Origin of the sequence: Lactococcus muris (assembly GCF_042849115.1) — a bacterium.
Taxonomy (GTDB): domain Bacteria; phylum Bacillota; class Bacilli; order Lactobacillales; family Streptococcaceae; genus Lactococcus; species Lactococcus muris.
The window spans coordinates 1-57,671 of the sequence record NZ_BAAFQO010000004.1 but is presented as its reverse complement, the minus strand read 5'-3'; the positions used below and the strand labels follow the sequence as shown (position 1 = coordinate 57,671).

Annotated in this window: 48 protein-coding genes and 2 pseudogenes (1 of these 50 running past the window's edge); 10 read left to right on the top strand and 40 right to left on the bottom strand. The window is 39.4% G+C overall.

What is annotated here, in order from left to right; translation table 11 throughout:
• The 5 genes from ACGHCK_RS03500 to ACGHCK_RS03480 all read right to left on the bottom strand — a co-directional run.
• Nucleotides 1-1,138, bottom strand: the 5' portion of a protein-coding gene (locus tag ACGHCK_RS03500) for a hypothetical protein (protein ID WP_251421508.1). Its footprint begins 512 nt before the window's first position; only the first 1,138 of its 1,650 coding nucleotides appear in the window; it begins with the start codon at nucleotides 1,136-1,138; its stop codon lies beyond the left edge, outside the window.
• Nucleotides 1,139-1,141: 3 nt separating this feature from the next.
• Entirely contained in the window at nucleotides 1,142-3,670 is a 2,529-nt protein-coding gene (locus ACGHCK_RS03495) for a glycosyltransferase family 2 protein (protein WP_271328066.1), read from the bottom strand.
• Complete coding sequence (locus ACGHCK_RS03490) at nucleotides 3,663-5,141, bottom strand: glycosyltransferase (RefSeq protein ID WP_251421502.1); 1,479 nt, start codon at nucleotides 5,139-5,141, stop codon at nucleotides 3,663-3,665. Before ACGHCK_RS03490 ends, ACGHCK_RS03495 begins: the two co-directional genes overlap by 8 nt.
• A gap of 9 nt (nucleotides 5,142-5,150) precedes the next feature.
• Nucleotides 5,151-5,963 (bottom strand): ABC transporter permease, encoded by an 813-nt coding sequence (locus ACGHCK_RS03485; protein WP_271328067.1) that lies wholly within the window; start codon nucleotides 5,961-5,963, stop codon nucleotides 5,151-5,153.
• Between the two features lie 99 nt (nucleotides 5,964-6,062).
• Nucleotides 6,063-7,610: a LysM peptidoglycan-binding domain-containing protein gene (locus tag ACGHCK_RS03480; RefSeq protein ID WP_271328068.1), complete on the bottom strand. Its 1,548-nt coding sequence runs from the start codon at nucleotides 7,608-7,610 to the stop codon at nucleotides 6,063-6,065.
• A 415-nt stretch (nucleotides 7,611-8,025) separates the two neighbouring features.
• Here ACGHCK_RS03480 and ACGHCK_RS03475 point away from each other — a divergent pair, with 415 nt between their 5' ends.
• The gene (locus ACGHCK_RS03475) at nucleotides 8,026-8,355 is read left to right on the top strand and encodes a hypothetical protein (RefSeq protein ID WP_251421496.1); all 330 of its coding nucleotides are present in this window, start codon (nucleotides 8,026-8,028) and stop codon (nucleotides 8,353-8,355) included.
• Nucleotides 8,356-8,576: 221 nt separating this feature from the next.
• Here the strand turns inward: ACGHCK_RS03475 and rnr are convergent, their stop codons facing one another.
• Complete coding sequence (gene rnr, locus ACGHCK_RS03470; protein WP_271328069.1) at nucleotides 8,577-10,949, bottom strand: ribonuclease R; 2,373 nt, start codon at nucleotides 10,947-10,949, stop codon at nucleotides 8,577-8,579.
• A gap of 249 nt (nucleotides 10,950-11,198) precedes the next feature.
• Nucleotides 11,199-11,828 carry an NUDIX hydrolase N-terminal domain-containing protein gene (locus ACGHCK_RS03465; protein ID WP_202230189.1) on the bottom strand — a complete coding sequence of 210 codons (630 nt, stop codon included), beginning with the start codon at nucleotides 11,826-11,828 and terminating at the stop codon, nucleotides 11,199-11,201.
• A 226-nt stretch (nucleotides 11,829-12,054) separates the two neighbouring features.
• On the opposite strand from ACGHCK_RS03465, the gene ACGHCK_RS03460 reads away from it, so the two are divergent.
• Entirely contained in the window at nucleotides 12,055-12,162 is a 108-nt protein-coding gene (locus ACGHCK_RS03460) for an NINE protein (RefSeq protein WP_251421489.1), read from the top strand.
• Between the two features lie 416 nt (nucleotides 12,163-12,578).
• On the opposite strand, the gene yjeM is transcribed toward ACGHCK_RS03460, so the two are convergent.
• A complete protein-coding gene (yjeM, locus tag ACGHCK_RS03455; RefSeq protein WP_251421486.1) occupies nucleotides 12,579-14,102 on the bottom strand; it encodes a glutamate/gamma-aminobutyrate family transporter YjeM in 1,524 nt (507 codons plus the stop codon).
• A 219-nt stretch (nucleotides 14,103-14,321) separates the two neighbouring features.
• Here yjeM and ACGHCK_RS03450 point away from each other — a divergent pair, with 219 nt between their 5' ends.
• Entirely contained in the window at nucleotides 14,322-15,308 is a 987-nt protein-coding gene (locus ACGHCK_RS03450) for a hypothetical protein (protein WP_251421481.1), read from the top strand.
• 295 nt (nucleotides 15,309-15,603) lie between these two features.
• On the opposite strand, the gene ACGHCK_RS03445 is transcribed toward ACGHCK_RS03450, so the two are convergent.
• Complete coding sequence (locus ACGHCK_RS03445; protein WP_251421478.1) at nucleotides 15,604-16,770, bottom strand: VOC family protein; 1,167 nt, start codon at nucleotides 16,768-16,770, stop codon at nucleotides 15,604-15,606.
• A gap of 77 nt (nucleotides 16,771-16,847) precedes the next feature.
• Nucleotides 16,848-17,459, bottom strand: a complete 612-nt coding sequence (locus ACGHCK_RS03440; protein WP_271328070.1) for an alpha/beta hydrolase — start codon at nucleotides 17,457-17,459, stop codon at nucleotides 16,848-16,850.
• A 240-nt stretch (nucleotides 17,460-17,699) separates the two neighbouring features.
• On the opposite strand from ACGHCK_RS03440, the gene ACGHCK_RS03435 reads away from it, so the two are divergent.
• Nucleotides 17,700-17,828, top strand: coding sequence for a hypothetical protein (locus ACGHCK_RS03435; protein ID WP_271328071.1), 129 nt, complete (start codon nucleotides 17,700-17,702; stop codon nucleotides 17,826-17,828).
• A 166-nt stretch (nucleotides 17,829-17,994) separates the two neighbouring features.
• Here ACGHCK_RS03435 and secG read toward each other — a convergent pair whose 3' ends face one another.
• The 18 genes and pseudogenes from secG to sdaAB form a co-directional block, all read right to left on the bottom strand.
• Nucleotides 17,995-18,243 carry a preprotein translocase subunit SecG gene (secG, locus tag ACGHCK_RS03430; protein WP_202230184.1) on the bottom strand — a complete coding sequence of 83 codons (249 nt, stop codon included), beginning with the start codon at nucleotides 18,241-18,243 and terminating at the stop codon, nucleotides 17,995-17,997.
• Nucleotides 18,244-18,399: 156 nt separating this feature from the next.
• Entirely contained in the window at nucleotides 18,400-19,320 is a 921-nt protein-coding gene (gene trxB, locus ACGHCK_RS03425; protein ID WP_202230183.1) for a thioredoxin-disulfide reductase, read from the bottom strand.
• 64 nt (nucleotides 19,321-19,384) lie between these two features.
• Nucleotides 19,385-19,618, bottom strand: a complete 234-nt coding sequence (locus ACGHCK_RS03420; protein WP_202230182.1) for a DUF4059 family protein — start codon at nucleotides 19,616-19,618, stop codon at nucleotides 19,385-19,387.
• Nucleotides 19,611-20,372: an amino acid ABC transporter ATP-binding protein gene (locus tag ACGHCK_RS03415; RefSeq protein ID WP_251421473.1), complete on the bottom strand. Its 762-nt coding sequence runs from the start codon at nucleotides 20,370-20,372 to the stop codon at nucleotides 19,611-19,613. Before ACGHCK_RS03415 ends, ACGHCK_RS03420 begins: the two co-directional genes overlap by 8 nt.
• Nucleotides 20,369-21,256 (bottom strand): amino acid ABC transporter permease, encoded by an 888-nt coding sequence (locus tag ACGHCK_RS03410; protein ID WP_202230180.1) that lies wholly within the window; start codon nucleotides 21,254-21,256, stop codon nucleotides 20,369-20,371. The genes ACGHCK_RS03415 and ACGHCK_RS03410 overlap by 4 nt, the downstream gene beginning before the upstream one ends.
• A 175-nt stretch (nucleotides 21,257-21,431) precedes the next feature.
• The gene (locus ACGHCK_RS03405) at nucleotides 21,432-22,289 is read right to left on the bottom strand and encodes an amino acid ABC transporter substrate-binding protein (protein WP_202230179.1); all 858 of its coding nucleotides are present in this window, start codon (nucleotides 22,287-22,289) and stop codon (nucleotides 21,432-21,434) included.
• Nucleotides 22,290-22,454: 165 nt separating this feature from the next.
• Nucleotides 22,455-22,865, bottom strand: a complete 411-nt coding sequence (locus tag ACGHCK_RS03400) for a VOC family protein (RefSeq protein WP_202230178.1) — start codon at nucleotides 22,863-22,865, stop codon at nucleotides 22,455-22,457.
• Between the two features lie 13 nt (nucleotides 22,866-22,878).
• A complete protein-coding gene (locus ACGHCK_RS03395; RefSeq protein ID WP_271328072.1) occupies nucleotides 22,879-24,549 on the bottom strand; it encodes a formate--tetrahydrofolate ligase in 1,671 nt (556 codons plus the stop codon).
• 132 nt (nucleotides 24,550-24,681) lie between these two features.
• A complete protein-coding gene (gene deoD, locus ACGHCK_RS03390) occupies nucleotides 24,682-25,380 on the bottom strand; it encodes a purine-nucleoside phosphorylase (RefSeq protein WP_251421467.1) in 699 nt (232 codons plus the stop codon).
• Nucleotides 25,381-25,464: 84 nt separating this feature from the next.
• Complete coding sequence (locus tag ACGHCK_RS03385; RefSeq protein WP_251421464.1) at nucleotides 25,465-26,280, bottom strand: purine-nucleoside phosphorylase; 816 nt, start codon at nucleotides 26,278-26,280, stop codon at nucleotides 25,465-25,467.
• Between the two features lie 68 nt (nucleotides 26,281-26,348).
• Entirely contained in the window at nucleotides 26,349-27,584 is a 1,236-nt protein-coding gene (locus ACGHCK_RS03380; RefSeq protein WP_271328073.1) for a phosphopentomutase, read from the bottom strand.
• 80 nt (nucleotides 27,585-27,664) lie between these two features.
• Complete coding sequence (locus ACGHCK_RS03375) at nucleotides 27,665-29,056, bottom strand: MFS transporter (protein WP_251421458.1); 1,392 nt, start codon at nucleotides 29,054-29,056, stop codon at nucleotides 27,665-27,667.
• 220 nt (nucleotides 29,057-29,276) lie between these two features.
• Nucleotides 29,277-30,944, bottom strand: a pseudogene (locus ACGHCK_RS03370) (hypothetical protein).
• A gap of 219 nt (nucleotides 30,945-31,163) precedes the next feature.
• The gene (locus tag ACGHCK_RS03365; protein WP_251423321.1) at nucleotides 31,164-33,251 is read right to left on the bottom strand and encodes a heavy metal translocating P-type ATPase; all 2,088 of its coding nucleotides are present in this window, start codon (nucleotides 33,249-33,251) and stop codon (nucleotides 31,164-31,166) included.
• A 71-nt stretch (nucleotides 33,252-33,322) separates the two neighbouring features.
• Nucleotides 33,323-33,532 carry a heavy-metal-associated domain-containing protein gene (locus tag ACGHCK_RS03360; RefSeq protein ID WP_202231568.1) on the bottom strand — a complete coding sequence of 70 codons (210 nt, stop codon included), beginning with the start codon at nucleotides 33,530-33,532 and terminating at the stop codon, nucleotides 33,323-33,325.
• 15 nt (nucleotides 33,533-33,547) lie between these two features.
• Nucleotides 33,548-33,988, bottom strand: a complete 441-nt coding sequence (locus ACGHCK_RS03355) for a CopY/TcrY family copper transport repressor (RefSeq protein ID WP_202231569.1) — start codon at nucleotides 33,986-33,988, stop codon at nucleotides 33,548-33,550.
• 142 nt (nucleotides 33,989-34,130) lie between these two features.
• Entirely contained in the window at nucleotides 34,131-35,003 is an 873-nt protein-coding gene (gene sdaAA, locus ACGHCK_RS03350; protein WP_202231570.1) for an L-serine ammonia-lyase, iron-sulfur-dependent, subunit alpha, read from the bottom strand.
• Nucleotides 35,004-35,012: 9 nt separating this feature from the next.
• Nucleotides 35,013-35,684, bottom strand: coding sequence for an L-serine ammonia-lyase, iron-sulfur-dependent subunit beta (gene sdaAB / locus ACGHCK_RS03345; RefSeq protein ID WP_251423318.1), 672 nt, complete (start codon nucleotides 35,682-35,684; stop codon nucleotides 35,013-35,015).
• Nucleotides 35,685-35,961: 277 nt separating this feature from the next.
• Between sdaAB and ACGHCK_RS03340 the strand changes: the two genes are divergently transcribed.
• Complete coding sequence (locus ACGHCK_RS03340; protein ID WP_271328074.1) at nucleotides 35,962-37,494, top strand: class I adenylate-forming enzyme family protein; 1,533 nt, start codon at nucleotides 35,962-35,964, stop codon at nucleotides 37,492-37,494.
• 193 nt (nucleotides 37,495-37,687) lie between these two features.
• Here the strand turns inward: ACGHCK_RS03340 and ACGHCK_RS03335 are convergent, their stop codons facing one another.
• Nucleotides 37,688-38,782 carry a low temperature requirement protein A gene (locus ACGHCK_RS03335; protein ID WP_251423311.1) on the bottom strand — a complete coding sequence of 365 codons (1,095 nt, stop codon included), beginning with the start codon at nucleotides 38,780-38,782 and terminating at the stop codon, nucleotides 37,688-37,690.
• Between the two features lie 483 nt (nucleotides 38,783-39,265).
• On the opposite strand from ACGHCK_RS03335, the gene ACGHCK_RS03330 reads away from it, so the two are divergent.
• From ACGHCK_RS03330 to ACGHCK_RS03320, 3 genes are all read left to right on the top strand, one after another.
• Nucleotides 39,266-39,895 carry a hypothetical protein gene (locus ACGHCK_RS03330; protein WP_251423309.1) on the top strand — a complete coding sequence of 210 codons (630 nt, stop codon included), beginning with the start codon at nucleotides 39,266-39,268 and terminating at the stop codon, nucleotides 39,893-39,895.
• A complete protein-coding gene (locus ACGHCK_RS03325) occupies nucleotides 39,895-40,131 on the top strand; it encodes a hypothetical protein (RefSeq protein WP_251423306.1) in 237 nt (78 codons plus the stop codon). Before ACGHCK_RS03330 ends, ACGHCK_RS03325 begins: the two co-directional genes overlap by 1 nt.
• A 72-nt stretch (nucleotides 40,132-40,203) precedes the next feature.
• Nucleotides 40,204-40,431, top strand: coding sequence for a hypothetical protein (locus ACGHCK_RS03320; RefSeq protein WP_251423303.1), 228 nt, complete (start codon nucleotides 40,204-40,206; stop codon nucleotides 40,429-40,431).
• A 156-nt stretch (nucleotides 40,432-40,587) separates the two neighbouring features.
• On the opposite strand, the gene menA is transcribed toward ACGHCK_RS03320, so the two are convergent.
• Nucleotides 40,588-41,547 carry a 1,4-dihydroxy-2-naphthoate polyprenyltransferase gene (gene menA / locus ACGHCK_RS03315; RefSeq protein ID WP_251423300.1) on the bottom strand — a complete coding sequence of 320 codons (960 nt, stop codon included), beginning with the start codon at nucleotides 41,545-41,547 and terminating at the stop codon, nucleotides 40,588-40,590.
• Nucleotides 41,548-41,720: 173 nt separating this feature from the next.
• Nucleotides 41,721-43,703 carry an FAD-dependent oxidoreductase gene (locus tag ACGHCK_RS03310; protein ID WP_202231594.1) on the bottom strand — a complete coding sequence of 661 codons (1,983 nt, stop codon included), beginning with the start codon at nucleotides 43,701-43,703 and terminating at the stop codon, nucleotides 41,721-41,723.
• Nucleotides 43,704-43,934: 231 nt separating this feature from the next.
• Between ACGHCK_RS03310 and ACGHCK_RS03305 the strand changes: the two genes are divergently transcribed.
• Both ACGHCK_RS03305 and ACGHCK_RS03300 read left to right on the top strand, forming a co-directional pair.
• Nucleotides 43,935-44,288: an iron-sulfur cluster biosynthesis family protein gene (locus ACGHCK_RS03305; protein WP_202231595.1), complete on the top strand. Its 354-nt coding sequence runs from the start codon at nucleotides 43,935-43,937 to the stop codon at nucleotides 44,286-44,288.
• Nucleotides 44,289-44,423: 135 nt separating this feature from the next.
• Nucleotides 44,424-45,602 carry an AI-2E family transporter gene (locus ACGHCK_RS03300; RefSeq protein ID WP_271328075.1) on the top strand — a complete coding sequence of 393 codons (1,179 nt, stop codon included), beginning with the start codon at nucleotides 44,424-44,426 and terminating at the stop codon, nucleotides 45,600-45,602.
• Nucleotides 45,603-45,713: 111 nt separating this feature from the next.
• Here ACGHCK_RS03300 and ACGHCK_RS03295 read toward each other — a convergent pair whose 3' ends face one another.
• The 9 genes and pseudogenes from ACGHCK_RS03295 to ACGHCK_RS03255 all read right to left on the bottom strand — a co-directional run.
• A complete protein-coding gene (locus ACGHCK_RS03295; protein ID WP_251423294.1) occupies nucleotides 45,714-46,511 on the bottom strand; it encodes an alpha/beta fold hydrolase in 798 nt (265 codons plus the stop codon).
• Nucleotides 46,512-47,011: 500 nt separating this feature from the next.
• Nucleotides 47,012-49,492: a leucine--tRNA ligase gene (leuS, locus tag ACGHCK_RS03290; RefSeq protein WP_251423291.1), complete on the bottom strand. Its 2,481-nt coding sequence runs from the start codon at nucleotides 49,490-49,492 to the stop codon at nucleotides 47,012-47,014.
• Between the two features lie 203 nt (nucleotides 49,493-49,695).
• On the bottom strand, nucleotides 49,696-50,397 hold the full coding sequence (locus ACGHCK_RS03285; protein ID WP_251423288.1) for a helix-turn-helix domain-containing protein: 702 nt from the start codon (nucleotides 50,395-50,397) through the stop codon (nucleotides 49,696-49,698).
• A gap of 34 nt (nucleotides 50,398-50,431) precedes the next feature.
• Nucleotides 50,432-51,403: a ribose-phosphate diphosphokinase gene (locus tag ACGHCK_RS03280; RefSeq protein WP_202231483.1), complete on the bottom strand. Its 972-nt coding sequence runs from the start codon at nucleotides 51,401-51,403 to the stop codon at nucleotides 50,432-50,434.
• A 266-nt stretch (nucleotides 51,404-51,669) separates the two neighbouring features.
• The gene (gene ftsY / locus ACGHCK_RS03275) at nucleotides 51,670-52,977 is read right to left on the bottom strand and encodes a signal recognition particle-docking protein FtsY (RefSeq protein WP_251423285.1); all 1,308 of its coding nucleotides are present in this window, start codon (nucleotides 52,975-52,977) and stop codon (nucleotides 51,670-51,672) included.
• Between the two features lie 8 nt (nucleotides 52,978-52,985).
• Nucleotides 52,986-53,786 carry a Cof-type HAD-IIB family hydrolase gene (locus ACGHCK_RS03270; RefSeq protein ID WP_251423282.1) on the bottom strand — a complete coding sequence of 267 codons (801 nt, stop codon included), beginning with the start codon at nucleotides 53,784-53,786 and terminating at the stop codon, nucleotides 52,986-52,988.
• 197 nt (nucleotides 53,787-53,983) lie between these two features.
• On the bottom strand, nucleotides 53,984-54,952 hold the full coding sequence (locus ACGHCK_RS03265) for an AraC family transcriptional regulator (protein ID WP_251423279.1): 969 nt from the start codon (nucleotides 54,950-54,952) through the stop codon (nucleotides 53,984-53,986).
• 60 nt (nucleotides 54,953-55,012) lie between these two features.
• Nucleotides 55,013-55,831 (bottom strand): oxidoreductase, encoded by an 819-nt coding sequence (locus ACGHCK_RS03260; protein ID WP_251423276.1) that lies wholly within the window; start codon nucleotides 55,829-55,831, stop codon nucleotides 55,013-55,015.
• A 989-nt stretch (nucleotides 55,832-56,820) separates the two neighbouring features.
• Nucleotides 56,821-57,671, bottom strand: a pseudogene (locus ACGHCK_RS03255) (hypothetical protein); the annotation flags it as partial.

Here is a 57,671-nt window from a genome sequence, read left to right as displayed (position 1 = left end):
AACTCGAAAATAGCTTATGATAATTGACAAAACTATAATAAAAATCATCTCCCAAAACAATATTGTTATCCGAAAACTTCTCCATATAGGCAGATGCTGAACTAGCAAAATGAATTGCCCTTGTGTATTTCTCAGGTAATTCAGGATAAAAATCTATAGGAAGCGGGGATAAACTATGGACTCCCAAGCCGTACCACTCTCTGTTTTTTTCATCTGAAAACCATGACCTTGGATGGTGTTTAAGGTGAATTATATCATCCACAGATGCATAAAAATCTAAAGCGATTTGAGTCCTTAGCGTCGCAATCTCGGTTGCTGCTAAATACGAATCATGGTCTTGATCAAATCGTTTTAACAGATACTTCACCCTTTCACCATGCCTAGGAGTTATCGCCCATTTTCTTATAAATCGAACATTATTCAAAACTACCAAAGTCGTAGGATTTACTATATCTAATTCAAAATGTCCAAAAAAATCTTTTATTTTACTGAGCTCGTATTCACTTAAGGATTTCAGGCTATTATGAAAATCAAAAAGTTCATGTGATTTTCCTTCGTATTTTTTTTGAGATAATGATGAGGTCGAGAATAAAATGGCCTTATCAGAACTACCGTTTGGAAAAGAAGCGCTGTGTTTTAAAAGCAACTTTAAAAACGGACCATCATACTTATATTTACTTATTTTTTCAAAATAATCAGTACCAAGTTCAAAAACAGAGATAGGTAATTTTTTTAAAGAAGCATATATCTTAAAGCTGCCTTCCCAAAAATCACCTGATGTATAGAATTCGCTAAATTCAGTAAGAATGATATTATTTTCCGAAAAAAATGAGTCGTATTCACTTTGAGTAGCAGCTTCTATTTCTTCAAAAGTCTTATACCTAGGCCACCCCACTCTCAAGCCTTTGTCAAAAATGATAACTTCATCAAATATCCCGCTATGAATAATATTATCTATTTTTAAATTCGCCCTCTTTAGTGAATCTTTGCCTTCAACTTCATCAACCTCTGAATTATTTGTATCATTTAAAATCAAAATTGCATAGGCCGCTTTATTAACTGTTAATCTGTGTACAATGCTCACTGTCAATGAAATCGGTAACGAAACATTATATATGACTTTCTTCTGTTTTTCCATTTTTTAGCCTTTTATAACCCTTCTGAACTTACGAACCCCTTTTTTAAAACCTTTTGAAATTACAGTAACATTGTTCTTTTTATCAGATTCCTCTACATCAGTAATAGCTATCAGTCTATTTTTTGAAATCGTCATCATAGTATCTTCAATGTAGCCTATATTATTCTGAACAATACTGAAATGATTCTCTCCTTCTCTTGATGTTATTGATAAAAAATTATAGTCAAAAGCTGCATATCGCTCTGTATAACCAATCCAGATACTAAATACATTTTCATCAAAAGTATAATATACATTTTCTTTGAATACTTGATTGCCTTTCTCCCACTCTAGTTGAAGAACTCTAGATTTGAGTGAATCACCATCACCTTCGATTAAAAGTGATAGCAATAAGGTATCGCGTTTAATTTTTTTGTTATCTCCCATATAGATAAAATTAATTACAGCACTGGCATTACTTGTTGGGGCGTTCGAAATGATAATCGAAAACATTCTCACTGCCGTATTTTCACCTTGCTTACTTGTTTGACCAAAAACAATTTTCCCTGTAGATTCTTGAATATCTACATTTGGTACAATGCTGCTTTCTTTTCTTAACTTAATGTTGTGAATTTTAAAGTAAGTTTCAAAATCATATTTTCCAATATCTTGGACAGTCTTTATTTTTTCCATCTCATGAATATTATTCGAATATTTCAACGGGTTAAGTGTATCAATTTCATATTCAGATAAATATTCATTTTTTAATGCATCAAAAAGTAATTGCTTAAAGTCATTCTTTACCCTATTGTTTTCAAACAAGAACCAGAAAACTGTTCCTACAATTTTTAATTTATACCTTTCAATTTGTTCCGGTTCATTTGTCTTCAAAAACTTAAGCATTGAAAAATGAAGTTTAAGTTCATCATTGAAATTTTCATTATAAGTCCCCATCAATCCTTCTGGTCTAACAATTCTTAATAGTAGTTCTTTGTTAAGTGAGGAAATTTTTGATGTTGAAAGCAATGCTGTATAAGTGAAAAAGGCATCCTCAGCTACAAATTGATCTAGATTTTTCAATCCAGCATTTTTAATGAAATCCAATAAAAACATCTTGTCATAAAGATAGGGCGTTATTTGACGTAAATCAATATCTTTTCCTGAAAATCTGCCTTCATTTTCTAAATATGGATTAAATACAGGCTGTATTTCTCCATTTAATCCTTTTTCAGCCATTCCAAAAACTATAATATCCGATGAGGTATTAAAAGCTCTATAGTATGCATCATGAAGTAAGTATGGATAAAATTCGTCATCTGCATCTAAAAACTGTAAATATTCTCCCCGTGCAAGTTGAACACCAATATTGCGCGCATTTCCTGGATTACTCTGACCAATTGATTTAAAAGTAATTCTATCATCACGTTTCGCAAATTCTTCAATAATTTCTAAAGAATTATCTTCAGAACCATTTTCAATAATAATGATTTCAATTTCACGAAGTGTTTGCTCTGTAACTTGTTGAAGTGTCTTTCTAAGGTAGAGTGAGGCGTTATGAACTGGAATCACAACACTGACCTTATAAAGCTTCTTCAAATAATCTATGTAATATTTCTCAGGATTATTTGCAATTTGTTGTATCTTCCACGTATAGATGAAATCAATACTTGTTAAATTATCTTGTTCTAAAGCAATTTTAAAGTCTTCCGACATCTCTTTTAAAACATCTAAAACTCTTTCATCCCGAGCATGGGTCATTTTTTCAATTGCCCAAAAATATTTTTCAAACATTTGCTTGTAAAATTTATAAAGATATTTTTCTAAAGCACCCTTTTCGATTAATTGAGCTCTTATTAATCGAAATTGTTGAATTAAAAATTCAACTTTTTTTCCGATATTGTTTACAGTAGAATTTGGATTATCTTGACGATAAAAATAGAGAGGGTCCTTGATAAACACCATATCCCTTGCAGAAATATTAATTTTCCAAAAAAGACCTGTGTCACCATAACTTTTGACTGATTCATCCCAAGCAATATTATTTTTCTCTATCATAGCTTTACGATAAATTGCATTCCAGGGATAAACTTGAACAAAAATATCACTGTTTTTCACATCAATTAGTTTGTCATAATTGTCTGGATATTCCCACAAGATATCACGTACTATGCTCTCCTTCTCTGAAAATTCAGTCCAGTTTGAACGAACAACATCAACATCAAATTGCTTAGCTGTCTGATAAAGGCGCTCATATGCATTTAAAGCAACATAGTCATCACTTTCAAATTCAGCTATATATTCACCGCGTGCCTCACGTACTCCTAAGTTAAACGCTTTACCAATGCCACCGTTTTCAACGTTGAAAACTCTAAACCTCGAATCACCTGAAGTAACTTTTTCTATAATTGAAGAACTACCGTCAGTAGAACCATCATTAATAATAATAAACTCTAAGTCTGTTAACGTTTGATTCTTAAGACTAAGCAATGCCTCTTCTAAATAGTTCTCAACGTTATAAACTGGAACAATAACTGAAACCTTAATCTCACTCATTCTTTTCTCTCACTTTCCCTTTATGCATCCTTGAAAACCCCTCAAACCCATGTTCATGCCAAAGATCAGTGATAACTAACAAGCGGTAGTTGTCATTGTCAAAATCTTTGGGGAGATGAACAAGGTACGAACTCTCTCCTAAGGATTTAACCTCTAATCTTACCCTGTTATAGTATGGGTCTTTGAGCTCACGGAGTTCCACGTATTCAACCTTTTCTCTTGTAAAGCATTTAAAATAAAATTTATCTTCCTCAATCTTTTCAGCAATGGCACGTACGTTAATCTTGACTAAAGGATGTTTTTTATTGAAGCGTTTGAAAGCGAACTGCTCACCATCAAACTCAAAAGCTTTGAATTTTCGTACACCCAAATGACTTATACGATGCCAACGATGAAAACTCATAAGCTTTGCAAAAGCTCCCTCTTTCAGATACTGCCAAGCGACCATACGTGCGCCAGTTCGGAAATGTTGTGTGGGGTCAAACCCTATCTGCCCCAGATAATAATCGATTTGCGTTTTGAAATCTTTGAACCTCTTTTTTCCAAAAGTATAACCAATATCCGTCCGGAGGATAAAATCCCAAACCAACCACTCTAAACGTCGAGAGATAAATTTTTCCTTAGATAAGTCATCCGGATAAGTCCTGTGGATATAGCCTAAAGCACGTAACCAAGAAATCATAAAGTCTCTGTTGATTGTTTTGGACAAGCTCTCATTATCTGCATCACGGTTCAAGTAGGTTGTTAGTCGCTCTCCTTGTGTTATTGTTTTAGAAAAGCGCATAGCCTGATAGAAAAAGGTAACATCATCTGCCACCCGCTGATGAACAAAGTGGAGATTATTATCATGAATCAGCGCGCTGCGTACAATGACTGCCTGCGGGCCAAGCCAGCCATAAAACTCTGGCGACAAGCTATTGATGTCGCGATTAAAAATCTCTCCCTCATAATAATACGGTTTAGACTTCATCGAAAGATGACCATTGACAGATTGAACCATTCCCGTGACAGCAAAATCATCACTTGAACGATCCAATAAGTCAGTCATATACGCTAGAGCATCAAGATCATACCAGTCATCCGCATCCAAAAAGACCATGTATTGCCCGCGCGCATTGTCAATACCTACATTTCGCGGACCATGTGCGCCTCCAGTGTTTTTATCAAGCACATAGAGTTCAATCGAAGGATACTTTTCCATATAAGTCTCAACTATTTTTATCGAGTCATCTGTCGATTTGTCATCCAAGAACATGATTTGAATATGTTCGGCCGCTAAGGTTTGATGAACCAAGCTATCCAACATCTTTTTCAGATAAGGTGCGTTATTATAGTTGGCAATGACTACCGAAATCTTAGGCTCCTGGCTTATCTCTCTTGAAGTAGTCAATGTGAAAGTGGGCAAAGATGATTGCCAGCTATTATCCGTTAAAGGATAGGCGTAATGTGAAAATTCTTCAGCTAAATTCATATCTACTTTCTATAAAAAGTCGGAAATACGTTCACGAATGTTATAGTGCAACTGTGTACCTAATAACAAAATGAAGGAGGTAATTGCCCAAAAAGACAGGATGATAGAGGGGTCTACTTCCCAGAACCATTGGGTGCCAAATATGGCATCTCTAAAGCCCTCAATCAAGTAATAAAAGGGGTTGATCATCACGGCTTGGAGTAAAAATTGCGGAATCTGATTGAACTGCCTCATCGAAAAAACGGCACCTGACATGAACATTAAAAATCGAAATGAATAATTCAAAAAGAACTTTAAGTCAGGAAAGACAATCATAATCGTAGCATTTAATAAGGATGTTGAAACAGAAAAAATAACTAAGGCAAAGAAATAATAAATCACTTGTAAAAGGTGAAGACTAGGAACAAAGCCATTATATATAGCTCCAATAAGTCCCGCAGTAATCATAATCCAAAACTCACTCAAAAAGCCAAAAAAAGCGGATGTGGGAAGTATGCTGACGGGAAACTTCATCACAGAAGCCATACGCAACTGGTTATAGGTCGTTAGAGCCCCCGAAACTATTGTTTTTTGCATGAGTCCCCAGACACCAAGCCCAATAAACATCCAAGGGAGCACAGGATAACCACAGGGGATGACACGCTTCATCAGGATGCCAAACAAGAGGTAAAATATACCCAGTTGAAACAGGGGATCCAAGATTTCCCAAACACGGCCAAACCGATTACTCATGGTTGCACTTTTTGTGTTATATCTTGACATGTTATAAGCCACGGGTAAGTATCGTATTTGTTCTTTAAAGTATTGCAAGACGTTACTCATTTTGCACACCTTTCTGATTTATATATGTGATATGTACGGATAGGGAAGGAGTAAAGTTCCGGTCATCAAGAAGTTTTTTCCTTGTAGGCTGTCTATGGACTAGTTCCCTGGGACTTTGATTACTTGATTAGCCATGAGCAGGCTTAAGTCCTGCCCCTGATTCAAACGAACCAGTTCCTCAACGCTCGTGTGAAATTGGAGTGCAATGCTCTCCAAGGTATCGCCAGCTTGAACGGTATATTCTGTCAAGGCGGTTTCACTTTCTCCTGAAGCTTGATTTTCTGGCACTTGAATAATCTGTCCCACCATCAAAACACTTAAGTCCTGCGCATGGTTCAGGCGAATCAACTCCTCCACACTGGTGTGAAATCGGAGCGCAATAGCATCTAAAGTATCACCAGCTTGGATACTGTATTCTACCAACCTAGGCGTACTTTCTTCTGTTTTTTCTTCTTCATTTTGAGAGTTTTCATTTTCATCTGTTTTTTTATCTGCTTCTTCTTGAACAGCTTCTTCCTGAGCTTTATCCTCTTGAGGAGGTTCAGGCGGCAGATTGCCCTGTTCTCTCTGACGTTCTAAAAAACTCTGCTTAGGCTGAAACAAATGGTTGCCAAAGAAACCGATCGGATTCTTTAATGAAGTCATTAAAGTTGCCTTAGAAGTGTTAACTAAAACAAGCCAAATAAATAGAAAACCAAAAAAGAACAGTAAAACCTTGGTAGGTAAACTAGACTTCTTCTTAATCGCTTTTGAGGTAAATTTTTTAAGGTTATTTTTCCCTTTTCTGGTCTCTCTAGTTTCTGAACGTCCAAGTTCTTTTTTATACTCTTCTAGGGAATAAGCCAGCTGTTCTTGGCGGACTTTGGTTTTATAGTCTTCCTGCTGTTTCCGATCTAAACCGTTAAACCAATGAATGAAAGCTTCATACTTGGGCAAAACCTCATCAACTGGGCCGTATTCTTTAACCGCCCCATAATGAAGCCACAATACCTTATCCGACCAAGAACGCACCGTCGAGATGGAGTGGGAAACGAGCAAAATCGTTTTCCCTTTTTCACGAAATTCAAACATTTTTTTCTGTGATTTCCCAACAAATGTTTGATCCCCAGTGGCTAATCCTTCATCAATAACCATAATATCCGGATCTTGATGAACCATAACTGAAAAACCCAGTTTGGCGCGCATACCGGAAGAATAGGTCTTAACACGTTGATCAATAAACTCTTTGAGTTCGGAGAAAACGATGATATCCTCCATTTTTTCCTCAATTTCACGCTTAGACATCCCTGACATCAGCCCTTTAAGTCGGATATTTTCACGCCCCGTCAAATTTCCATTGAGACCTGAGGAAGCAGAGATGATTGAGACATCACCATTAATTTCTACTTGACCTGTCGTTGGTGAAATTTGACCCGAAATAATGTTAGAAAGTGTTGATTTTCCTGAACCATTGAGTCCTACAATACCAATGGTTTCACCGTCATAAAGCTCAAAAGATACATTACGCAACGCCCAAAAATCTTGTTTATTAGCCGGAAAAAAAGCTTTTTTAATGCGAGATTCACCACTTTTAGTACTGATTAAATCAAAACGTTTTGTAACATATCTCGCTTTAATTTTTATCTTTTTGTCATTTTTCGTAATCATAGCTCCTTTTATTATACATTTTTGTTTCTTTATGTCAAATTATTATCTACTGTTTCTGGGCAGCTTCATTTGATTAAGTGTATATCATACTTAAATTCAAGATAAAAAACATTCAATTTAAGCAAGCAAATAAACAAGCCACAAAAAAAGAACAAGTTCTCACCCGTTCTTGCTCAATTTTAACCAGTTTTTCCTTTAGAACATTGATATCTGAAAGTTTTTTTCCAGAGAAATTACTCCCTTAGCTTTTAAATTCCCCTGCTTCTCTTATGTTGTAACAAGTTTGATACGTCTCGAAACCATTTCTTGCATTTCATTTATAGCAGCGTATCATTTTGTGTTTTTCAGTTTTTTTAATATAATACCAGTAACATAACATTCTTTACCAAAAACATTCAAAAGATTGGAGAATTAAATGGAAAAAGTAAGGAGTTTCAAATTAAGAAATAACGGTGGGTTTGTTGCTAGACTTCACGTCTTTAAACTGCTTGATGGGACATGGAAAAATATTACCCCACCATCAGTCCGTCGTGACATCACCCTAGGCGCAGAACGTACAATAGACTTACAAAATATCCCTGAGCTATCCCCTGGAGAAAAAGTTAAGCTTAAAGCAGAAGTTGTCTTGGGAAAGAACAGAGTAGCCAATGAAGAGTTTATTTACGATCCTGCAGGTCCAACTGTAGTTTATGAGATTGTAGGCACAACCTTAAGCCCCAAACTCAGACTGTCACGAAGAAACTAAGTTTTCTAATGAACAAATTGTAAAATGTTTAGCCAAACGAGTCGCTCTTCATAACTAAAAAACGGCAAAAGCATTATTGAAGCGAAAAAAACAGCTGTCCAACCTTAACACTCTCTTGCTCCTGACACAGCTACAAAAGCGCCTCAGCAAAAAGTCACAATGTTACTGTTTGAACTCAAACAGTAAAAAAATGCTTAACCACGGTTGAGCATTTTTTACTGTTAATATTTTTTCGACTTTTTCTTAGCTCTATTGCCAAATTTGCCCTTAGCGGCATCAGCGTAGAATGGCTTTTTCTTTTTTGACTTTCCTTTGTATTTTTTTCTTTGAGTACTTTCAGAGTGATTTTTTTCCTGTCTTGAAGTTTTACGCGCCTCTTTTTTATCAGAAGGTCTGCGGCGTGAGACTTTTTCTTTTTTAGACTTCAAATTTCTTTCAACAAGGTCAAGCTCACTCTTGACATACTCAAAATCAATATCACCCGTCACCTTATCCGCTTTAGTGACTCGAATTTTAATCGGCTGACCAATACGGAAAACAAGTCCTGTTCTTTCACCAACAAGCGCCATCATACGTTCATGGAAATTCATATATTCCCCTTTAATGGTCGAAATATGGATCAAGCCCTCAATAGTATTTTCAAGTTCAACAAACATCCCAAAGCGAGTCACGCTGGCAATAACACCTTCGAACTGTTCACCGACATGTTTTTCCATGAATTCAGCTTTTTTCATCTTTTCAACTTCACGTTCAGCATCAACGGCACGGCGCTCACGGTTGCTTGATTGTTGGGCTATTTCTGGTATTTTTTCCGCCCAGTATTCGATGGTCTTTGGACTTGGTTGAGCCATCTCACGAATCAGGCGATGGATAATCAAGTCAGGATAGCGACGAATCGGGCTGGTAAAGTGCGTATAGTTTTCCGCTGCCAAGCCAAAGTGCCCATAGTTGTCCTCAGAATAACGCGCTTGTTGCATGGAGCGCAGGAGCATTGTCGAAAGAACCATTTCTCCTGGTTGACCTTTCACTTTTTTCAAAAACTCTTGCAAGGCTTTTTGGCTGACTTCTGTCGAAGTTCCTTTGACTTGCAGACCAAAGCTTGCAGCAAAGTCGATAAAGCGTGTCATTTTCTCTTCTTTTGGATGTTCGTGAATACGATAAATCCCTGGTAAATGACGCGCTTCAAAGCTGCTTGCGACTGTTTCATTGGCAATCAACATGAAGGACTCAATCATGCGCTCTGCTGTTCCTCGGCTGCGCTTACGAATTTCGATAGGCAGGCCATTTTCATCAACGATAATGCGTGCTTCCATAGTTTCAAAATCAATGGAACCACGACGATGACGCATTACTGCCAAGGCTTCATGAAGTTCAGCCATGACTTCCACAGATGCTTTAATGGCAGCGTATTTTTCCAATGCTTCTTCATCACCAGCAAGCATCAAGTTGACATCATCATAGGTCATACGTTCTGTCGTCTTGATAATGGAAGGACCTATTTGTGACTGAAGGACTTTTCCCTCAGGGGTAATTTCCATCACACAAGATTGCGTCAACCGATTAACGCGAGGGTTAAGCGAACAGATACCGTTTGATAGGCGTTCGGGCAACATTGGCACGACACGATCAGCTACATATACTGATGTTCCACGCTCAAAAGCTTCACGGTCTAAAGGTGAATTTTCAGTGACATAGTGAGACACATCAGCGATATGAACGCCCAACTCATAGTTTCCATTATCCAAGCGTTTGATATGCACCGCATCATCCAAGTCCTTGGCATCAGCACCATCGATGGTGAACGTGATTTCCTTACGATAGTCCACGCGCCCTATGATATCTTTCTCATCCACTTCTTCTGGAATAGCGTTAGCTTGTGCCAAAACGTCTTCCGGAAATTCAGAACGAATACCGAGTGAAGCTAAAACTTCAAGGACATCGATGCCTTTATCTCCTGCTTGACCAACGATTTCGACAGCTAATCCCTGCATACTTTTCGGATTTTTCTTATCCGGATAAGCTGTGATGTCGACACGCACAAGCGCTTTATCTTCTGGGACCAAGCCTTTATCTGTCAAAAAGATAGGATAAGGCAGTTTTTTGTTGCGTGATTTTACATAACCTATGCGCTCAAACTCTTTTCGTTCTTTTTCGTCAAATTTGACAAAAGTTCCGACAAGTTGAGTGACCGAGCGTTTCAAAACTTCTGTAACAACGCCTTCAGCGCTTGTGCCTTTTAAGGGATTAGCATTACTTTTTAGTTCGACTTTTACTTCATCCCCTTCAAGGGCAAAAGCTGTTCTTCCCTTAGGGATAAAAATTTCAGGTTCCTCTGAATCGATAGTCACGAAGCCAAAACCATTTGCATTTGCCCGAAAGCTTCCGACAAGTTCAGCCTTCACTTTAGCAAGTCTAACTTTGCCATTTTTCGTAAATTCCAGTAATCTTTCACTTTCTAAGGCAGCCAAAGTCTTAACAAACCGTTTAAAATCTGAAGCCTTCGTAAGTCCTAACTTAACAGCCAATTCTTCAACAGTGTACCCTCTCTTTGGATGCTTTTTCAGCTCATCTAAAATAACTTCTTTTATTTTCATAGTTCTCCAACATCTCTTTTTCAGTGCTCTTTTGTGGTTCTTTTCAACACTCATTATTATTTTAAAAATTAAAATGCGGACTGTAAGCAGCCCGCTCTACTTTTTAGTTCGATAAACGATAAACGCTCAACTGATTTATCTGCGCTCGTTTATACAATAAGGGCACTAATCTTAAACAGCCCCATCTTTTTCATCGTCCGCATGGAATAATGATATTATAACATATTTGATATTTTAGTGAACCACCTTTTACTGAACGTGATCAAATTTTGCACCTGCTGTCGGATGCTTATGAAATTCAAAGGCATCCAGAAGGTCATCACGTGTGTTTCGATCTACCGAGATATTCTGTAAGTTTACAACTTCTTCCCGTGAGAAAAAGCGTGCCTCCGAAGTTTCTAAGCCCGGCTGCACTTCAAAAGTTTTCGCCTCACAATAAAAGAAAAGTTTGTAGACATAATTCAAGCTTTTAGGATAAGGATGTTTGGCCTTATCAACAAGCTTAAACAGCTGCAAGGGCATCACCACAAGGCCACTTTCTTCTCTTACTTCTTTTTGAGCGATTTCTGCTGGTGAATAACCAACATCTGCCCAACCACCAGGTAAAGACCAGCGTCCTTCTGCTTTTTCTTTCACAAGTAAGAGACGATTATCTTCAAAGACAACAGCTCTTACATCCACTTTTGGTGTGACATAACCTAAGTCTTCATTAAAAAAGGCTTCTAGTTCATCTTCTGAATAAGAGGTCAGGTTTTGCGAGAGTTCAAGGAGAATTTCTTTCATTTCTTCCAATCTTTCTCGGTCGTAAACATCTTTAGTATAGTGCAAAGATGTGTTTACAAGAGCTTTGAGCTTTGCTAGAGCTTGAGTTGTATCCATCGCTAATCCTCCTCCCTCATTTTATCACACATACTGAATCACGCAAAAATTCTACTATTAGTAATGTTCGAAACTTGATGCTCTTGCCTATATAATGGGAAGCGCAAGATATACAAGAAAACTGCGAATAGGCGGTCCTCATGCTGGCATTAAAAACCTCTTCAGTTTTGACGAATAAAAGACAAAACATGCGCGAGTCACGCTAAAAGAGCAAGGATAACCTTTTATGAAGGAAATTGGCGTTGACCGCTTTATGCGTGGACAGATTGGTATGAGTATTTTTAAACGTCTATGTAATTGGATGACTTTTGGAATATGGTCGCTCATAGACTGAATTCTCTCTCGTGAAAGTATACAGCATACATGGTGACACTGACACTATTAGCTTTATCGGCGGGATTACTTAAAACGTTCACCACGCTTGCGCCTTATTACCCGGATGACGACACCTGAAAGGGCGCAAAATGAAGCGCCAACCGTAGCTATAGCTCCTAGTCCTTCTAAAAATAGCTTGTGAGAGTGCGTACCATAACTAAATAAAACAAGACTAACGCCTATTATGACAAGCCATGTATGACTTACTCTAATGTGATTGTCCATCGTACTCTACTCCCTCCAAAGATTTTCTAGGATATTATTATAGCACACCTTTCCTCTCATTTTTCTAAAAATGTTCTATAGAAAATTAAATTTCCAAGTCAATGTTAGGATTTTCCTAAAAAGACAACTGTTCTCGCTATGGAATTTAAACTACAACTTCTTTCCTTTATAGTTCTTAATCAGCCACCAGCCTAAGACACTAAAGACCACTGGTCCAGCAATCATCGAAATAATATCCGAATAAACACTGCTCAGAGAAGCACCCGAAGAAGCTTGGAAATAGTTTATTACCGGTTCAACAATTGTGAAAAAGTCTGCCATAATAATCATCAAAGCCGCAAGCCACGAAATACCAATAGCAAACTGTTCATTTTTCATAATGGTAAAAGGCTTCTCAATGGCATGATTTTTCTTGAACTTGATATAAGCAAAAACAATGAATACATAAGGAAGGCTTGAGGCTATATTACTCATATTGGTGATTACCAAGAAGAATTTATCCGCAGCTCCTTTGTTTATAAGTGAAATAACCATGTTGAGCAAAATCATGAGCGCCACAATGATAAATTGTGCCTTCATGGCGTTTTTAGGGACACCGTCCTCAATTTTCCCAAGTTTACCCGGCCACATCTTTTCAGGTGTCCCCTCCATCAGCTGTTTAAGTGGAGAATAAATAAGTGTAAAGAGGGCGCCTGTCAGAGAGAGAAACATGGAAAGACCCACATAACGGGCAAAAACTGTTCCCCATGTATGCACTGCACCAGACGATAGATGGAAGACTTCTGCCAACTTTTCTCCCAATTCCTGCATCATAAAGTAGGTTATATTCCCTTGGTTCACTGAACCATCCATAATACCAGGAATCCAGTCCTTATCAAAATTAATGAAAAAGCCAGTACAAAGTATCATGAAAGAATAACCAATACCGATAATGGCAGCCGAAAGTAGGATACCTTTAGGAAAGTTCTTTTTCGGCTCCACAGTCTCATCGACAAGTCCGCCCACTGACTCCACACCAGCATAAGCAAAGATTGCATAAACTAAAAAGGCAATAAAAGTGACAAAACTTGCAGGTTGTAACGTTGGATTAGGCGTTGACACCAAAGACTCCAGCGTCAAAGGGGTGGCTGGATGAAAACCACTTTTCGCTAAAATAATAAAGGCACCAATGATGAGGATAAAGTTAAGTGAAACAACAGCAATTCCTCCAATGGAGGCTACTTTTTTTATCGTTTCAAGTCCTTTAAGAGAAACAAAGGTTACAAGGAACATGATGAGTATGGCCAAAAGTGACACGATAACTGTGCTGGGCAGAACCGTTGTCCCAAAAATCATATTAGAAATGGGCACCAATATACGATTTCCCACTGAAACAAACCAAATGACCCAGGACATATACCACATCAATGTGCCAATCATAGCAAAGGACGGGCCCACTGATTTTTCCATCCATGTATAAATTCCTCCTTTTTCAGCTTTGAAAGCTGACCCAAATTCGGTGACCATCAGAGAAAAAGGGATGAAAAAAACCAAAGCACTTATGATGTACCATATAATCGATCCATATCCCATTTGAAAAAAGGCAAGTGGAACATTACCAAAACCATAAACGGAGGTAAAAATCATCAAGGCTAAAGAAATTGCAGTTAATTTATTTTTGGAGTGTTGCGACATTATCTTTCTCTCTTTATTTTAATTTATCATTTATTATACAACTCGTTGCATAAATATGCAACATTTTATACTTTAAAATGCTCAAATATGAATTAAAGTAAATTTAAAGTTTAAAAAGTTGAGCACCGTTCTTTGGATGATATGTTTTCATTTATTGCTTGACTTTATGGAGTTTTTTTCTTAAAATTAGCTTAAACTTAAATTGGGAGACAGTATAGTATGAAGAAACATTTTTTAGTTAGTGCAGCATTGCTCACGGCCTTTACTTTAACGGCCTGCTCTAATTCAAAAACAGCAAAGCAAAACTACATTGATAGCTACACTGCCTTGAGCAATCAATCTCAAGATAATAATTCTCACGATGTGTCTATAAAGTTTGACAGCTTTGATATGCAAGGCGATGCATCAAGCAAAGAAATTAATGCTCTTCTTAACAATGCATCGATGAATGTTAAAGTAAGTGTTGATTACAATAATAAAGTAGTTGCACTTAATACTGACGGAAAAATATCAGACCAAGAGCTTGAACTGAACATGCTTCTTGGTAAAAAAGGCGTCTATGTAGAAAATTCACAAGTCACATCTCTGATTGATAACTTCCAATCTGCTAATCCTTATGTAAGTCTCTATGGTCAACTTCTTGACCAACTGGATCAAAAATACCTTCTTGTTGATCAGACTGTGATGGAGAACGGCATTGCTTCCCAAGGCGGAAGTGCTGACAGTGAGTCGTGGAAATCTACTTACAATCAGTTTTTCGAAAAAAACAAAACAGATAAAAAAGATATTGAAAAAAACTTCAAAGATATTCCGGAAAAGAACTTTACTCAGTCAGGTGATAAAGTAACGATGAAACTTTCTGGCAACGGTGATGATATCAAAGGCTATCTAAAAAACCTCATGACTACCTCCAACAAAGAGGATGTCCAAGCGATGATGGATGACCTAGATAAGTATACAAACATCAAATCTATGGATGTTGAAACTACTTTAAATCCTAAAACACATGAGTCTGAATCTAAAATCAATGGAGACATTCAGTCTAAAGATGGAAAAACAAGTGCCAAATTCAAAATGACTGTCACTGCTAAGTCAAGTAAAGAAAATAAGAGCATAACTGAACCATCTGAAAAAGATGCAATTTCTCTATCACAAATGTTCAAAAATTTGATGCTGGAATCATCAGAAGAAGTTGATACATATTAAGTGATAGAAATCAAGGATATGAGGATAAATATCAGAAATCTTAACGACCATCCGATAAACGGATGGTTTTCTTGTTTTCCACTTTTTCAAAGTCTAATGTAAAATGCAAAAATAGCAGTAGCTTACTGGTTTCCATAAAGGTTTCAATATGTCTAAAAAGAGCATCTAAAGGCTTCCATAGTGTTCAAAAGTCGCAAAAAATAGAACCGCATAAGCGATTCTATTTTTGCTTTTTACGCTTTATTGCTGCTGTTCAGTCTCTCTCCTAGAAGTTCAAATCTTAGAGGTGGATGACTCAACCCAGATAACGCTGCTCAAATTCTTCTAAACTTTCTCCCTCTTTGCGTTCTACAACCTTATCGACAGTCCATAACTCATCTTGACGACGATCACGCATTGTATCTGATGTATCTAAAGGTCGGAGGCTTGCTGCTGTACGTGCTTTGACCGCTTCATCTTCTGGGAAAAGATGTGGCGGTAAACTCAGATCTTTCCCAGCTTCTTCTTTTGTTTCGTCAATCCAGAAACCTGAGGTGATTAGGGCTTCCTCATAGCTATCTACTGCCCCATCACCAGACTCTGCCATCTCAAGCGCTCCAATACCCGGTGTAAATGTCGCAATCTCAAAAAGAACACCGGGAGCAACACGCACATATTCACTAGAGAAATAGAAACGATCAACCAAGCCTGAATGTGGTAAACGGAAAGTTTGAATACGATCGATCCAGTATTTCAAAGTCTCTGGATTTGTAGTCCCTAAAGCCAAATGATGAATAGTACCGTAGCCTTGATAAGCATAACGTTCATTTTCCTCTGCTTCTTCGATAATCAAGGCTGCTCCGTTTCCTCCGTTAGCTACTTCAAACAGATGCATATTATTTTCTTGCCCTGCATAACGGAAACCGAAAACTGTTTCCAAAATAATACGTAGATTATAGGTATCCGTAACTTTCACGAAAACCGGTCCCATGCCAATAATTCCATGTTCAGGTGCAACATTGGAGAGGAGCCATGAGCGATCAAGTGCAGCATCCCCTGTGTTGTCTTGGTCTGAAATTAATTGATATTTTTGACCATCAAAGTCTTCAAATTCGAGTGTCTTTTTGCCAAATTTGACATTAATTTCTCCATGTTTAACATGCGCTTTTTCAAAACGTTCTGTCCAGTAAACAAGTGATTCATCTGTAGGTACACGGAAAGAAGCACGTTCAATATTGTTTGCACCATGCATCCCTTTTGGAATATCCTTGAAGTCAAAGAAGGTCATATTTGGGCTCTTCCCATCTTCCCCTGTGAAGTAAAGGTGATAAGTCTCATAGTCATCTTGATTGACTGTCAATTTTGCCAAGCGAAGTCCCAAAATATTTGTGAAAAAATCATAATTCTTTTGTGCGCTTGATGTGATTGCTGTAACATGGTGAACGCCGCTAAGGATGTTTTGTGTTTCGATTTCTGTAGTCATTTGTTTTTCCTCTTTTTTCAATTTTTCTATTATTTTTTCTATCAGGAAGACGTGCTCTTTTAGAGTCAGCTTCTTTTTTATTTTTCTAACCATTTTTTTGCGGCTAAAATTTCTTCATCACTCAGTTGATGCCCAAATTTGGCCTTAAATATTTCAAGCTGACATTCCGTTTTTTCCAAATCAGTAGAGAGCTCTTTAAGATTTTCTCTACTCACAATCGGATCATTGTCCGCATGGGTAAGAAAAACTTTGCTCTCATCGGAAAGAACTGGCGTTCCAACTTCTGTAAGCTGCATGGCATGAAAAGCCAAGATTTTGTCAAACTTGAACAACCCTTTAAGTTGCATGTAGAGCGCCATATTGGCACCATTTGAATAGCCAATAACATTCAGCTTTGAGAGATCTAATTGGTAGTGCTGCCCTAAACGTTCAACTTCCTTTGTCAGCCACTGTGCCTCTTCTTCTAAGGAAACCAAATCAAAGTTTTCCTTCGTAAATCCTTGTCCCTTAAGTTTAAAATAGCGATTTATCCCCTGCTCACTAATCCGCCCACGTATAGACAAAAAAGGATGATTGGGAAATAATTCCTCCACAAGTGGCACTAACTGGTGTTCATCACCGCCTGTACTGTGTAAAACTAAAATTGGTGCAAGGCTGTTATCGCCTTCCTTCAAAATGTAGTTGGTCATTCTAACTCCTTATTTTTAGCCTGTTCATTGCTTCTCAACATTGTTTTTACACTGCAAGCAACATCGTTTCTTCTGTGCATTAATTTCAGTTATGTGTTTCATAATCATGCCTCTTTCATTTACATTTGTAAACTACAATTGTATTATACCGTTTACTTTTGTAAACGTCAAGTCCTAAATCTTATTTTTTCCAAAAATTTTTTAGAACCCCCTTAAAGTCCAGGAGATAAGGATTTACACATGGCAAAAATTGCACTATGGAAACTTATCTCCCCTTCTGCCAGCTCCAAACTCTCACTTCATCCCTCTATTCAAAACTTACCGCAAAAAGAGCATACAAAAACCCCTCAGTTTTGGAAGGTTCCATAAACTAAGGAGTAAATTGAAATTATGAAATTATGTAATTAAATTGTACCAAAAAAAGTGGAAAATCTGTTAACTTTTGTCTATAAAACTTTATTTTTCTACAAATAAAAAAATAGTGGCCACTAAAAATTCAGTTCACCACTACTTCTTAAGAGATTCTATTTTAATATTACTTCGTTGATAAAACGACCAACATGAAGCCGAGAAGAAGCCAGATTCCAATAGTAATAGCTGTAAATCTTTGCATTACCGCTTCGAAACCACGTGCCTTACGACGCTCAAAGAGTTCACCTGATCCTCCTGAAAATGCGTCCGCTGCTCCATCCTGCTTGGAAGGCTGCATCAAAATTGAAATAACTAAAACTGCAGAAACAATCAACATAGCGACGAGTAAAACGTCAAAAATCATCTTATCCATATACTTTTCTTCCTTAATCAGAATTACACTGAAACAATTATAACATAATTATCATCATAATACGAATGATAAAAGATTGGTAAACCTGATTGAAACGCTAAGTTTCTTGATTTATAATCAGTTTTTAGACCTTCAACTCTAAAATAGCCTTTTTGTTTAGCCTTCAACATATTTGTAAGCTTCTTGCGCTGCTTGAGCACCATCGCCTACTGCGGTTGTAATTTGTCGAAAGTCTTTCTGACGAACATCTCCAACAGCAAAGATACCTGGGATACTTGTCTTCATCGTAGCATCTGTGATTATCCAGCCTTCTTCATCAGTTATCCCCAAGTCACGTGCAAACTCAGAAACGGCATCTAGACCAACATAGATAAAAATGCCTCCAAAGTTTGCTTCGGTAATTTCGCCTGTTTTAACATTTTTATAACGGACTGATTCAATTTTTCGGTCGTCACCTTTGATTTCTTCAAGAACAGAGTCCCAGATAAATTTGATTTTATCATTTGCAAAGGCACGTTCCTGAATAATCTTCTGAGCACGGAGTTCATCGCGGCGATGCATGATGGTTACTGATTTACCAAAACGTGTTAAGAAAATTGCCTCTTCTACAGCAGAGTCTCCTCCACCCACAACCAAAATATCTTGATCACGGAAGAAAGCACCATCACAGACCGCACAGTAAGATACGCCACGCGCACCGTACTCTTCTTCGCCGGGCACACCTAACTTACGGTGGTTTGCTCCTGTCGCAATGATGATTGCTTTTGTTTCGAATACTTCTTCTTCAGTATTGATCGTTTTTGTTGCACCATTATCAACAATCGATGTGACAAAGCCATAAGCATTTTCAACACCAAGATCAGCCAAGGGTTCATACATTTTCATTGAGAGCTCAGGACCCATGATTTGGCCATAGCCTGGATAGTTTTCAATTTCTGCTGTATTATTCATTTGCCCACCTGGAACGCCACGTTCCAGAAGTAGGGTTTTCATTTCACTTCTCGCACTGTACATAGCTGCGGTCATGCCCGCAGGTCCTGCACCGATAACTACTACATCATATATTTTTTCTGTCATAATTCACCTCTCCAGTTATAAAACCATTATAAATTCTCTTTAAATTATTTGCCATTATTTTGATTTATAAACCACGGATTCTGAAAATAATCAAGATACCCACAATAGCAAAACTCAAAATTGGGATGGTCAAAATATCGATTAAGATAATATCAAACAAGCGATTACGCCAAACATTGCTCGGTCTATGACGATTTCTTGCCCAATAAATAAAACCATATAAAAGGCTGAGTACACCGACGACTAAAAAAGAAACGAGTAGACCCTTAAGATAAAACTGTAAAACTAAATTAATCATTTGACCTTCCTATACCGTTGGTTTTAACATGACGAGATAAAAATTCACTCGTTCGTGGATTTTTGGGATGATGGAAGACTTCCTTGGGACTACCTTCCTCAATAATTTTACCCTTCTCAAGGAAGAGGACTTTGGTCGCTACATTATAGACGAAGTCCATTTCATGACTGACCAAAACCATCGTTTGCTTGTTTTTGGCTGCATTGAGAATGGTTTCTTGCACTTCCCCAACAAGTTCAGGATCAAGCGCTGATGTCGGTTCATCAAGCAAGAGTAAAGTTGGTTGCATTGCCATTGCTCGTGCTATTCCTACACGCTGCTTTTGTCCACCCGATAAGAATTTTGGATAGTAATCCATACGCTCTTCAAGACCGACTTTTCTTAAGTTTTCCTCAGCAAGTTTCTGTGCTTCTGCTTTGGGCATTTTCTTAACCTGAATTAAGCCTTCCATAACATTTTCTAGGGCTGTACGACGTTCAAAGAGATTGAACTGCTGGAAGACCATCCCTGTCCTCCGACGCAGTTCGAGAATTTCTTGCCTGCTAATATGCTCAAAATCTACCTTGAAGTTATCAATTTCCAACTGTCCACTGTCTGCTTCTTCAAGATAGTTGATGGAGCGTAGAAAAGTAGACTTGCCGGCACCTGATGCCCCGATAAGCGCAATAACATCACCTTCATTAATTTCCAGGTTCAGATTGTCAAGGACAACATTTCCTGCAAAAGACTTGCTTAAATTTGAAATTTTTATCATTTGTTGGTCACCCCGTTGTCAAAAGGATTGCGTCCAAGTGAGATTTTCCGTGCTGCTTTAGGCATTTTGATTTCCAGTTTGCTTTCAATCTTACGAATCAAGATTTCTAAAACGATACAGATAGGCCAGTAAAGTAAGGCTAAAGCAAGATAAGTCTCAAAGAGGCGGAAGCTTGAACCCCCAATGATTTGAGCTTGGGCGGTCATCTCAACCACACCAGCGACAAAGGCCAGAGAAGTTGACTTAAGTAAGCCAATCAGAGCATTGCCCAGCGGAGCTGTAGCAACTGATGCTGCCTCAGGTAAGGTCACACGCCAGAAAACTTGAAAATTTGTCATCCCTAGAGAACGCGCGGCTTCGATTTGTCCTTTGTCTACAGATTGGATAGCTGAGCGAATTGTTTCTGAGTTATAAGCAGCTTCGTTAAGCGCAAAAGCCACAATCACAAAGAGCATGGCCGGGACAGAGTTGACCGTATAATTTGTCCCGTAATTCATGTTAATCGCTTTAAGAATCAAGGGAATTCCTGTATAGGTCAAGTAAAGTTGTACCAGAATCGGTGTCCCACGTGTAAAGGAGACAAATAAGGCACGCAATTGATCTAAAATGGGAATCTTATTTATTCTGACAAGTGCAAGTAACAGCCCCAAAATGAGGCCAAAGAACATGGCAATGAACGTCATCTGCAAGGAGACTGGTATCATTTTAATAATCGGTAGAAAAGCCGAACTAAAGGCTTCCCAACTGAATATCTTAGTGAAAAACATGGACCAAAACTCATCAAAACTATACTGCCCTTGAATCATTAAAAACGGAAGCATGGGCAATATGAGCAACAGGAGCAAGACTCCCAATCCCAAAATTATTTTTTTATTTTTATTCATTTTTATCTTCATCAAAGAAAGCTGTCTAAGTCCCTCACTCCTATCACAAATAGCTTGTGTGTGAGAAACTCAGGGACAGCTTTTACACTACTCCTACTATTATACAAGAATCTTATGATTTTTTCTTGTCTTTGAAATATTTCTTCTTTTTTCGAAAAGACTGCTTCTCCCCAGCTTATTTAAACTTGTCTGCTTCAGGAACGAAGTTCCCCTCAAAGTACTTCTCAGAAAGCTTTTTCAGTGTCCCATCCTTTTCAAGTTCAGCAAGGATTTTATTAACCTTGGCTTGCAGTTCTGTACCCGTTTCATCCTTTGCAAAGAGGAAATATTCGTAGCCGTCATGCTCCGGATCTCCTGTTGAGGTATCAATATCTTGGATTTTCAAGCTGTCAAACCCTTGCTCCTTCACACTGGATTTGAGAGAAATCTTATCATAGAGCATGAAATCAATCTTTCCAGACTCTATTTGATTAAAGCGTGTATTGATTGAGGTACTGTCTGACGAATAACTAATATTTATCTTTTTATCTGGATTGGCAGCATTCCAATCATTAATCATCTTTGTATAGTTAGAGGCTGGATTTCCAATTGTGCTCTTACCAGCAAGATCTGCCAGCGTTTTATAGTTCCCGTCCCTTGTCAAGACAGCATTATTAGATTTTGAAATTGGGAACGAAAAGTTATATTTTTCCGCCCGTTCTTTTGACCAGCCAAAGTTATTGGCTCCCATCTGATAACGTCCGCTGTCCAATCCTGGAACAATTCCGGAAAAGTCAACTGCTTGGTAAGTCACCTTATATTCGGGTAACTTATCAAAAACAGCTCGCGCCACCTCAATATCATAGCCCGTCAAGTTCCCTTGACTGTCCGCATATGTAAAGGGTTTTGTTGCTCCATCTGTAGCTACAACAATCTCCGTCTGCTTCTTTGCCGATTCTTCTTTATTTGATGAACCACCATTACTGCAAGCAGCTAAAGCTCCTGCAGCGATGAGCGAAACGAGCGCAAGCGAAAGCTTCAGTGACTTTTTCATAGTGATGTTCTCCTTAAATTTTTGATATTTAAAGTTTACCATGAGCCTTCTAAGTTTGTCATATCATTTGCTTATCAAGGGGTTAACATTTTTTTATACCGGGATTTTATTTCTTTAATGTCTCCATTAAAAAAAGCTCTTCTTCAAAAAGAATAGCTTTCAATATTACTCCCACACAGGCTGCCAAGTGATACCAAATTTATCGGTAATCCAGGCACACTTACGAATGTTTCCCACTGATTCAGGCCCCATCATCACTGAACCTGTTTCCGATAGAGCTGCAAAAATTTGATCAAATTCCTGCTCTGTGTCGCAGTCAAGATAAATAGAATGTGCCCAAGTTGGTTCAGGTGCAGGGTATTGTTCTTGCATGTCTAAAAAGAAAACTTCTGCTCCTTTTATGGATAAGGCACCATATAAGACGAGTTCTTCTTCAACTTCGCTAAAATCTGGACTTTCCTTATAAAAATCCATCCGTGTAATTTTTGTTTCTGGTAAAACTCTCGCATAAAAATCCATAGCTTCTTTCGATTTACCATTTAATGTAATAAAAGGCGTGACTTTTGATTTTACCATGGTTCCCCTTTTCTTAAAATAAACCTGTAATTTTTCCGGATTCGTCAATATCCATATTCAGAGCTGCTGGTTTTTTAGGTAAACCAGGCATTGTCATGACATCTCCTAACAAAGCCACGATAAATCCTGCGCCTATCTTTGGCACCAACTCACGTACTGTCACTTCAAAACCTTCTGGTGCTGCCAAAAGTTTTGGATTATCCGAAAATGAATACTGGGTCTTCGCCATACAAACAGGAAGCTTGTCCCAACCATTTTCCTCAATTTCTTTCAATTGACGTGCTGCTTTTGCAGAAAAGTTAACCTTCTTGCCGCCGTAAATTTGGGTCACAACTGTTGAAATCTTTTCTTCTACTGAGGCTTCCAAATCATAAAGATAGTGGAAATCTTTTGCCTCCTGACTGAAAATGTTTGTTAATTTTTCGGCCAAGTCAATGCCACCTGCACCGCCCTTTTCAAAGACTTGTGTCAAGCTGACAGCAACACCTTCTGCTTCAACAAGTCTTGTTAATTCGGCTATTTCTGCCTCTGTATCACTGGAAAATTGATTTATGGCTACAAGGATAGGAGCTCCATAACGCGCCATGTTTTTAATGTGACGCTTCAGATTTGTAAACCCTTGAGTAACAGCTGCAACATTTTCTTCAGTAAGTTCTGTTTTAGCAACGCCACCGTGCATTTTTAAAGCGCGAAGAGTAGCAACAATAACAATGGCATCAGGTGTTTTACCTAACTGACGTGTTTTGATATCGAGGAATTTTTCGCCGCCTAAATCTGCGCCAAATCCAGCCTCCGTAATAGTCACATCGGCTAACTTCAAGGCTGTTTTTGTCGCTAAAACAGAGTTACAGCCGTGCGCAATATTAGCAAAAGGCCCACCGTGAACTAAAACTGGTGTCCCTTCGATGGTTTGTGCCAGATTTGGCTTGAGCGCATCTTTTAATAGAACAGTAATTGCGCCTTCAATCTCCAAATCACCTACAGTCACAGGTTGGCGATCATAAGTATAAGCGACCACAATACGTGAAAGGCGTGCTTTCAAGTCCGTCAATGAGGTAGCTAAACAAAGGACAGCCATAATCTCACTGGCTACAGTGATATCGAAGCCATCTTCACGCGGCACACCATTAACCACACTGCCTAATCCAGCCACAATATGGCGAAGTTCGCGGTCATTCATATCCAAGACACGCTTCCAAACCACGCGCCGGCTGTCAATATTTAGAGCATTGCCTTGGAAGATATGATTATCTAAAAGAGCTGCAATGGCATTATTCGCTGTCGTCATCGCATGAATGTCACCTGTAAAATGCAAATTGATATCTTCCATAGGCAGAACCTGAGCATAGCCACCACCTGTTGCACCACCTTTGATTCCCATCACAGGTCCTAAAGAAGGTTCACGTAGCGCCACCATTACCTTTTGGTTCAAACGTGCAAAGGCATCTGCCAAGCCAACCGTAACAGTTGATTTCCCCTCTCCTGCAGGTGTAGGGTTAATTGATGTGACCAGCACGAGTTTGCCTTCAGCATTCCCCTCAAACTTTTTGAGACTTTCAAGCGGTATTTTTGCTTTATATTTCCCGTAAAGTTCGATATCCTCAAAACTTAAACCAATTTTTTCAGCGACTTCTGTGATAGGTTGCATCTTGCATTCTTGTGCGATTTCGATATCTGTTTTCATCTCTTCAGCGGCTCCCTTACTCTTTATAACTTCCTTATCATTTTAACAAAAACATTTGGAAATTTCTTTCATTAGAAGTGAAATACGCAGTTTCACGTATGGAATGTTCGGTTTTCAAATTTGTGCTTTTCTTTAGAGAATGAGTGTTTCCAAGCCCACTTTCATCATATCAGTAAAGGTATTTTGCCGTTCTTTCGCACTTGTTGATTCTCCAGTTACCAAACTGTCTGAGATTGTCATAATTCCTAAAGTCTGAACATTATGTTTAGCCCCCAGATAGTAAAGAGCTGCTGCTTCCATCTCCACAGCTTTAACACCCAGTTTTCCGATAGCAAGGGTGTCAAGGTCACTGTAGAAAAGGTCTGCTGAAAGAACATTTCCCACATGCGTTTGAATGCCTAAGTTTTTCGCGATATGATAGGCCTTGTCCAACAAATCAAAATCAGCAATTTGTGGCAAATCAAACTGAGGCCAATCATTTTTGATGATGCGTGAAGTTGTCGCAGCGCCTTGCGCTAAGACCAAATCCCTCACATGAACCTCTTCATTCAATGCACCTGCTGTGCCTACACGAATCAATTTTTTCACGCCGTATTCGGTGATTAACTCATGTGCATAGATGGAGATAGATGGCATTCCCATGCCTGTTCCCATAACTGAGATACGGTGTCCTTTATAGGTCCCTGTATAGCCCAACATCCCTCGAACATTATTGAATTGTTCAGCATCCTTAAGAAAATTCTCCGCGATGAACTTGGCGCGTAGGGGATCTCCTGGCAAGAGGATTTTATCTGCAATTTGACCTTCTTTGGCTTCGATATGAACTGACATAGTTACTCCTTATTTTTTGATTTCTTCTCGTGCCGCGCTTCCTCTCTAAAAAAAGAAAACGCTAACACGTTTTCTCTTATTTTATCACATTTTTACTAAAACATTCTTAACAAGTGTTTTAAATGTTTCTTTCACACGTTCTGTTGTCTCAACAACCTCCGCGTGGTTAAGTTCACTCTGCATGCCTGCAGCCAAGTTAGTAATACATGAAATACCTAAAACACGCATTCCTGAATGCACCGCCACAATGACTTCAGGAACAGTCGACATACCTACTGCTGAGGCTCCCAGCGTACGTGCCATGTGGATTTCTGCTGGTGTTTCATAGGTTGGTCCTGTGAAGCCCATGTAGACACCTTCTTGAACCTTGACTGACATCTCTGCTGCAGTCTCCTTTGCAAGTTCTTGGTAAGCTTTATCGTAAGCTTGTGACATGTCTGGGAAACGAGGACCGATTTCATCATCGTTAGGGCCAATCAGTGGATTTGTTCCCATGAAATTGATGTGGTCACTGATAATCATCAAGTCGCCAGGCGCGAAGTCTTTATTTACTCCGCCTGCAGCATTGGTAACAATAATTGATGGTGTACCGAGAGCCGAGAAAACACGTACAGGATAAGTCACAACCTCCATTGTATTTCCTTCATAAAAATGGAAACGCCCTTGCATGGCAATAACTTTCTTTCCTGACAAGTCACCGTACACAAGTTGCCCTGCATGACCAACAACTGTTGAAACAGGAAAATGTGGAATTGTTTCATATTTGATGATGACGGGATTTTCAATTTCTCCTGCTAATTCTCCCAAACCTGACCCTAAGATGAGTGCAACGTCAATTTCACCTACACCTTGCTCTTTAAGAAACTTTGTTGTTTCAGCTAACTTTACTTTCACGTCCATTTTTTCATTCCTTTAATTTTTTATTCTTCTAGTATCTTCTTCCTTGAAGTAAACTTTTTAACTATTGATTAGACCAAGATTTCAAGGAATGATTCTCCAATTTCGGCCTTATCAACATTGAAGTTGTCTGCAATTGTAGCAGAAATATCGGCAAAGTGGCCTAAAGGCAAAACTTTTGGCTCTTTCAATGAAGGTGAGAAAACAACAAGTGGAATATATTCACGTGTATGGTCTGTGCCTACATAACTAGGGTCATTCCCGTGATCGGCTGTAATCATCAGTAAGTCGTCTTCTCGCATCGCTTCAATAATTTCAGGCAAACGTCCATCAAAGTCTTCGATGGCTTGTCCGTAACCTTCCACATCACGACGGTGGCCATATTTTGCATCAAAATCAACTAAGTTGGTGAAACTAAAGCCTTCAACGAATTCGTCTTTACGCATTGTTTTAAGCAGGCGATCCACACCATCCATATCGTTTTTGTTGTGTCCCATATCATATTTCACACCAACAGTATTGAAAATGTCAGATATCTTTCCTACAGAATATGTATCAACTCCAGCCTTATAAAGTTTTTCTAACACTGTTTCGTCAAATGGACTCAGCGCATAATCACGCCGCCCATCTGTACGCGTAAAGTTACCTGCTGTACCTACATAAGGACGTGCGATGATACGACCAATCATAATGCCTGAACCTTCAAGTGTGATAGAGCGTACATATTCGCAAATTTTATACAATTCTTCCCGTGAAATGATATCTTCATGTGCTGCAATCTGTAATACGGGATCGGCTGACGTATAGATAATCAACTCACCTGTTTCCATTTGACGTGGGCCAAAGTCAGCGATTACAGCTGTACCAGAATAAGGTTTGTTTGCTTCACGAATGACCTTACGTCCCGAAAATTCTTCAATCTTTTGAAGCAAATCTTCAGGATAGCCTTCCGGATATGTTGGGAAAGGGGTTTGAATATTCAAACCCATGATTTCCCAGTGCCCAGTCATTGTGTCTTTACCTTTAGAAACTTCTTGTAACTTTGTCACATAAGCTTTAGGTTGTTCAGCTGCAGGCACTGTTTTAAGAGGGCTTTCACGCGGAATATTTCCCCAACCCATGGCTTGAAGATTTGGGACATCAAGTCCACGAATTTCTGAAATATGACCGATCGTATCTGAGTTAACGTCATTTACTGCTTCATGGGTTTCTACATCATGGTTAAAGAATTTATCCGCATCTGGTGCAGCTCCAATACCCACTGAATCCATAACGATGAGATGAACACGATTAAATTTCTTAGGCATAATATTCTCCTTACTTAATGAACTCTATATAGTACCATTATAAACTATTTAACGACGAATAGCTTTCCAAAGATAAAGTTTCAATCAGAAAAACTTTTCTTATTCGGAATCTGTCCTCTGATCAAGAAAACAAAGAGGACTAAGGCTGATAAAGCTACAAAAGAAATCATAAGTAAAACTTCGCTATAGTGGCCTTCTACAGTAGACGGAAAAAGGGAAAGGTTTACGCCATCAATAAAACGTGAAGAATAGGTAAAACCAACAGACATTGCGATATTAATACAAAGATTGTAAAAGCCGATAGCTGTTCCCTTATTTGCCTCTGGCATTCTTTCAAGTCCCGTATGCATGAGTGGCGCGTACATCATCGCAAAGGCACATGAACTTAAAATAAGCAGTCCTGCAAAAATAAAGACCGATGCACCCATGAGAAAGGCAGCCAATAGAATCGAAAGAACGATAGCAAGCATTGACACAAGGACGGCTTGAAAAGAGTCAAGCTTAGAGGCAATCTGGCCTGACAGACTTCCAACCAATGCCGCAGCCAAACATGCTGGAATAAACATGAGTGATACCCTGTCCAGCTGCATATGATAAACAGTGGTTAAGAGGAAGGAAAAAGTATTTAAGGTGAAAGCTGCTTGAGTAGAATAAATTAAAAGAGCAACGAGCAGCGTAAGGACAAACAACTTATTTTTAAAGAAATCAATAGTAATAAAAGCGTTTTTCTTGTGGGAGATATAGAGTAAAAACACAGCAGTGGAAAAGATAAAGCCCATCAACACAAGCCAAGAAAAGTTTGTCAGATATATCATTGCGGTGACAGCCACAACTGCTACAAGTATAATTCCAAGAGCATCAATATATTTTTTCCCCTTTGATTCCTCAGGAAGATACTTCAAGAGAAAAGGAATGAAAAATAGAGAAAGGAGTGGCACAAGGAATAAATTTTGCCAAGCCAGATGAGTGGTGATAAAGCCTCCAGTCAATGTTCCAATGACGGTTGCAATTTGAAAACTCGCGGTGGAAAATCCATAATATTTTTTCTGTTTAGCTGGTGCCACATAACGGGCAACAAAAATAAGATAAAGTGTTTCAGTCGCACCTAAGCCCGCAGCTTGAAGAACTCTGGCGAATACAACCAGCCAGTAATTAGTATGGACCATATATCCCATAAATGAACCTAGGGAAATTAAGAAAATGCCAAAAATAAGTAAGGTTCGAATACTGATACTATCTGATAACGAAGCATAGACAACTGCTCCCATGCCTATAACTAGCCCCGCCAATGTAACTTGCCAAGCAACTGTACTGGCAGAGACATGAAAATATCCAACCAGTTTAGGCGAAATAATTTTGAATGAGTTATCAATAACTAAAGAAAAAATCATGAGTAAAAGAATCACAGGAACAGCTTTTCCTATCTGTCCTTCACGTGTAGCAGTTTGCCGTCTTGTAAATTGTGCTTCCAAAGAAAATCCTCCGATAAGGTATATTTGAACGTTTCATGAAAACGCTATCTTTAAAACTGAAATCATTATAGTCAATTTACTTATGAAAATGTATTCACTTTTCATAAAAAAGTCAGAAAACTTGTACAAAATGACAGTGTGCAGCAAAAAAATCACTTAATGAGACAGACAAAGTGCCGCATGGAGTGATTTTTACACGCTTGCTAGCTGAGCTAGTTTTTTAGTTTGCTGGATTGATGATGAGGGCTGGACGCATGCCGCCATGTGCTCCAGAAGAATTTATGAACCAGTGGGAATTTAGCGAACCATTAGCTTCAAGTCTATTAACAAACCAACCTGTATCAGGATTAAGGCCTTGTGAAGAAGGTGTACGCGTCCATCAAAGGGTATCATTTGCACCTATACGTGCTATCCTATTAGGAAAAGCACGACCTGGCCCTGATAAGCGTGTTACATCTGCTACGGAAAGTGTAAAAGCACGTGGTGTGCCACCTGAGTCAACTTGAGTGATGTCAGCCGCAGCATCAGGAAATTGAGCCAAGCTGCTGGCACTCATTATCCAACGCCAACCGCCTTCCCAAACAATATCTTCATCCAAAATAGCAGGACCTATAAATGGGACAGAGACAGGTTGAATCATCGCCTGAACTTCTGGGGCAAGAGCTTGACGCCAAGTATTCAATTCTTCTTCATGCCTTATTAAGGGGGTATGCGCAATTGCCGCATTCCGAATAATCATATGATTCCCAGAACCCATGTTTTCAAGGTAACGATACTGCTCCCCAGCCATAGTAAAGATACGGCCCGGACGCATGGTCGAAAAGTCAAAGGCTGCTGGTGCACTGTCTTCGTTAGGCAGTGGGTTTGGGCCGTCATCGTACATCACTCCGTTCTGGATGCCACGGAGAAGGTCTGCCAGCTCCGCATGGTGTTGCTCCCCGTCATTGAGGAACTCCTCATGCTGGTCAGGACTGACTAAGCCACTCTCGACATGAATCCCATAGTAGTAAAAGCCGTTAAAAACCTTGTCCTCAATGGCAGCCGTCATCTCCGCTGCATCAAGCAGGTAAGAGCTGGCTTGCTCACTGTCCAGTCTGTTGGCCCAGTAAGCCCAGCCCGTGTTCGAGTCAACCACCCAGAAGTTGCCTATCTTGTCTTCGTTAGGCAAGTTGCTCCACTGGTTCATGGTCATTGGGGCACGGTCTTGGGGGAGGTTCTGGGCGGTTTGGTTGGTCACTTCTTCCCCCGGCCAGATTGGACCACTGTTGTCAAAGTCTTCACCTGCTGACCAGTAAGCATCAATTCCATCTCCCGGATGAGTCGCCCCGTCTGTGACTGCATCTGTAGCCCCGTTCCCTTCGATCCAGTCTCGCGCATGGCCTGCCGCTGCTGTTCGCTGGTCGAGGTTGTCATGGTTGAAGGTGGGCATATACCATGGGGCATCTTGACCTGAACGTTCCCAACCAAAGATGAGTGTGGCATACTGGTCGAAGGCATTTGAGGCATTGCTATTTTCTCGGTCATTGATATTGCCTGCGCTTGGAATCCATGTGGTCCAGTTTTCTACATCGTCACGGCTGGTTCCTGCCACTAGGGGTGTGAAGTCCGTTTCGTCACGTTGTCGGGTTTCGAGGAACTCGGACAGGCGTATCCGTGCCATGATTGGCCGTTCGCCGTAGTTTTCCACGAAGACGTCCTTGTTTTCCGTGTCTCGGTTGTAGTAGTCGTGGACACGGCCGCCGACATTGATGTCCACTTCATTCAACCGGTCATTGATGGCCCGTTGGTTGAAGGCTTGGAAGGCGAAGGTGCCGCCTACTGCGAGTAACAAGAGCGACAGGAGTGCGAGATTGCGCAGCCGCCGCTGTTTTTTCTTTTCTGGTGTCATAAACTCCTCCTTTGACGTAACCTGTGGTTTTGTATTTTTATTACAAGTTCATTTCTAATGTTACGTTTACTTTCTGAGTCTATAGTATAAAAAAAAAAAAAGGTCAAATGAAATGAGTGTTTGATGAGAAAAAGGGAGTTTATCCCCTAGCTTATCGCTCTGAAAAAAAAGAGACTTCTCAGTCCCTTCTCTTCCCCGATGTTTCGATGTGTTTTAATTTTAGAGTTTTGCCTTAGTCAAGAGCAAAGAATTCAAAATTACTGATACACTTGATAAACTCATAGCTGCAGCTGCTACCATGGGATTTAAGAGCCCAAAAGCTGCCAGAGGAATACCGATAATATTGTAAATAAAAGCCCAAAAATAGTTTTGCTTAATTTTACGCAAGGTCTTGCGAGAAACGGTAAATAGGTCGAGAAGCTTATGGATTTTGCCCCCCATGATGGTCACATCTCCTGCTTCCATGGCGATATCTGAACCCGTCGCCATCGCAACACCTACAGTGCTGCTGGCCAACGCGATAGCGTCATTGATACCATCTCCTACCATAATAGAATGCGGCGTCTCTTGGACGATTTGAGCTTTATCCTCTGGTGAAAGATTACTTCTCACCTCGTCTAAATTTACAATTTTTTGAATCTTCTTGGCTGAGTTTGCGTTATCTCCCGTCAACATCACTGTGCGAATCCCAGCTTTCTTCAATTCAGCCACTGTTTGAACACTTTCTGCTTTAATAGCAGATTTGAAAGTAGCTGTTGCTCGCAACTTTTCATCGTCTGCCAGATAAATAACGGTATCTGTACTTTCCTCAAACTGAAGTCCCTGTTCCTCCATGAGTTTCGCATTACCCGCAAAATATCTACGTCCATTAATCTCAGCAGACAGTCCACGACCAGCGATTTCTTTGAGATTTTCTACGTCATAAGTTTTTTCCGCTTTTACAGCTTGAGCCAAGGGATGATTGGAGTGCTTTTCTAAACTTGCCAATATTTTAAAGTCTTCTGAACTTCCATCAAAACTTGAAAGCTCAAATTCTCCTGTAGTAATCGTTCCTGTCTTATCAAAGAAAACGGTTTTTACTGTATTTGTAAGCTCCAGAGCATTAGCATTTTTCAAAAGTAAGCCGTTTTTAGCTGCTAATCCAGTCCCCGAAATAATCGCTGTTGGGGTAGCCAATCCCAGCGCGCAAGGACAAGCAATGACTAATGTTGCTACAGCATGCATAATCGCTGTCAGTAAAACGCCCGTCACAGCCCATGTGATAATAAAAGTTAACAGAGAAATAACCAAAACTATCGGAACAAAAACATTTGAAAGTCTATCTGCAAATTTTTGAATATCTGGCTTAGAAGCTTGCGCTTCCTCCATCAGTTCGACCATACGAGAAATTGTTGAGTCATTAACATCACGAACCACCACTGCCTTGATTGAGCCATCTAGATTCACAGCCCCTTCAAATAATGTTTCATCATCGCCTTTGACGACTGGCAATGCTTCTCCTGTAAGATGGCTCTCATCAAAGGAAGCCTTGCCCTTAAGAATCATAGCATCCAAAGGCACCTTCTCACCTGGAAAGATTTGAATGACATCACCAATTTGCACTTGTTCCAGAGGAACATCTCCCTCTTCTGTATGCACCATTTTCACTCGACTACTCATCAAACGTGTAATCGCTTGAGTGGTCTTCTCTTTGGCATTGTGTTCAAGTACCTTTCCTAAAACAACTAATGTAATAATGACCATGGCAGACTCAAAATGCAGCGCATTTTTTTGTCCCATAAAAACAGCTAGAACTAAACTGGAAAAATAAGCAACACTTGTTCCAAGGGCAACCAAAACGTCCATGTTTGCATTGCCATTTTTCAAGGCATGATAAGAGCCTACATAAAAGCGCCAACCGATAATAAATTGAACAGGTGTGGCTAAAATCAACTGCAACACAGGATCGTGCAAGAACATCAGATAGTGTGTACCCAACATCCCTTCAAACATTGCGATTACCAAAGGTAATGTCAATACAGTTGCTACAACCAGTGACAGACGCAAATTTCGATCACGTTTACGTGCTTGCGCCGCAATTTTTTCTTGATGCTTCTTGTCATTTACAATCGCACCATAACCCACTTTTTCGACAATCTTTATCACATCTTGGTCGCTAATATTATCGTCAAAGATAACCTTTGCCTTCTCTGTGGCTAGATTTACGGTAGCTTCTTTAATCTTATCGGAGCTGTTCAAAGCTTTAGATACCGTATTTGCACAGTTTGCACAGGTCATTCCAGTTATGACAAAGTTTTGGCTTTTCATTTTCTACCCCTCCATAGTTTACATATGTAAACTTTATTTCCCAGAGAAAACTGTCCCTCTGGACAGTCCTCTTATTTTACTAATTCATAGCCTGCTTCTTTAACAGCCTCCGCCATCTCCTCTACAGGAGTGACCTCGGCGTCAAATTTGACAAGTGCTTCATTCTTTTTTAAAGAAACTTTAGCTGATTTTACACCTGAAAGTCCTTCAAGTGCTGAAGTCACATGCATTGCACAGTGCTCACAGGTCATACCTTTGATTGCAAATTTTTCTTTTTCCATTCTCTCTCCTCCCTATTAGCTGACGTGTTGGCAGCTGCAAGAATTAAAATTTTCTAAACAAGTACACGTTGTTTCTTGAACTGTTTCTTTATTTTTTAGCGCTTCTTGCAAACTTGCTATATCTTCTGAGGTCAAGTTAGACAAGGCGATCATATCGGCTAAGAGCTTAACTTGTTTAGTTTCACAAACTTTTTCAAGTAAAGACTGTCCCATCATTTGAATAGCTGTGCATTCTGCCATCAAAGGACGATAGACAAACTTACGCCCTTCTTTTTCAGTACTTAACATTCCCTTTTTTACCAGACGTCCCAGCAGGGTTTTAACCGTTGCCAAAGACCAATCCAAGTTAGGGGAAATCTGACAGGCAATCTCATCAACTCGTGCTTCACCAAGCGACCAGATAACGCGCATCACTATCAATTCCGCGTTAGATATATTAAATTCTACTTCGTTCATTGGCACTCCTTATAAATATTTACTATAACTATAGTTTACATTCGTAAACTATAAAAGTCAAGTCAGAACTCTGTATTATAAATAAAAAAACCCTTTAAGGCAAGTATAGACTTTCAAAAAGGGTCGTTTATTTTCAATATTATTATTTTCCGTCACCAAAGATGCGTTCCATAATTTCACGTCCTGTTGGCGTTGCCGCAAGGCCACCTTCACCAGTTTCACGGTGAGCAGAAGGTAATGAGCGCCCTACATTGTACATACACGTAATAACCTCATCTACTGGTATGACTGTTTTAACACCAGCCAAAGCCATGTCTGCGGAAATCATCGCCTGTGAAGCTCCCATGGCGTTACGGTGAACACAAGGGATTTCTACCAAGCCCGCTACTGGGTCACAAATCAGGCCCAACATATTTTGAAGGGTCAGTGCTAAAGCCACGCCTGCTTGCTCTCCCGTTCCTCCAGCCATGATAACCAAAGCTGCTGCCGACATGGCAGATGCGGAACCTACCTCAGCCTGACAGCCGCCCTCAGCACCAGCAATCGTTGCATTGTTTGCGATAGCTAAACCAAAAGCACCGGCTGTAAAGATAAATTCCACCTGTTGCTCATGTGTGAGCCCTAACTTCTTCGTCGCTGCGGAGAGCACTCCGGGCAAGCATCCTGCAGAGCCTGCTGTCGGTGTCGCACAGATGAGTCCCATCTGAGCATTGACTTCGTTTACAGCTACGCCATCACGCGCTGCGCCTAAAATAACATCGCCTGATATCGCTTTTCCTGACTTAATGTATTCATCCATTTTCTTGGCATCACCACCTGTAAGTCCTGTTGTTGACTTATTTCCAAGTAGGCCTTCCTCAATCGATGACATCATCGTTGCTAAGTTGTGCTCCATCATCTCAATGATTTGTTCACGACTTGCTCCTGTTTGTTCTATTTCTTCTGCAATCATCAATTCAGCAATTGATGGGTATGCTTTTGCATCTTCAAGCAGTTCTTGTACATTTGAAAACATAATTCCCCCTTATTTAAAGAAATTTACAGCAGAAAGTTTCGGAATATGTTTCATTTCCTCAAAAGCTTCTTCGACATCGAAACTGTCTACTTCCATAATCATGATCGCTTTTTCACCTTTAGCTTCACGTGTCAAATTCATCTGTGCCACGTTAATATCATGCTTTTCAAAAATAGCTCCTAAGCGTGCCAAAATACCTGGTGCATCTTGGTGGACAATAACAAAGGTTGGCATCCCTGCTGAAATAGAAATGTCGAAACCATTGAGTTCGGTCACTTGAATCAAGCCCCCACCAATAGAAATCCCTGTGACACTCATGTCACGGTCGCCTTTTTTTAAAATCAAGCGTGCTGTATTAGGATGATCTGCCTTATCTTCTGGATGAGGAATATAAGTCACTTCCATGCCTTCTTCATGGGCAATGCGTGGTGCATCACGTAAGCGAGGGTCATCTGGATCCATGCCTAAAACACCAGCAACCAAAGCGACATCTGTTCCATGTCCCCGGTAAGTTTTAGCAAAACTTTCGTATAAATGAATCTCTACTTTTTCCGGTAATTCGCCAAAAATTGAACGAATAATCTTACCTATACGGGCGGCACCAGCAGTATGTGAACTACTGGGACCAACCATTACAGGGCCAATAATGTCAAATACACTTTTGTAACGTAAATTTTCCATATTTCCTCCGCAGCTTTGCTGAGCAAAGCTTTTTCGTAAATTTTTCCCTAATCAACGAAACTACTTCTTCCAAAGATAATTATAACATTAATGCGCTTTCATATCTATCTATAACTGGCTTTTTAGTAAAAAGATAAGTTTGCTAATTTTCCTGTTTTACGCAGACTTTTCAGACTATTCTTGCATGATCAAAAACAAAAAGAAGACATTTTTTCTTCATCCCTCTCAGGGAGTTTGTGATATAATAAACTTTAGAAAAATAGAAAGAGAGATTTTAATGAAATTCAATCACAAACCTCTGAATCTTTATGTAAATTTCAAAGAAGCCGCTGAAAAGTTCCCCAAAAGTCGTTTTATTTTTGATAAAAAGTTAAACGCTTTCCCTGAATTAGATCTTGAGACAAGTTATCAAAGCGTTCACGAAGCAGTATTACAAAAAGCTTATAGTCTGGCAGCCTTAGGAATAAAAAAAGAAGACAAGGTGATTATTTTTAAATCAAGTGCCTTTGATACTTACCTTCTTGCTGTTGCTGTGTCCTACCTTGGAGCAGTTCCAGCAATGATTTCCCATCACTTTTCTACACCGGTAATGGATACCTTAGCCGCACGTCTTGAAAACCCTTGGCTCATTTTTGATGAAGATATAGCTTCTGTGGTTCATGAATTGAAAAATGTTAAGGAAGACCATAAACTCTTCGTTTCTGACTTTGCTTCAATCACCAATAGTCCTGAAATCGCCAATCAACAATTGGCTACGGATGAGATTGCTTATCTCACACATACATCGGGTACTACTGGGATTCCGAAACTGATTGCGCACTCTGCGCATTCTATGGGTTGGCGCTGGGTCTTGCAACGTACAGTTATGGATTGGATGCCAAACAAATCTTCTCTTTTAGCCTTCCACATTTCACCGGTTCACTCCCGTTTCAACATTGGTATATCGTCAGCCATGACTTTCGGTTTTGACCTTATGCCCCTTTCGAATTTAGAAAAAAATACAGTCATTAGCATGTTTGAAAAATACCGTCCTACGGCTTTTGAAACACATCCCAACCATTTTGTTCGTTTGGCAAATGTCGTGAAAGAAACACCCGATGCCTTTGCTTCTATTCGTTATCTCCACTCAACTTTTGATGCGATTAACAAGGATACGATGCATACCTTCCTCGCTGCTTCTAAAGAGGAAGATCCTGTTTTCTTACAAATCTATGGCCAGTCTGAATGCGGTCCAATGATCTGGAAAAAACATCGTCTGAGCACTTTACCAGCTACAAATGCACGTGAAATGGGGATCGGCATGCCTGGTCTCTCCCAAGCACGTGTGACAGATGCTGATGGAAATGTTGTCCCTGCAGGCACACCTGGTCATATTCATTTTCTCTCTAAAGGACGTGCACTCACTTATTATAAAGAAGACGATCGTTTTGCTGAAGAAGTTTATGGCGACTGGTGGGATACAGGCGACTGGGGAATTATGGATGAAGACGGTGTACTTTTCCTCTATGACCGTCAAGTCGACCTCATCGACAAGGTGGAGTCAAACTTAGCCATTGAAGATATTCTCCTCGACCAACACGATTTCCTTGATGAAGTGATTATTATCCGCGATGCTTCTGGACATCCTCAACCTATTTTGGCGCTTGCGGAAGGTAAGGAGATGGACTGGCAAGCTTGGTGGTCTTCCATCATTGACATGCCATTCCTAAATGAACCACTCCTTATGGACTATGATGCGATACCACGTACAGCCACAATGAAAGTTCAAAGATTGGCTCTAGAGCGCGAGTTAGCAAACAGCCACAAATAACATAAGAAAAATCGGAGGTCCTTTAGGCTCACCGATTTTTTTATTAGACTTTAATTAAGATCACTTTTTCTCCTCTAGCAAGGTACACCACTCAGGATAAAAAGGAATTATAGTGGAGCAACTTAGACAACATGAGGCTCATCCCATTCATTTAATAACCAAATTTCTTTAACAAGACACAAGTTTAAGACATCTAGTCCCTCAGTCTCCTCTGTCTCTCATATATGAACAGCCAAGCACTCATAACCATAGCAATCAAAAAGACTATTATAAAGGGAAGGAACTGTTCTCTTAGGATATAAAGAGTAAGTGAAACAAGACTTATCCAAAGAGCATATATCAGACTTCCCACTGAGGTCAGACGATAGCGTTCTTGGTTGTAGGTACTTGTCGCCATCAAAGCCAAATAAAAGATAGCTATTCCTATAATGATAAACGTCGCACCAAGCTCTCTATGATGCGAGTTTGACATCGCTTCAATACCAACAGTAAAGAGATTAAGCCCAATTAAAAGAGCATTGTGGACATAGCTAAGCAAGGTAACTCTGACTCTTTGATGATGATTAATATTGAGAAAAGTTTGGGAGATATAAAGAAAAAATAGGCTTGCCATACCAAAAAAGAAAATTCCTCCAATAAGAATATCATCTTGATATGTTTTCAAAATAGCAACAACCGTTTCTCCAAACGTGATGATGGTAATAAGTTGCAGCCGCTCTAAAAAGTGAGGGAAGTTGATAATCCGCGCTTGATCATAATTGCGATGTGAAACAAGTGGCAAAAATATAGGGGCTACAAAGAATAAAAGTGACCATTCATTGAAAAACCAAAAATTCGATAATATCGCTACGCAGCTAAGAGCAAAGATAAGGGTCAAACTTCCCATAAATCTAATAGCGTGCTTAATCTCATGAGTAAAGCTACTTGCCCTCCCTCTTAAAACATATTGAAGCGCAATAATACCATAAGAAATAGTGACAAGAAAAGCAAAGGGAAGGGCATGAGCGCTGTAATCTGTGCTGATATGGAAGGAGAGATTACCAACCGCAAACATCAGAGCTGTAATCGTCAAAATATCACGTAAATCACGTTCTCCAAAACTATTCATATAAAAGGTTTCAAAGATCCAGATTGACATGATAACAAGATTTGCAGCGATAAAAGTAAAAAAACTTTTTGAAGTTAGTTCTCCATGTAAAAGTCCAGTTAAATTTGACACTGCAAGTACAAAAACTAAGTCAAAAAACAGTTCATAATTAGAAACACGTTTGGCAACTAAGTTTGACATAAGTCCTCCTATTTATGTTGTAAAATTTTAAAATAATTCCAAAGGTTATCACTGTCTTACATCGTGCGTAACCTCTGTTCATTCTTTAATTTTAACAAATTTTTAACAAAGCAGTCAATAGAGTAACTTCAACAGTTCTTCTTGATATAGAGTTAAAAATTTTTAAAGACTTTCATACGAAATCGGAAGTTTTCCTCTGTCTAACTTTAGAGAGCAGTCCTTGATCGATCAAGCAGATTTAAAACCTTGACCTTAAAAAAAATTGACACAAATCTTTTCACTTCTCATCAAATGTGCCAAAAATGGCATAAAATAATCTGAATATTACGAATAATTCAGTTTCGCTTAAGTCTAACTTGTTAACATTTTTATAAAGTGAAATGAAAGCCTTTTCCAGAAAGGAGAACAATTTTTTTAAAGGCAGTTACAACCAAAGTCTGCTAGAAAAACTCTAGTATCGAATTGAAAGGAAAAAAATTTATCATGGTACTTGTAGCAAGCCTAGTTTTATTTACAGCTGTTGGTCTCCCTGTTGTTGGAGTCGTACAGGCGAATGATGTGAAAGTTGATGAACAAGTTAATTCAGAAACTTCAAATGAAGCTGAAATTTATCAACCGATACAATTGCCAAGTGAATATGTGGCGCAGGAACAAAAATCAAACCAAGCCCTTGACTATATCAAAGAAAAATATGGTCACAGCGAAATTGAATCATTGACAATCACCCCTGAAGATGAAGAAAGAGTTTCAAAAGCTTTGGAGGAGTATTTAAGTCTTACTGGATATAATCCTCTTCTTCGCAGATTCGGAAGAAATTGGTGGAATTCCCGTCGTTTTATAGGTACTGTTATAGATGTAGGACTCATTGCCGTTGGGATTGGTGCAGCTGCCCGAAGCCGTGCTGCACTGGCCTCTCTCCTCCAAACTCACCGCACTCTTATCACTCGTGTAGTCCAAGGCCAAATATTACGTAGAGTGGGAATAGGAGTTTCAGGGATAATCATGTCTGCAATCAGGTTAGCTACCACACTTGCAGGAATTTCCATTGGTGGTGCCATTACTTGGGGACTTGACCGCGATGATGGTCGCTTAGACGGATATATTTTAGCCTAATGAAAGTGGAAATAAAACAAAACATACTCTTGTATATAGGTAGCCTTATCCTTTCACTTGGTATCATGGTAATGTCCATTTTTATGTTTGAAACCCTAGTTTTAAATCTTACTGTAGGGCTGTCTCTTTGTAGCATTGGTGGCTTCATTTCCTCCAAAACAGTCACAGCGGTGATTTTGAAAGCGATGAAAGAGAAGGGGGAAGTAACGAAAAGAAATGAAAAAAAGCAAAAATAATTGTATGCAAAAATCTAATTGATTTTTCACGGAATCTCTTTCTATACTTTTTTAAGGAGACTAATAAGTTTAATGAAAAAATATATGAAAAACAAATACAATTGGTTTCTTGTGTCAGGGCCTATCATTGCTTATGCCGGAATGAAGCTGACTTCACTGAAAATTATCCACCCTTGGCTTTTGAACTTTGCTATCGGATGGGGTATTGTTTTCATTGGTGTCCACTTGGGCTGGATGTCTTGGCTGGGTATTGCACAAGAAATCAAGGAAGACGAGTATGATTATAACGTTATTGACTGAATTTCTGTCAAGCTAAAAATAGGCTAGGACAAAAGTCGAAATTTGACTGTTTTTGTCCAAAACTAAAAAATCAAAATCGCTCAACCACGACATTCTTAATGACCGTAATTGAGCGATTTTCCATTATTTTGGACTTTTGTCCCAGCCTCCTCCTTTTTATTTTACTAATATTTGCCAAAAAATCGCCAAAAGTAAAGACAGAGCATAAAAACTGTTAAAAGTCACCATGTTCTTCAAAGAATAAACAAAGCTATGAGGAGCTGGAACTTCTGCTGCATGCCGTTTTAAATTTTTCTTGATTATAGGAAATGAAAGTAAAGTCAATAGTGTAGGCCACTCAAAAAATCCAAGGAAAAAGCCTAAAATAAGGAAAAGATACGCACTATACATGAGAAGCTGAAAAAGCTGAAACCCTTGTTTACGTCCTATATAATAAACTAAAGTGTAGCGATGATTTTTGATATCTGTGTCCAGATCACGTAAGTTATTAGCCAGCATAATGTTCGCAATTGTCAAGACTAGAGGTAAGCTCGCAACAATCATCGCTACTGCTCCCAGCATACTTCCAGAAAAAGTAAAGGAATCACTCGAAAAGTTAAGATTAAGCTTGAAGGTGGGATGTTGTGCACTGTTCACAAGCACGACCATCGCAAAGATTCCAAAGCCCATCGTTCCACCGGAAAATATTTCCCCCAAAGGCATGCGAGAAAGAGGGATGGGTCCGTACGTATAAAAGACTCCAATAAAGAAGACAATTCCTCCTAGTAATAAAAAGAGCCAGCCTGTGAAATAGGCAAGGAAAAAGCCCAAGAAAAGACTTAGAGCAAGCATAAATAAGATGAGATTCCTAACAAACATGGGATCCAGCTTAGCTGTACCAATAATATTTTCTTCTCTTTTATACACCTCATCATTCGCTTTTTGAAAATCTTGATAGTTATTAATAGCCGTTACTGTCATGTCAAAAATTAACATGGCAAGAAAAAACAGAAGAGATAAGGCAAGATTAAAGGACTTGAAATAGCTCAAACTGAAAAGCAAACCAATGATATAGGGAAAAATACTTGCAATTTTTGTTTTAATTTCGACAAGTTCTAAAAAAGTTTTAAATGTCATAAGGTATCTTGGACGTCCTTTGATAAATATTTGCGTAACTGCTGAGAAATAGAAGAGCACGCATATGAGATAACCACTCTATTATTATATCTGATAAATGATCAAGAATCAATTTCAGGAGAAAGATTGCCACTGCTGCAAACAAAAATAGCTCCCTAAGAGCTATTCTAAAATTAACGTCCTTTATAGATGGAACGAGACTTCCCATACCATATTTGGGTAAGTAGTTTTTGAATCCAAGGTTGAACCCATTTGTCTAAACCAAAGGCACGTCCAGAGCCATTCATCAAGGCAATGGCTACTGGAATAAACCAGATATTTACCCAGAAGAACATTCCTGAAAGTGCAAACATCACTGTCAAGGCCGCAGTTACGCCTGATGCAATCCAAGTAAAGAGACCAAAGATGATTGCAAGAGCAAGTAAAACTTCAACAATAGACATGAATTTTTGCATGAATAAAGCGACATCACGATTTGGAATCATGAATTTAAAGAAAGGTTCCATCCAGTTTGGTACTTTTTCAAAGACTGGCATTGGATCTGTTCCATAAGCGTATGAAAGTCCCCATTCTGTTGCTTTATGTACCGCTTCAGCACCGCCACTAGCTGCCGCATCTGTTGCACCAGCAGCAGCTTCAGCTGCCTTAGTTGCTGCCTCACCTGTTGCGCCAGCAGCAGCATCTGCATGTTTCGGTACTTCTTGCAACCAAGCAAACGGGAATTTAAGATCGTCCGTAAACCAAGAGCCTTTACCGAACCAAGTTGTCGGGTTAAAGAGCTGACCTTCACCAACGATTTTCTTCATTGCTTCTGTCAACCAAACGAGACCGTAGAAGATACGAAGTGGTACAGCCCAGAGAACATTACCTAAGCGTGAAGTATGACCGCGCATGAAGTTACGACCATCTTTTGTACGGAAAACTTCATCCAATGCATAACGCCAGAAATAGTGTGCTGAGCGGATTTGCAATGTGTAGATAAAGTAAACGATGTTCTTCATCAGCATCGCCCAGAAGCCTGTCAGACGCATACTGCCGACTTTAGCTACACCCCAAGTTGAACCGATCGAAACCATTGTTCCTTGGTACTTACTTACGTGTTTGTGTTTGCTACCACCATTAATATCTGCAATGATATTCGAAGCTGCTGTATGTGCTGTTTGCTCTGCTGCTTCAACGATTTGTGGTGTTGGACGGCCAGTATCTGGTTCGATATAACCTGAAACGTCCCCAGCTACATAGATTCCTTTATCTTCAAAGCCAACAGCTTGCATAAATTCGTTGGCTTGGAGGCGGTGACCACGTTCTGTTTCATTGAGATTAGTTTGCGCTGCTGTATTACCTTGAACACCTGTAGTCCAAATCAATGTGTGTGTTGGGATTTCTTTTAGAACTTTTTCTTCATCTCGTCCGCCAACATTTACTTTGATGTGGTCTTCTGCAACTTCAACAATACCATGATTTGTTAATACATTGACATTTTTCTTTTCGAGGTAGGCATGTGCTTTATCTGCCTGCTTACGGTCCAATGTGTTTAGGATTGTTGGCATCATTTCAACAACGTTAATTGTGATTTCTTCTTCTGGAATCTTCCAATCTGTTGAAACTTTTTTACGCCAGTCAATCAGTTCACCAGCCATTTCAATCCCTGTAAAGCCTGAACCTGCAACAGAAATCGTCAAGAGTGCACGACGTTTTTCATCATTAACTTCTGTTGAACCGTATTGGACAACAGTTTCAAGTTGACGTTTGATGCGCATAGCATCCTCAAGGGACCAAAGTGTGAAGCCGTGTTCTTTAACACCTGGCACACCAAAGTCATTTGGTTCCCCACCCAGAGCGACAATGACGTAATCATAATCATAGCTTCCGTGCTCTGTAATAACTTTTTTGTTTTCTTTATCAAGACTTACAACAGCATCAGTTACAAGGCTCACATTTTTACGTTTTCCCAAAAGTTTTTGGAAGTCGTATTGAACTGTTGTGAATGGCACACGTCCTGCTGCAACTTCATGAAGCTGAGTCATAGATGTATGATAGCTGTGTTTGTCAATCAAAGTGATGTCAGCATTTGCTTTAAGCTTTTTCGAAAGCTCACGTGTTGCATGAACCCCAGCAACACCACCACCGATGACCACGATTTTTTTCTTAGTCATTTAAAATCGGTCTCCTACTTATAGTATAATAATGAAAAAAATTTCCAACTAACATTATATCGCTTTCACGTCACTTTGTAAAGCACAGCACTATTATAAAAACTAGACTTTTTAAAATTTTTATAGTCCTATAAAAAAGGACAAAATTTTACATCTCCACTTAGTGCTTTCTTCTGTTTAATTTTAATCTTCTTCTGTGCAATCTCTCACATTTCATAGTAAAATAAAACTATGAAAATTACACTTGATGACACAATTACACAGAGACTTTTAGCCATGATTGAGGATAAGCCCGCTGATTTTGTCTTAGACTTTGACCATACTTTAAGTGATGAAACTGTTGCCAGTACTTGCTGCGGTATTACTCGCTATCGCATTGTTGCGGTAAATAAGGGCGAAGTGCCTGCTGTTTTTGATGGGAGAATAGAATCTCCTCTAGGCGACTTCTATTGTAAAGCTTGGGGAATGATGTACTTTGACGAAAATATGTATGTCCGTATGACGCCTAACCATTTGATTGAAATCATGGGCGACGGGGAAAAAATAGCACCACATATTGAGATTGTTGACTATCGCAACCACTAGTTTTTCTTGCCAAATTTATTTATAGACACAGACGACTTTCTGTGTTTTTTCTTAAAACAATTGACAGGATTTTCTAATGATATTAAAATAAAAGAAAGACTTTCTTTAAAAGTCAACCGAAAGGACAGATCTCCCTTGGAAAAAATAAAGTTCAACTGGAACCTTTGGCTCAATGGCTTACTTTTTATTCTCACAGTCTTTTTACTTTTTAATATCTTATCAAATATGAATCCCATTGCTAAAAGCATTGGGCATTTTCTGCAAATACTGTCGCCACTCTTTTTTGGCGCAATTTTTGCCTACTTCTTGAATAAACCTGTCAACAAACTGATTCTACTTCTGAAACAAACAAACTTAAAGTTTATTCATCGCCATGCGAGGCAGTTCAGTATTTTTATTGTCTATATCTTTGTTCTGCTTCTTCTCTTTTTTAGTTTTTATTATCTATTTCCTCTTGTGGTGCGAAATTTGGCCGAATTTCTACGTATATTACCCAACATTTACCACAATATTTCCCAATGGTTAAACAGTAATCAGTTTCAAGAATTGGATAATTTTCTCAACATTGAAGAATCCATTCGTTACTTTGTAGATAATTTTACAGCGCAAGATGCTGCACGCTACATCAGTAGCGGGATTGAGTCCTTAAGCACTTTCACTTTGGGATTAGCCTCACAAGTTTTTCGTTTGATTATTGGTTTAATCATCTCCATTTATCTCTTGCTTTACAAAGAAAGCATTTTGCAACTCCTCACACGGGTTGGACGCATTTCAACAAAGGAGGAGCACTTAAGGACAATCAAACACTATCTTCGACAAACCGATGTCATTTTCTATAAATTTATTTCTGCTCAATTTCTTGATGCCTGTATCATTTGGATTTTATCGACTTTATTACTGACAATCATGCACTTCACTGGAATTGCCACCAATCCTTTCGCAGTCGGTTTAGGTTTGCTTATCGGTATCGGAAACATGATTCCTTATTTTGGTTCGATTTTTGCCTCTCTCATTGCAATGCTTATCGCTTTTTTTACAGGTGGCTGGGAAGCAGCGCTTGCTACAATCACCATGCTCATCATTCTCCAACAAATCGATGGTAATATTATTGGTCCGAAACTAATGAGTGGAGCTTTAAACGTTAATCCCATCATTGTTATCATTTCTATTTCCATAGGCGGTGCTTATTTCGGAATCTTGGGAATGTTTGTTGCAGTTCCTGTGGCAGCCTTACTCAAAATAATCTTCTTAGAGTACCTGGAAGCGCAGGAAGATAAGATGCTGCTTACGGATAAGGAAAAATTCAAAAACTGAGAGAAATTCAAAAAGAAAAAAACGCTCGATTTTCTAACCAAAATGGAACGTTTTTTTTGCTTATATATTTTAGCTGATTTCAGATAATTTCGCCCTTTAATTCCAGTCTTTTCACACTATCTTTTCAATAAAAGTAAGGAGTTTTTCATTAAAAGCCTCAATGTTCTCAACATGAAGAATATGTCCACAATCTTCAAAAACACTTACCTCTGAGAGTGTATTCCTTTGGAGCTTGCGAGCAGCTTGTGCATGCTCTGGTGGAAAGATTGGCGAGTGACCGCCAGCAAGGAAAAGATGCGGCACGCGCTCTCTTGTAAGATTTTTCCGCCAGTCCTGTGTAATCACGTTCTGCAATAAATCTTGGTGCTTTTGAAAATCAAAAGGAAGCATGCCCTTTCCAAGAACCCGCTTGACTTGGCCTGTGAGTTGACGATTCGTTAATTTTGTGCGTGGAAAGTCCCTGATAAAATGTTCTAATTCGCCCAGTGTTTTTCCCGTATTTCCGTCCATCCAATCTTTGGCTTTCATAAATGTCGGTGCCTGATCCTCCGTGACAATGGCCGTCAACCTCGCATCTGTAAAGAGTTCTTCATAAGCCATAATAGTTGCTGCCCCCATCGAATGCCCGACTAATATGGGTTTCTCCAACTGTAGAAAAGTCATGAGTTCCTCTAAATCTGTAGCCAAGCGGTGAAGAGTCATTCCATAATCCACTTCCTGACTCTGCCCATGACTACGATGGTCATAAGTGATAACGCGATAACCTGCTGAAACAAAAAAATCGATTTGAAAAGCCCAAGTCACCTCGCTGGCAGAATAACCGTTAATAAAAACCAGAGCCTGCTTTCCTGCTTGACCATAACTGTGATAATTAATTTGAACGCCGTCGTTCGTTGTATAAAAAGGCATGACTCCCTCTTTCTCTCATTCAATCATTTGCGGTTTTATCTCAAATCAAACAGCAAACTCACTAATTATTGTAGCAAAAAATGCACAAGTTTCCTGACTTTTTGTTTCTCATACTGTGTGTAAGGCGTGTAAAAAGAGCAAGGTTTGGGATACAATGTAGGAAATGAACTTTTTTGATCCATTTCACCCTAAATCTCCTAAAAACATAGAACAAACGCCATTGACATAGTTAACTCTCATCAAAAATATCGTTCATACCTTTACAGTGAATTTGAGTCGAAACTGTTGAAAAATTTTACATAATTTTTCTTTAACACGATGTCTTGTGTAATAAAGATAGAATTATATAAAGTCAGGGACAAAATTAAAAAAGACTAAATTCATCCAAAACGCGTAAAAAAACACTTAATCTGTGTATTTTCTTATACACATGATTAAGTGTTTTTATTGTCGGGCCTTTGCCCCGTCTCTTTTCAACAGTCTTGTTTGAAAGACCTACTTTACTTAACTACAATATTTACCAATTTATTTGGAATTGCAATAACTTTGACGATATTTCCTTCAACTTTTACTGCTTCCAGTCCAACTTTTTCTAACTCATCTTTCGGTAAGTCTTTTGCAATTTTTACTTTTGCTTTGAGTTTACCATTAATTTGCACAACAATTTCTACTTCGTTTTCAACAAGTTTGCTTTCATCATATGTTGGCCACGGTACGTAAGAAATTCCTGCTTCATTTCCAAGCTCTACCCAAAGTTCCTCCGCAAGGTGAGGTGCAAATGGCGCTAAAAGTTGGACAAAACCTTTGGCGTATTCAAGCGGCAGAGTTTTGGCTTTATTGGCAGCATTAACAAAAATCATCAGTTGTGAAATCGCAGTGTTGAACAACATGTGGTCCAGACGTTCCGTAACGTTTTTAACCGTTTCATTATAAACCTTATCCAAGCTGCCGTCATTTTCTTCTGTGATTGTGCTGTTGCTGAGCAAACGTACCACGCGGTCCAAGAATTTGCGTGCGCCTTCCAGTCCTTCTTCTGACCAAGGAATGCTTGCATCTAAAGGTCCCATGAACATTTCATAAACACGTAAAGTATCAGCGCCATAACGTTTCACAACATCATCAGGATTAACCACATTCTTCAATGACTTAGACATTTTCGCTGGTGCTTGTTCAAGTTCCTCACCTGTTTCGATGTTGAAATATGAACCCTCGCGCTTTTCAACCTTATCCGTAGCAACCAAAGCACCGCGACTGTCTCGATAAGAAGTTCCTAAAATCATTCCTTGATTAAAAAGCTTTTGGAAAGGCTCTTTTGTTGGAACAATTCCCAAATCATAGAGTACCTTATGCCAGAAACGCGCATAAAGCAAGTGAAGGACGGCATGTTCTGCTCCTCCAATATAAATATCTACAGGAAGCCATTCTTTAATAAGTTCTGGGTCAGCGATAGCTTTGCTGTTCTTCGGATCTATATAGCGAAGATAGTACCATGAAGAACCAGCCCACTGTGGCATAGTATTTGTTTCACGTCTCCCTTTTACACCGTCTTCTCGGGTCACAGTCAACCAATCTGTCAAGTTAGCCAAAGGTGACTCTCCCGTACCTGAGGGCTTGATGTTCGACGTTTTTGGTAAGACTAATGGAAGCTCATCTTCTGGAACTGCAGTACTTGTGCCATCTTCCCAGTGGATAATCGGAATTGGTTCCCCCCAATAGCGTTGGCGGCTAAAGAGCCAGTCACGCAGACGGTAAGTTACCTTACGAGAACCGATGCCTTTTTCTTCAAGATAGGCAACTATTTTTTCAAGAGCTTCTTCCTTCTCCAGACCATTCAAAAAGTCCGAGTTAATCATCTTTCCGCCTTCTGTATAGCAAGCTTCCTGAACATTCCCACCATCGAAAACAGGGACAATTTCCAAATCATAAGCCTTGGCAAACTCCCAGTCACGTTCATCATGCCCAGGCACTGCCATGACGGCCCCATGACCATAGCTGGCAAGTACATAATCCGCAATCCAGATTGGCATTTTCTTACCATTTACAGGATTAATTGCATAGGCACCTGTCCACACACCAGTCTTATCTTTTGCTAGGTCTGTACGTGCCAAGTCTGACTTCAGACTAGCTTGATGTTGATACTCTTCAACAGCTTTTGCTTGCGCTGCTGTTGTAATCTTCTCCACCAATGGGTGTTCTGGTGCAAGAACGGCAAAAGTCGCTCCAAAGAGTGTTTCTGGGCGCGTGGTGAAGACGGTGAATGTTTCATCTCTACCTTCTACCTTAAAATTCACATCTGCACCCACTGATTTTCCAATCCAGTTGCGTTGCATCTCTTTGATTGACTCAGGCCAGTCGAGCTCTTCCAAGTCATTGAGCAAGCGTTCTGCATAAGCCGTGATTTTGAGCATCCACTGACGCATAGGTTTACGGACAACAGGATAGCCTCCACGTTCAGAAGTACCATCAGGGAGGACTTCCTCATTTGCAATAGCTGTTCCCAGTTCCTCTACCCAGTTTACAGGTACTTCTGCCTCATAAGCTAAACCTTTTTCATAAAGTTTAGTGAAAATCCACTGTGTCCACTTGTAAAACTCTGGATCTGTTGTATTTATTTCCCGCTCCCAGTCATAGCTAAAGCCAAGACTGTTAATTTGGCGCTTGAAAGTGGCGATATTCTTAGCTGTAAATTCAGCTGGATCATTCCCTGTATCAATCGCATACTGCTCTGCAGGCAACCCAAAAGCATCCCAGCCCATCGGATGAAGGACATTATAGCCTTGTGCACGCTTGTAACGGCTCAGAATATCCGTTGCTGTATAACCCTCGGGATGGCCCACGTGAAGTCCTGCTCCTGAAGGGTAAGGAAACATATCCAATGCGTAAAATTTTGGTTTGTTTTTGTCTGTACCTGTGCGGAAAGTATTATTTTCAGCCCAATACTTTTGCCATTTGGCTTCAATCTCATTGTGTTTATATTCCATATTTTATTCCTTAAAACTTTTATAATTTACTTTTACAAATATTAAGCTTTATTATACCAAAAAAGTATTTTTTCTGCTTTTCTTCAGAGGATGACTTGATTACTGTCTCATAAGATCCTTCACCTCGCCTCATAAAGCTTGACGTTTCTCACTAGTGCTTTTAAAGGCAATGCGGACAGTCCATTACCATAAGTATCACCTACCTAAGAAAGCGGGAAAACTCTATCCAACCCTGCCCCAATCAAGCTGTAAGCTAAAACAAGATCACTCCCTATAAGTTGCAAGCCGTACTTCTGTTCATATTTTTTCATCTTATTAAGCAAGGTGTTCCGATGAACGTAGAGAAGCTTTGCTGCAGCCACTTGGTTTCCCTTAGTTGTGTAAAGCGCTCGAACCAGTTCCATGTCGTCTGGACTTTGGAGCAGTTCTTGCTTTACATTATTGAGCAGTGTGCTGTCGACTTGACTTAAAGCGTGTGCAAGTATAACTTCACTAAAGCTAGCTCTTTGCCTAAAAAACTCTGACTCTTCCGCATAAACCTTAGCCAAATCCTCTCTCGACGCAAAGCTCCCAATGTAACTCTCTAGCTTTTCTCCCATGTCCTGTGACAAAACGCGCAGACTGTCAGAGAGTTCTGATTTGCTTAAGTTTTTTCCCGTATATTCTTCAATCACAAACTGTTTTTCGCTATCTTGACCGATCAAGTCAGGCAAGACAAAACGTAAGTTCTCTACAAATTCCGGAAAATCTGCGACTGAAAACTGTAAAATGCGAAAACGTCCTACAGGTAATCTGGAAAAATCAGCAGAAGTTCTTGAAAGCAAGGCGACTAAAGTACGTTCCCGTGCCGTAAGTTCAGCCTCTGGAACATCACGATAAAGTTCTTTTATTTTTTCTATTTCCATTTTTCAAAAAAGTGACCGTTCGGCCACTTTGCTCTTAATTTTCAGTAGGGATATGTAATTCGAAAAGCGGCGATAACGGACGTTTTTCGTGGATACGGATGATTGCATCTGCAAGCAAGGGGGCAATTGAAATTTCAACAATCTTTTTACTGCGACGTTCATCTGGTATTTCGATAGTGTCTAAAACGACAAGCTTATTAATCCCTGAGCTTTCAATGCGTTCAATAGCTGGCCCTGATAAAACAGCATGTGTACATGACGCATAAACTTCTGTAGCCCCAAGCTCTTTCAAAGCATTTGCTGCAAGGGTAATCGTTCCAGCTGTATCAATCATATCATCAATCAAGATACATTTTTTCCCCTTAACATCACCAATGATGTTCATAATCTCTGCAACATTCGCACGTGGACGGCGCTTGTCAATAATTGCAATCGGTGCTTTCAAGAAAGCTGCCAACTTACGCGCTCGCCCTACGCCACCGTGGTCAGGTGAAACGATAACGAGGTCTCCCCCCTGTGCAAAGCCATGACGGCGAAAATATTCCGCGATTAATGGAGCCCCCATAAGATGATCCACTGGAATATTGAAAAAGCCTTGAATCTGAGCAGCGTGCAAATCAAAAGTAATCAAACGATCTGCACCTGCAATTTGAAGCATATTGGCAACTAATTTGGATGTGATTGGTTCACGCGCTCGCGCTTTACGGTCTTGACGCGCATACCCATAATAAGGCATTACCACATTGATTGAAGCAGCACTCGCACGTTTCAAAGCATCCATCATAATCAACAGTTCCATCAAGTTTTCATTGACTGGAGCACTTGTTGATTGGAGGATAAAGACGTGTTCCCCACGGATGCTCTCATCAATTTTGACTTCGACTTCACCATCATCATAAGTGAGTACACGCGATTTCCCAACTTGGATACCAATTTCCTTTGCAACCTTTTCAGCCAACTTTTGATTAGATGAAAGCGCAAACAACTTCAAATTTGAATACGACATGACAGCCTTTCTATATAAAACAGTTTTATAACTAGACCCTTTCATTTTACCTTGAATTGCGTTTTTTTTCAAGTCTCGATGAGTTTCTTCGAAAAGCAAATGTTCAAGACATCACAGTAAAAATGCTCTTTTTGAGGAATCAGCTCGACAAGACCTCTCTATCCAAAAGTTACAAAAATGGAACCTTATTAGTTAGAAGGTTCCATTTTTCTCCCTGTCGTTTAGTGTCCTTTATTAATCGTTCGTCTTTCTGAGGGAATATCTGTTTAGATGAGTTCCTTAAACAAGCCACGTACAAAAAATTCTTCATCAAAATCAGCAAGATCGTCAATCCGCTCCCCTAATCCTACTAATTTAACAGGTATTTTCAAACTCTGAACGATGGACAAAACAATTCCACCTTTTGCTGAACCATCCAGCTTAGTCAAAGCAATCCCTGATATCGGTGTCACTGCACTGAATTCTTTGGCTTGCTGAATCGCATTTTGACCAGTCGTTGCATCTAGAGCCAAGATAACTTCATGCGGTGCTGTAGGCAGCTCACGCTTGATAATTTTCCCTATTTTTTCAAGCTCTTTCATCAAATTATCTTTATTTTGAAGGCGTCCAGCTGTATCAATGAGCAATATATCGTAATTTTCAGTCTTGGCTTTTTCTACAGCATCAAAAACAACACTGGCAGGATCAGCCCCCGCTGCTTTTGTTACAACTGGAACATCTGAACGCTTGCCCCATTCTACAAGCTGGTCAATAGCACCTGCTCGGAATGTATCCGCAGCTGCAAGAAGTACTTTTTTCCCTTCTTCTTTATAACGATGAGCAAGTTTACCGATGGTCGTTGTTTTACCAACTCCATTCACTCCCACAAAGAGAAAGACGGTCAAACCTTCTTGTAGATTCAAATCAGAAGGTACTTTTTCATCATCAAATTTATCAACAATTTTTTCAACAATGAGTTGACGCAAGGCGTCTTGCGATTTTGCATTTGCTAGCTTTGCTTCATGTCGCAACTCCTCTGTGACTTCCAAGGCTAGGTCAACCCCAACGTCTGACATGATGAGCGTTTCTTCAAGTTCTTCGAAAAATTCCTCGTCTACAGAGCGAAAATTTGCTAAAAAGGCATTGAAGCGCTCTCCGAAGGTCTTTCGCGTTTTTTCCAAGGACTTGTCGTATTTTTCCTCAAGATTATGAGCTGTCTTTTCTTCTTGAGCTTCTACAGGTGCAGAAGCCTTAGAAAGCTGTTCATCGTTCTGTTTTTCCAAAGAAACAACTTCTTCAGCAAGTTCTGAACTTTCAATCTCCTTAATCTCTTCTTCGAGCACATCAGACTCTTCTTGAAAGTTTTCCCTTTCTTCATCTGATGGTGAACTTTCTGAGCCGAGCTCTGCAAGAATTTCAGGCATTGTTTCGTTCAGGAGTTCTCCTGCTTGCTCAGAAAAAATGACATATTCTACAGGCTCCGAATGCTCCTCAGATTCATCATTTCCCCCAGCGACTTCTTCCTTAACTTCAACTTCTTCAACAACTTTCTCGGTTTCTTTTTTCTTACCAAATAAACGGTCAAATAATCCCATATTTCCTCCTATAAGACATATTCTTGAATCACTTGGGCGACTGCATGCTGGTCATTTGTAAAGTCTGAAATGATATTGGCTGCTTGCTTAACTTTTGGCACGGCATTTTTCATGGCTACACCATAGCCTGCCCACGAAATCATGCTCAGGTCATTTTCCTCATCTCCCATGGCCATGACATTATCAGGTGTGAGTCCTAACTGTTCGATGAGCTTTGATAAACCAAACGCTTTATTTATTCCCTTAGGCATGAACTCTAATAAGATATCACGTGTCTTAAAAATTTCAAACCGCTCAAATAATTCTTTTGGAAACTTGCGAATCTGCGCATCAAGAAAGTCAGCATCTGTACAGGAAACGATTTTATTGTAAATCCCATCTTGTGGCAGTTGGTCAAAGCTTACTGGATGAAATTCCAGAAGGCTGTTAAGGGAAGGATACTGTGAAGGACGCGCGCTTTTGGTGACATACACGATGTCGTCACTCAAGATGTCACAAGGGATTTCCAGAGCAGAAGTTTCTTGTTTAATCAAGCGTATATCATCGTAACTCAACACTTTTTTAGAGAGAATTTCACCTGTATTGCGTTGGACCAGTCCACCATTGAAAGTAATACTAAAATCATCAAAATCCAGCATTTCCAATGTCTCTAAAAAAGGTTGAATGGCTGCCAAAGGCCGTCCTGTTGTCAAAACAACCTCCACACCCTTTTGTCTTGCTGCTTGTATGGCTTCAATGTTTTGAACGGAAATCTTCTTTTTACTGTTAAGTAAGGTTCCGTCAAGGTCTAAAGCGATTAATTTTATCATACAATTTCTCCTTATTTCGGTTTAGGGGGCGCAAAAAGCTCTAAAGGTGTGACTCTTTTAACGTTTTGGTTTTATCGTATAATTATATCATTTTTTAGTATTTCTTTTCCAATGATAAAAATAAGCCACATCACATGGATATGACTTTGCCATCAGTAAAAAGATAATTTTCGAACATCTTTTTAAACTTTGTTTCATCAGAACATTTCTTTTCTATATTCTGTTACTGTTTTACCTGTCCATTTTTTAAAGGCTCGACTAAATGCATTTACTTCGCTATACCCAACTAAATATGAAATTTCCTCTGTTGGTAACCCCATTTTTATATAGGAAAAAGTCATTGCTTTCTGAACAGCCTGTAATTCCTGTTTAAAGGTTGTATTTTCTGATGTCAAGTTTCGTTGTAGTGTTCGAACACTGACACCTAAATGGCGTGATATGTCCGCCACTGAAAAAAATCCACTTGATATGGCTTTGTAAAGTTCCTGTTGAACATGACCAGTAAAACTCTGTTCTCTTTCCTGACGAGCCAAGTGTTGATTCAGCTCGGGTTCCAAGTATTGCCACATGATATTGTTCTGGGTTAGAAATGGCTTGAACAAATCAGTCTTATCAAAAATCAGACGGTTGGTTTCCCCTTTCTGAACCTGAGCCCCAATGGTTTCCAGTGTCACGTCATCATAATCATAAGGACTTTCGACAACTAAGGATAAGCGCTGAGCTCCAATACCAGTTCGCAACAAACTCAGCACTAACAACTGCTCATTAAGAACAGAAAACTTAGGCAATTCCATGTTAGCATGGATAAACTTAAAGCTGACTTCGACGGTATTTTCTAATTCAATACTATCCACAACAATTGGACCTGTAATTTTTTTAAAGCGGGCAAAACGCTTGAGAGCTTCTAACCCATTTGGAGAAGATAAAGCGGCAAAAAATGCTGGTACAAACATCTGAATATGAGAAAACTGACTAAGTTGGCGGATATTTTCTTCCGTCATGACTTGATCGAATTCTTGCAAGAGCCGATAATATTCTAAATCGGTTAAACTAATCTCTTCCTTCCAGAGTTTATTAGGCACATTTGCCCTTTCTAAAAGCAAAGGTAGGTCTACACCAACGGATTGCAAAAAATCTTGAAATTGATTAGTAATGTTAAGTTTCATTTTCCTTGTTTTCCTTATTTAGATAATCGTTATACCATGAAAGATTTATTAGTGCCTCATCTATCTCATTGCTGCCATCATCATCATATCAAAGAATTTATCTCCGAAGATACGGCGAATTCCAACAAGAAGTTTTCCTCCACGACCAACAAGATAGCGAGTTCTAGGGTTACGAGCGTTGATGATTTTCAAAACAGTTCGTGAAATAACCTCTGGTTTTGAACCTGGTGTTGGGTTATTTTCCATCTGCTTAATGTAACCATTGACTAACCGTTTATAAGGTCCATTTTTTGATTCATAAGAGAAGTTTTGAGCAACAGTCGCATTAAAGCCTGTGTTAATCATACCTGGCTCAAGGACAACCACCTTGATATCGAACTCTTTGACTTCCATACGGAGGCAATCGCTGAAACCCTCAATTGCGTGTTTACTTGCATGATACCAAGCTCCAAGTGGTGTGTAAATTTTTCCACCCATTGATGAGGTATTGATAATCAAACCTTCACGTCGCTCACGCATATAAGGAAGAACTTTTTTTGTCAAGCGAGCAACACCATAGACGTTGACTTCAAATTGTTGTTGAACTTTCTCCATAGACAAATCTTCAACTGGACCGTAAAGACCATAGCCAGCGTTATTCCAAAGAACATCAATACGACCTTGCTCTTCAATTACTTTTTTGACTGCCGCCTCAATGTCAGCTTCATCTGTCACGTCCATTTTCATGATATGTCCACCTAGCGCTTCTAAGTCTTTCATCTTATCAACACTTCGTGCTACGGCGTAAACCGTGTGACCTGCTTTAATCAAATCTTGAGCTGACAATTTTCCCATACCTGATGATGCACCTGTAATCAAAATCACTTTTTTGTTAGACATATTTATAACCTCTTTTGATTTATTTGATTTATGTATTTATTATAAGGGATTGTTACGGCAATTGCCACAACATTTCATGCCAATCATTTACCATTTTGTGCCAAAGTATCATCAGCTACTGGGGACTGTTCATAAAAAAGGCCCCGTCTCCTGAACCTCCTGTATTTATTCTTATAGAATTTGATAAAACTAGTCTATTTTCCAATAGGTGGATAATATAGTCCTGTCATCTTTGGACAATCTATCATTCCTATGCTTACTGACTCTGATGTCAGTAACTGGATGATTAACTTCATTAACAATAATTAATCAAAGAGCCTGGGACAAAAAACTGGGGGGCTCCCAGATAGATTATTTTCGTTGCAGAAGGAGAAAATAGGCTCAAATTCTGATTCTGCGATATTTTCACAACAACTTTAAATACTCTTGATATAGTCTTTTAGGACTATCAGACCTAAACATTCATGTTTTACTCTCACTCTGATAGCTGCCCCCTATACGCTAAAAAGCCTTGAAACAAGGCTTTTCACTATTCAAATGTATCAAAGGTTTCAAGAAAACATATCATTTAACGATTACCAACCTTTTAACGATAATAAACTATGTAACAATTTTAGTTTTTATACTTAATCACTTATAATTCAAAAAAATATCGCTTAACGATTTCCTCAATATTTCAAGCTTAAAAACTACCAATATCCCTTTTATTACTGCTATTTATTTTGTTAGATTGTATCCACTAATTGATTGTCATTTCTAAAGCGATTAATTTTATATCCTTTGTCATGTTTATATTATAACATACTCCGTTACCGGGCACGGACTAATTATGACCCCGAAGCGATAACTTTGCTTTTCTGAAGAAGGAAAGATGCTCTAGCACATATCTTTTCGCTCTCTTCTTATTCTAGCAGGCTATCACTATCAAATGCCGAGACGAAAGCAACATAAAAAACCAAGCAATCATAAACATCACTTGGTTACTGCTTCTATATGTTTGATGTCCATGCGCCGTCTTGGTCGCGGAGGATGAGGGCGGGCCACTGTCCTCCTATCGCTGAGTTCGTCGCATTCCAATGATTGATTACATTAAATGTTCCTGTTGAACCTCCTACTGGCATTACCAACCAAGGATGCCACTCCCCAAATGGTGTTCGTGTTACCCCTACACTGGTACGTGAAGCCATAGTTGGAAAAGCTTTGCCTGGACCCGAAAGATGATTGACTTCTGCTACAGAAAGGGCAAAGGCCTTCTTCTCGCCGTTAGAGTCAACTGCCGCAAAGTCATTTTTCAAAGCAGCCGTAAAGGCTGGATTCTCAAAGTCTAAAATAAAAGCATGAGGTGTTCCTACAACGGGGATCCATCCACTGGCCCATTCTGAAGAATTAGAAAACCAATTTTCACTGATATGTGCATCCGGCCCCACTCCAGTAAACTCCTGCTGCACGGGCTGGACCTGACGGCGAACAACACTTGGCAGATTATCATGCCAGTTCTTCATGTTATTATCTAAAGTTGAGTCATTATAGTTATCCGTCGCAGGATTGATATTCCATTGGCTATTGAACTGAGGCTCTATCGTATTTACCAAATGATTCCCGTCACCCTTGTTTTCAAGATAGCGGTACTGCGTGCCACGCATAGAGAATGTTTGACCCGGTGTCATTTCACCTAGGATTGGCATACCGCTGCGGACTTCATCCACCAACTGCTTGGCGAGGGCGCTATGCTCCTCGTTGCTGCCTTCCCACAGGGCTGCCACATCGCCATCTGTGTTGGCAACCATGTTGGCAACGGCCTTAATCCCGTAATACAAGTCCCCTCTGAGTCCCCCTATGG

What these genes read in the sequence shown, in the direction of transcription:
- ACGHCK_RS03495 (WP_271328066.1), bottom strand. Translation starts at nt 3,670, where the DNA reads ATGAGTGAGATTAAGGTTTCAGTTATTGTTCCAGTTTATAACGTTGAG.
- ACGHCK_RS03490 (WP_251421502.1), bottom strand. Translation starts at nt 5,141, where the DNA reads ATGAATTTAGCTGAAGAATTTTCACATTACGCCTATCCTTTAACGGAT.
- ACGHCK_RS03485 (WP_271328067.1), bottom strand. Translation starts at nt 5,963, where the DNA reads ATGAGTAACGTCTTGCAATACTTTAAAGAACAAATACGATACTTACCC.
- ACGHCK_RS03480 (WP_271328068.1), bottom strand. Translation starts at nt 7,610, where the DNA reads ATGATTACGAAAAATGACAAAAAGATAAAAATTAAAGCGAGATATGTT.
- ACGHCK_RS03475 (WP_251421496.1), top strand. Translation starts at nt 8,026, where the DNA reads ATGGAAAAAGTAAGGAGTTTCAAATTAAGAAATAACGGTGGGTTTGTT.
- rnr (WP_271328069.1), bottom strand. Translation starts at nt 10,949, where the DNA reads ATGAAAATAAAAGAAGTTATTTTAGATGAGCTGAAAAAGCATCCAAAG.
- ACGHCK_RS03465 (WP_202230189.1), bottom strand. Translation starts at nt 11,828, where the DNA reads ATGGATACAACTCAAGCTCTAGCAAAGCTCAAAGCTCTTGTAAACACA.
- ACGHCK_RS03460 (WP_251421489.1), top strand. Translation starts at nt 12,055, where the DNA reads ATGAAGGAAATTGGCGTTGACCGCTTTATGCGTGGACAGATTGGTATG.
- yjeM (WP_251421486.1), bottom strand. Translation starts at nt 14,102, where the DNA reads ATGTCGCAACACTCCAAAAATAAATTAACTGCAATTTCTTTAGCCTTG.
- ACGHCK_RS03450 (WP_251421481.1), top strand. Translation starts at nt 14,322, where the DNA reads ATGAAGAAACATTTTTTAGTTAGTGCAGCATTGCTCACGGCCTTTACT.
- ACGHCK_RS03445 (WP_251421478.1), bottom strand. Translation starts at nt 16,770, where the DNA reads ATGACTACAGAAATCGAAACACAAAACATCCTTAGCGGCGTTCACCAT.
- ACGHCK_RS03440 (WP_271328070.1), bottom strand. Translation starts at nt 17,459, where the DNA reads ATGACCAACTACATTTTGAAGGAAGGCGATAACAGCCTTGCACCAATT.
- ACGHCK_RS03435 (WP_271328071.1), top strand. Translation starts at nt 17,700, where the DNA reads ATGGCAAAAATTGCACTATGGAAACTTATCTCCCCTTCTGCCAGCTCC.
- secG (WP_202230184.1), bottom strand. Translation starts at nt 18,243, where the DNA reads ATGGATAAGATGATTTTTGACGTTTTACTCGTCGCTATGTTGATTGTT.
- trxB (WP_202230183.1), bottom strand. Translation starts at nt 19,320, where the DNA reads ATGACAGAAAAAATATATGATGTAGTAGTTATCGGTGCAGGACCTGCG.
- ACGHCK_RS03420 (WP_202230182.1), bottom strand. Translation starts at nt 19,618, where the DNA reads ATGATTAATTTAGTTTTACAGTTTTATCTTAAGGGTCTACTCGTTTCT.
- ACGHCK_RS03415 (WP_251421473.1), bottom strand. Translation starts at nt 20,372, where the DNA reads ATGATAAAAATTTCAAATTTAAGCAAGTCTTTTGCAGGAAATGTTGTC.
- ACGHCK_RS03410 (WP_202230180.1), bottom strand. Translation starts at nt 21,256, where the DNA reads ATGAATAAAAATAAAAAAATAATTTTGGGATTGGGAGTCTTGCTCCTG.
- ACGHCK_RS03405 (WP_202230179.1), bottom strand. Translation starts at nt 22,289, where the DNA reads ATGAAAAAGTCACTGAAGCTTTCGCTTGCGCTCGTTTCGCTCATCGCT.
- ACGHCK_RS03400 (WP_202230178.1), bottom strand. Translation starts at nt 22,865, where the DNA reads ATGGTAAAATCAAAAGTCACGCCTTTTATTACATTAAATGGTAAATCG.
- ACGHCK_RS03395 (WP_271328072.1), bottom strand. Translation starts at nt 24,549, where the DNA reads ATGAAAACAGATATCGAAATCGCACAAGAATGCAAGATGCAACCTATC.
- deoD (WP_251421467.1), bottom strand. Translation starts at nt 25,380, where the DNA reads ATGTCAGTTCATATCGAAGCCAAAGAAGGTCAAATTGCAGATAAAATC.
- ACGHCK_RS03385 (WP_251421464.1), bottom strand. Translation starts at nt 26,280, where the DNA reads ATGGACGTGAAAGTAAAGTTAGCTGAAACAACAAAGTTTCTTAAAGAG.
- ACGHCK_RS03380 (WP_271328073.1), bottom strand. Translation starts at nt 27,584, where the DNA reads ATGCCTAAGAAATTTAATCGTGTTCATCTCATCGTTATGGATTCAGTG.
- ACGHCK_RS03365 (WP_251423321.1), bottom strand. Translation starts at nt 33,251, where the DNA reads ATGAAAAGCCAAAACTTTGTCATAACTGGAATGACCTGTGCAAACTGT.
- ACGHCK_RS03360 (WP_202231568.1), bottom strand. Translation starts at nt 33,532, where the DNA reads ATGGAAAAAGAAAAATTTGCAATCAAAGGTATGACCTGTGAGCACTGT.
- ACGHCK_RS03355 (WP_202231569.1), bottom strand. Translation starts at nt 33,988, where the DNA reads ATGAACGAAGTAGAATTTAATATATCTAACGCGGAATTGATAGTGATG.
- sdaAA (WP_202231570.1), bottom strand. Translation starts at nt 35,003, where the DNA reads ATGTTTTCAAATGTACAAGAACTGCTTGAAGATGCAAAAGCATACCCA.
- sdaAB (WP_251423318.1), bottom strand. Translation starts at nt 35,684, where the DNA reads ATGGAAAATTTACGTTACAAAAGTGTATTTGACATTATTGGCCCTGTA.
- ACGHCK_RS03340 (WP_271328074.1), top strand. Translation starts at nt 35,962, where the DNA reads ATGAAATTCAATCACAAACCTCTGAATCTTTATGTAAATTTCAAAGAA.
- ACGHCK_RS03335 (WP_251423311.1), bottom strand. Translation starts at nt 38,782, where the DNA reads ATGTCAAACTTAGTTGCCAAACGTGTTTCTAATTATGAACTGTTTTTT.
- ACGHCK_RS03330 (WP_251423309.1), top strand. Translation starts at nt 39,266, where the DNA reads ATGGTACTTGTAGCAAGCCTAGTTTTATTTACAGCTGTTGGTCTCCCT.
- ACGHCK_RS03325 (WP_251423306.1), top strand. Translation starts at nt 39,895, where the DNA reads ATGAAAGTGGAAATAAAACAAAACATACTCTTGTATATAGGTAGCCTT.
- ACGHCK_RS03320 (WP_251423303.1), top strand. Translation starts at nt 40,204, where the DNA reads ATGAAAAAATATATGAAAAACAAATACAATTGGTTTCTTGTGTCAGGG.
- menA (WP_251423300.1), bottom strand. Translation starts at nt 41,547, where the DNA reads ATGACATTTAAAACTTTTTTAGAACTTGTCGAAATTAAAACAAAAATT.
- ACGHCK_RS03310 (WP_202231594.1), bottom strand. Translation starts at nt 43,703, where the DNA reads ATGACTAAGAAAAAAATCGTGGTCATCGGTGGTGGTGTTGCTGGGGTT.
- ACGHCK_RS03305 (WP_202231595.1), top strand. Translation starts at nt 43,935, where the DNA reads ATGAAAATTACACTTGATGACACAATTACACAGAGACTTTTAGCCATG.
- ACGHCK_RS03295 (WP_251423294.1), bottom strand. Translation starts at nt 46,511, where the DNA reads ATGCCTTTTTATACAACGAACGACGGCGTTCAAATTAATTATCACAGT.
- leuS (WP_251423291.1), bottom strand. Translation starts at nt 49,492, where the DNA reads ATGGAATATAAACACAATGAGATTGAAGCCAAATGGCAAAAGTATTGG.
- ACGHCK_RS03285 (WP_251423288.1), bottom strand. Translation starts at nt 50,397, where the DNA reads ATGGAAATAGAAAAAATAAAAGAACTTTATCGTGATGTTCCAGAGGCT.
- ACGHCK_RS03280 (WP_202231483.1), bottom strand. Translation starts at nt 51,403, where the DNA reads ATGTCGTATTCAAATTTGAAGTTGTTTGCGCTTTCATCTAATCAAAAG.
- ftsY (WP_251423285.1), bottom strand. Translation starts at nt 52,977, where the DNA reads ATGGGATTATTTGACCGTTTATTTGGTAAGAAAAAAGAAACCGAGAAA.
- ACGHCK_RS03270 (WP_251423282.1), bottom strand. Translation starts at nt 53,786, where the DNA reads ATGATAAAATTAATCGCTTTAGACCTTGACGGAACCTTACTTAACAGT.
- ACGHCK_RS03265 (WP_251423279.1), bottom strand. Translation starts at nt 54,952, where the DNA reads ATGAAACTTAACATTACTAATCAATTTCAAGATTTTTTGCAATCCGTT.
- ACGHCK_RS03260 (WP_251423276.1), bottom strand. Translation starts at nt 55,831, where the DNA reads ATGTCTAACAAAAAAGTGATTTTGATTACAGGTGCATCATCAGGTATG.